Genomic DNA, 57671 nt, shown 5'->3' with positions numbered 1-57671 from the left:
ATCTACGCAGCCGCGGAAAAATCCGGAGCTCTCATCAATTGCATTATATAGAAGATTTGCTTTCTCACGATTCTTCTTCTCAATGCCATCTAGAGATCCTTGCTCTTCAATCCATTTCAATACTTGGTTTACCATATAAATTGCGAAAGAAGGTGGAGTATTATACAGGGAATTATTCTCGGCATGCGTATCATACCGTAGAACTGTTGGAATATGACTTGGAGAGTTTTGCAACAATTCTTCCCGAGCAAGCACAACCGTTACGCCCGATGGACCGAGGTTTTTCTGTGCTCCTGCATAAACAAGACCAAACTTAGTCAAATCAAACGGACGACACAAAATGTCACTCGACATATCGGCAATCAGTGGAATGTTACCCGTGTCCGGAAACTCATGGAACTGAGTTCCTTCAATTGTTTCGTTAGAAGTTAAATGCAAGTATGCTGTGTTCTCAGGAAGCACAAGATTACTTACGTCAGGCATCGACATATATTTGTTCTCTTCAGAGGATGCAGCGATAAAAGTGTTACCAATTAGTTTGGCTTCTTTGATGGCTTTACTAGCCCAGCTTCCCGATTTCACATAACCTGCAGTCTTACCTTCGGTCAAGAAATTCATTGGAGCCATAGCAAATTGAGTTGACGCTCCACCTTGTAGGAACAATACCTTGTAACCTTCAGGATTACCAAGTAGATTCAATAGACGACTTGAAGCTTCGTTATGAACTCCTTCATAAACAGCACCACGGTGAGACATCTCCATGATTGACATTCCTGTACCTTGATAATCAACGAATTCAGCTTGAGCACGTTCCAGTACCTCAAGTGGCAGGGCAGCCGGTCCGGCATTAAAGTTATAAGCTCTCTTACTCATAATCTCCCATCCTCTCTCCAATTGTATTATATAGTTCGAAGTTACAATAAGCATAATCATAGCAACTATTCTTTTTTCCAGCAAGCGCATATTGCATCAAAAAAACACAGTTTGCAGAATTGACACATTAACGCATCATCTCGTCAAAGTATTTTCGTTTTATTCCGTGAAAAATTCATATACGCGTGACCAACTCTTCTTCTCCCCTGGAGCAAGATTCAACTCGATGAACATTTCCGGAGATACAACATGTCTACTCCCCCATACCGCAACGGAAGAAACTGTAAATTTACTAAGTTCACGCACTCCAGTACGGCTAGGTTCATGAAGTAATTCCCATATCCAAGGATAACTCGCTGCCTCAAAGCCCTTTATACGGAAATAAAACTCCTTTTCAGGTTCTAGTTTCCATCGCACTTCCTTTTCGTGAAAAGAAAGAACATCCATCGTCTCTTCATCATCACTCCACGGACTCAGTTCAATTGGAAATTTCAATACATAGTCCGGACCCATTAGATGGTCGTCAATACCAAAGAAATTATGCGCATACTCATCGGTTCGAATAATTCTTGTCCCCATATTATGGAGGCAATAATCTATCGTCAACCTGTTTCCTTCTATTGAAATGGTCTTAACCAGCATAACAGCAAATCCCCGGCAATCCTTGGGTAATACCGTAAAAGTGATACTCTGGGAATCCTTTTGCAGAGCAGAAATGTCAAATGGATCCAATGGGTAATTTTCGGAAAAATCATATTTCTCATTGTTAGTTTTTGAAAGGAGACCTACTCCAACCTTCGGAAATTTCTCTTCTACTTCTGTCTCGTCGTAGCCAATAGCTTTTGACAATCCGAATTCATTGCATATACCAACTCCCCCAGTCCCCTGCGCCGGATTTAAACTCTCCGGCACACAGAAGCTATGATTTCCCTCAAGAAGAGTGGTTCTCGTAATAAATCCACTATGATCAAAACGGCTTCCCTTATAATCTCCAGGTTCCGCAATATCAATTACCAATTGTTTATTCTTTAGTTGATATGCCATAGCAAGCTTCCCTCTCGATCTCTCTGCATTAATCATGTATAAATTCACAGAAGAAACCCTGGCCTTCAGATTCAAAGTACCAGGGTCCTCGTATGTCTCGATATCAACCAGACACCGTTAAGCAATTAACAGTAGATTAAATATCAAGAATAATATGGATAGAATGGGTGCCATCTTTCGGAAGTGACTCCAGTATCGAACGTTCGATAAGACTGCCACGGCCATACTCTTCATAAGAGATCGGCTGTCCATTCATAGTAATAGAAGATACTCGGTATTGCCCATAATCAGCACGCTGAGCATTATGGTATACAATACGTAGTTTCCGGTCTGCAAACAACGTTTCGACGTGAGCATTGCCTTCTTGATCGAACTGTTCCTTAGTAAGCTTCGGTTCCAGATGTAAATCACCGAAATGCCCCTTTACTCCATATACTTCAGTGAGTTGAGTAAGCAGAAGCCAACTCGCAGAGCCTGTAAGGTATGTGTACATACCGCGGCCCTTCTCATTAATATATTCCGGAACACCTGGATACATCCGGCTGGTTTCAAAATCTGCAGAAAGACGGTAGATAGAGTCAAGAACATCATAACCTTCTTTAACAAAACCACGTTTGTATAGAGCGTTAGCATACATTACCGTCATATGACTAAACATAGCGCCATTCTCTTTATGACCGAAAGCAAAACCAAAAGCCCGACCTAAGTTTTGTTGAGTACCACCAAATTGCGAATTCAAACGGTATCCAATCTGGTCGTCCTTCAAGTAACGATCCACAGCGTTAGAAATTTGGCCAACCTGTTCATCAGTAGCAATTCCGCCCATAATACTGAACACTTGACCTGTGAGCGTCATCCTTACACCATTCGGATGGTCTCCTTCTACACGTTCTGCATCATTATTGTAGTATCCGTTAAACCACTCATAACCTTCTTTGTTTGCAATCCACTCGTTTTTACGCAGATGATCAATAACCCATTCACCTTTGCGTTTCAAATCCTCAGCGACTTTTAGAACATCCAGTTTGAGCTTCTTACCACTAATTGATGGAACAATGGAATCGTAATATCGATCCAACAAGGCATGCTTCTCAGCAATACTATCATATGACACCGCACTCGACAGTGTATCAAATAATACAATCATCTCTTCCGCTAATTCGATGGTCTTCATATTTGAAGACTTCTCCAAGTGGACAAGGAGTTCCGACAATTCGATCAAATTGCTAGCATAGAAAGCAGTAAATGCAACGCTCTCTCCCCGATCTGGAGCAAGGTCAAGACCATCATTCCAATCGGCGCCTTCCAATTTGATATTGTTATGTTCGCCAACGTTAAAGAACGGAACTATATTTTGTAACAAAATATGCTCGAGAATACTTCCCTCATAAAGTTCTCCGTCTCGCGATACGAGCTTGTTACCAAGTTCCGGCGTCCAAGTGAGATCTCTTTCATGACAACGTTTAACGAAGGAATCGCGGAAATAAACTTGTGGTTGCAGCAAGAAATCTATGTCACCGCTTTGATGAACATATAGAAGTGTAGTCAATAACGGCCAAGCACCATGGTCCATCCAAACCCGTGGAATATTATTTCGATCTGCAACAAACTCACCTGGTTTCGACCCAATGATCGTTGCATTACTTCCATCAATACGGACACCCGCATAGTTATTGTGAAGGAGATATCTTACCTCAGCTGGTTCCATTACCATTAATGCAAGACAATCCTGCCATAAATCGCGCCATCCCCGTCCACCACGGCCGTAGTCATGATAAGGAAGGAACGAATTACCATACATACGTCTCAAGATTGGCTGTAATGTCACCCATTTCATCCACAAATCCTGCTCTTGATCTCCAGAATGGAATGAGATTGTCTCTAACTTGTCTTGCCAATAAGATTTGTTCTCTTCCAAAAGAGCATCAAAACAAGCTTCAGACAAATAATCCTTGGTATAACGTTCCGTCTCAAGTCGATCATCAGAAATAATCATCGCAATAACGTAAGAAGTTGATTCCCCGGGTAATAATTGAGTACTTGCGAAGCGAAGACCTCCGACTGCCTCATAACCTTCAATCGCAGCCCCTGATTTCGTAACGGATTCCAAATTGGTTACCACAGCTTCCGGCCAATCAAATGAACCACCTTCGCCGATAAACTCCTCTGCGACTGGGAAAAATCCAGTAGGTGCGTTTCCACTAGCTTCAGAACCCAGCACACTGTATGTTACCTTATTTATACGGTGCCCTCTCTCATCGAAAGAAAGTGCTGGTTGTACTTCGATCCCATGCTCTGATGTAAAAATCCGATGGAGCAATGAGGTCACATGCCTATGGTCTCTCAGATCATCTGCTGAACGTCCGTAAAGTGGAACCGCTGCGGTAGGTGTCAATTGAATTGGTGAATTCCCCGTATTGGTTAATCTCACTTTCATTAATTCCACCTGATCACCGCCAACAGGAACAAAGTTGACAGTTTCAGCTTTCAATCCGATTTCACTGTTTTCACGAGTTAATTTATGCCAAAGGAATCCAGCTTCCATGTAGCTTTGCTCTTTGACATTCGAGAACTGCTGCGCATTTTGTCTTGCCGAATTACCACTGGCCGACCATGCTCCGTATCCCTCGATATGAACCCAGAAATTACGTGAAGCCTTTGAATTGTGTAAGCTTTCCACAGAAACAGGTTCCATCAGAAAAGTATTGTGACTTGTTGTAATCTCACCGTGTAAATTCGGTGTGATGGCGGACATCATTCCCGCCTCATTCACTAAGGGGAAGTATAAATAGCTGTAATTCTCAGGATGCAACAACTTAAATTCACCTTGGTCCCCTTGAAATTTCCAGCCTTGCTGCGTCATATGGCTTCTTCCTCTCACTTTTTATCAAGATTAAATTTTACTTTTAATTTAAGATTTCACGGCTCCTGCCAGTGCACCATCCACGAGATATTTCTGGATGAAGGAATATAACACCATAAGCGGCGCAGCAACAAGAGTAATACCACAGGCTAGAAGTGGCCAGTTATTACCGTATTGACCTTTGAACTCCTTCAACCCGAATGTGATTGGGTAATTCACCTTACTTGGCAAATACATAATCGGGCCAACAAAGTCATTCCAAATTCCGATCGCTGTCAGAATAACACCTGTCGCAATAACAGGCTTCATCAATGGCATAATCATTTGGAATAGGTAGCGCATGTAACCTGATCCATCCATACCAGCGGCTTCATCCAAGTCACGGCTAATCGATTTGATATAACCAACAAACAACATAAACACGACACCCGTACCGCTCGTTTTCAAAATAATGTAACCTAGTTTCGTATCATAGCCGAAGAAATCTAAATTTTCCCGGAGTGATAACATCAGCTTATATTGAGAAACCATTGGATTCGGAAGAAATTGAGATAGCAAGAAGAACAGATAAATAAATCCGCTCCACTTTACATAGCCACGAGCAACGGGGAATGCACCCAGCACGGATACAATTATTGTCAATACAGTAGCAACCACTGTATAAATCATACTGTTAATAAAGTAGTTGGCGAAGTTCCCTTCTGTCCAAGCATCCACGTAGTTGCTCCACTGGATTTCTTTAACGAGACCGATTGGGTTCATCAAATACTCTGGGTATGATTTAAGAGAAACATTTAGAACCAAGATCAGAGGTGCGATATACAAAATCAATAACACGAAAATTACAGCGTAAGAAAGAATAGTAAATGACTTAGACTTCTTCATTTTAATATTCCACCTCTCTCTTACGCATTTGCTTAACTGCTACTACAACAAAGACGAGGATCATCAGGAACTGCACAACAGAAAGGGCCGAAGGAAGTCCCATCTCCAGGCTACCACGGAATGTTTCTTTATAAACGTCGTATGCCATTGTTCTAGTATTGAATCGTCCATCTGTTGTAGCCAAAATAATATCAAACGTCGACATCGCTCCGATAATGGAAAGCAACATGTTGACGGTAAATGACGATGCAATTAATGGAAATGTAATATGGCGGAATGACTGCCATTTTGTAGTTCCATCGATATATCCTGCCTCATACAAATCCTTAGGCACGGATTGAAGTCCCGAAAGAAAAATCAACATGGAGTAACCCATGTACATCCAGATCTGCACAAAGATAATGTAACCAAATGCATGCGTAAAGCTTGCAAAGAACATATCCTTATACCCGAATAACCACTCATATAACATATTTACCGGACCACTTAATGGATCAAACATCATCCCCCAAATAAGTGAAACTACCGAAACACCAAGAACAACCGGCATGAAGAACACGGCACGGTAGAAATTGTCCCCACGCAATCTTTGATTGATCAAAACAGCAATAAACAAAGCAGCCCCGTTCTGAACGATCGTTACAACGACCATAAAGATTAGAGTGTTTGTAATTGAGCGCCAACGTTCTCCAGAGTTCCCAGAGAAGAATACATCATAGTAATTATCAAGACCTACAAATTTAACAGGGCTTCCAGGAATATTTTTAACATCCGTAAAGGAGTAAATAACCGTTAATACAGAAGGACCAAAATAGAACACTACGTACAATGCGAACGGTATCAATAACAACAAAAGCGGTACGTAACGGGCCATTCCTTTTCCAAATGGATACATCTCTCTCACCTCGCCAATCCCGAGTCATAAATGATCGGGGCCTGTGCATCAGACCCCGAAATTTTTATATTTTTATTTAAATCAACTTATTACTTTTGGATCAAAATCATTTAGGAGCCGCAGCTTCCCATTCTTTCTGTTGTACATCAGCCAATTCTTTAGCTGTTTTAAATTCTCCACCTGGAGCTAGATACTCAGTGTGAACACCTTCAGCAGCGATATGCTCGCCAACGTTCTGACGGTTGATCATCATAATTTCATATGCTAGTTCAAAGTCACCCAAGTAAGGAGTAAGTTCTTTGTCGATAAATTCGCTGTCTGTAGCGATGTTGTCTTGAGTTGGAATAAATCCAGCAGCCTTAACATATTTGGTGTAGTTCTCTGATTCAGAGAAGAATTCCAGCCATTTCAATGCGCCTTCTTTGTTCGGGCCTTTCTCTGCTGCATACCAAGTTACATCGTATTTACCAACGAAAGATGCATTCTTCGCAGCATCTTCAGTAGCTGGAACTGGGAAATAACCAAATTTCAAATCAGGATTTGCAGTAGCGATTGTTGGTGCATCCCATGAACCATCAGCAAGCATGGCCACTTTTCCAGTTGCGAAAATGGAAGGTGCAGATGCATAGTCAATCCCCATAAATCCATCAATCATGTAATTGTCTTGAAGAGTTTTCATTTTATCTAGAACTTCAACGGCTTCCGCATCATTAAATGCAGTTTCGCCTTTCCAAACGCCTTCAATCCATTTTTGTTGATCTCCACCACCTAAAATTTTCGCTTGTAATGCGAATACAGGCAATTTCAAAGGCCATACATCTTTACCAGCTACGCCGATAGGTGTAATACCCTTTGCTTTCAAATCTTCACATAATTTAAGGAACTCAGTCCAAGTAGTAGGTACTTTCAGTCCGTTATCTTCGAAGATTTGTTTGTTGTAGAACAAACCGGACATTGCTACTTTACCTGTTGGGATTGCGTAAACTTTATCGTTGTAAGTACCAGCTTTTTCAATATCATTAGCATTCCAGTTCTTTACGAATTCTTGATCGGACAGATCAGCGATAAGTCCTGAATCAATCCATTGTTGCCAGTCAGGTACTTTAGCTCCTGGGGTCCAATCTTTCGGAGACAATCTCATACCTGAAAGATCAGCAAGAACGTCAACGTCGTTAGCCGTAATTCTTGCTCTTTGTGCTTGTTTGTACTCGTCATCAGGACCTGTTGTCGTGTACTCAACTTTATATTCTGGATATTTAGCTTCAAATGCCTTATTAATTTCTTCCATTGCTGCGTTAACGTTACCTTGTTTCCAGTGAAGGATTTTGACTACCTTCTTCTCTCCCGATGGTTTGCTACCAGTATTGCCTTCAGTAGCAGTATTGCCTCCGTTGTTGCTTCCACACGCCGCCAAGCTAAGTGTTAAAGCACTTGCTAGCACTACAGCAGAAATTCTCTTAACCATTCTTAATGACCCCCTATTTGTTGATGATTCCTTTTTGAGAAATCCATTTTCGTAAGTTTTCGTTGATGATTAAACTTCTGAGGATAAACTAACGAAAGCGGTTTCGTTGATGTCATTATTACATTGATTTTTTCGTTTGTAAAGATATATTTTTTGACAATTTATATCCATCGATTTTTCAAGACACAACGCCACCCTTCCCCTGATATATCAAGGGTTTATTTGATTTTAACTCTCTAATGTAATTGACTATCACTTAAAAACCAGTTACACTATTTACGAAAAACGTTTTCGTAGACATGGCGCGGCTTCAGCAGATTTTACGACTCCACAAACCATGATCAACCTTACTCGAGAAAGATGATTATTTGTTTCATATTGATTCAATATAGGAGGTCTTGATCTTGTCGTTAAATATTAAAACCATTGCTGAAATGGCCGGAGTATCCGTATCCACTGTCTCCAAGATCATTAACAACTACAGTGATATTTCCGAAGAAACAAAGACAAAAGTTCTTGAAATCATGAGACAGACAGGTTATGTGCCTTCTAATTCAGCGAAAACACTAGCAACCAAGAAGTCCAATCTCATCGGAGTTATTTTTGCTGGGAAACTAAACATCGACTTTACACATCCATTTTTCGTCGAGGTACTCAACTCATTCAAGAAGCAGATGGGCGTCCTTGGATATGATCTGTTGTTTTTCTCCAACGAAAAGTTTTACTCCATTGATGGAGACTACGTAGCACGTTGCTTACATTTTCATGTAGATGGTTGTATTATCGTTACGGGTCAACAATTAGAACAGTCCATTAACGAGCTCGATCTTAGTGATATTCCATGTATTGGCGTTGATATCCAACTACAAGGCAAAAACTCCAGTTTTATTATGTCCGATAACTACAAAATGTCATACAAAGTTGTCGAACATTTTTATCTACAGGGCTACCGTGAATTGGGTTACATTGGAAGCACCTTAGAATCCGATATTTCGAATATGCGCGAGAATGGTTATAAGGATGCTATCGAAAGTTTCGGACTCCCCACTAACGAAAAATGGTTCGTTAACGGAGATAATTTCTTTGAATCAAGTGGTTATGAAGCCATGAGTAAGATGATTCAGGCAGGTAGTCTCCCAAGAGCCATCTTTGCAGCCTCCGATCTTATTGCTATCGGCGCTATGCGAGCACTCAAAGAAAATAAACTTAGTGTACCAGAGGATGTAGCCATTATTGGCTGTGATGATATTGAGGCTTGTAAATATACTAGCCCTGCTATTACTACAATTAAGCAAAATAAAGATAAAATCGGCAAACTTGCCTCTCTCATGTTGTATGATCTGATAAACAATCAATCCGTGACCGGTAATGTTGTAGTAGAACCTGAACTGGTTATACGCGAATCATGTGGTAGTGGCATGAACAAAAGAGCTTACTAAAAAAAGAACAACAAAGAGCAGATCAAGGGGGTTATCCTTGATCTGCTCTTTGTTGTTTTCGGTATATTGCGTTTAGTTGCCCAAACACACATAAATTTACGCTCGAAGTAGCGCAGAGAACGGAATGATTTCGAATAATTCAATTCATTTACATATAGATTTCTACAATGTTTATAGCCGATGAACGCACACGTTCGAACTCATTCCGAATAATCTTTAATCCCCCAGTACGGTAACGATTTGTCGTCTCATCCGTGATTACATCCTGACCATTTATTCTCACACGACGTACCTCACTGCCGTTCAAGTGATACACAAATCGAACTGAAGCACCCGCATATTCGAAGTCAAAATGTAGCCCATCTAAACTTTGCGGCAACACAGGATCAAGAATCAAATTACCTTCTTCCTGGCGGATACCAAGCGCATTAGAGATCAACTGGTTCATATAGATTCCAGGTCCACTAGAATAAATTTTCCAGCCCCCCTTCACCGAAACCTTTCCGCTGCGCAATTCATCAAATCTCTCCTGAGCTTCGTACCTGGTGTTGAATTTACCATCAGAGCTACTGAAGTACGCATTACTTTGTCGTAGCTCGGCATTAGGAACAACATCTTTTATACCAATAGGATTAATTCGCGCAAGTCCACTCCACACTTCATCCTTTTTACCAACCTTAGCCATGGCTTCAACATACCGAATGTGGGCATGAACATATTGCAGCCCAATCTCACGCCCGAAGTTAGCAGCTTGCTCCGCTCGTTTAAAATGGGTACTTACACCTCCAGCGTATTGTGCAGGTCGGTTCATTAACCGTACACCGTCTGGACAGAACAGTTGCTCACGAATAATTGCATAATGTGTATTAACTTGTTCAAGTGTCAACAATTCACTAATCATACTACGGGTCATCGGTAATAACCGATACTGAATTCCTGTTTCTGTGTCACTTGGATGAACCATCAATTTCGTTTGTTCTGGATTCTCCATATACAAAAAGCCCGGAATAACTTTACTTTGTAGCATGTAATGGTGGAAATCAGTCTGGATTCCATCAGCGAGACTCCGCAAGCTTGCCGCTGAGGCAGGATCAACCCTTTCCATTACATGCGAAAATTGGTTCAGCGACTGATAAGTTAGAGCTACAGTCCAGCTACTGACCATAAACTGCTTCAATTGACCATTAGCTGGTTGAAGGGTATCGTCCCAATCTCCGTCTCCATAGGCAGACAAATGGGTACCATGCAGGAAATGATTTTTGATATATTCGATTTCCTTATGTGCATGATCTAATATTGTCGCTGTCTCTGTTGTAAAATCAAACCCTTGCTTGCTTGTATAGGGAACTTGCTCATCCAAAATGCTATAGTCGCTTGTTACCTTCAAATAATCGCCAAGTACTTTCAGCGGCCAAACAATAATATCGCCATGGCTCTCTTCCTGTTGAACCCTCGTATATTTATCGAACATGAACCACTGTGGCCAATTGCCATTATCCTCGAATTGATGAGAATATATCATTAGTATTATAGCTCGTACCTGATCATATTTCTGAGTTGCCATGAAGTATTCGACAGGTCCTTGGCAGACATCGCGTGTTCCCCAAGCCGCACCGCCATATTGCTCCAGACCGTGTGGAACTGAGTAATGGACTAGCATATTATGCGTATACCACCATGCGATTCCGTTCACCTTAAACAGTTCAGCTTCAGTTCCGCTCCCTGCTGACAAATGAAATCCATTCATTACAGACCGGAAATATTCTCGATAACGCTCAATTTCTTCATCTTGCTGTCTCGTCACTAATGGTAGATCCCCACCATTAAGCAATCCTTGAATAGTCATCATCCATTCACTGCTGGCAGATAACTCCATTACAGTAATTGATGCCTCACCTGGATTGACGTAGCTTACAAGTTTTCGTTCATCTGCAATCTTCATATTCGCACCCGTCAGATGAATTCGATACTCTAACTCTGGATAAACTTCTGCACTTAATGTTGCAGAGTCGGCATGAAATGATAGATATTCACCATGATCACACATGTGATATGGAGTATCATATTCATTAACATTCATTATTACCTGATTCGTCACTAGGAATCTATATGCTTTATTTTGCTCCGAGCGTACAATTAACCGTATTTCTGGTGAATCTACTGTCGTGAAGTTAGTAATAATCAAAAGGTCATCCTGCGTTTTATAATACCATCGCACGTAGTTGAAACCCATTTCAAAAAGAGATGGCATCGTCAATAGTCGATAAGTTCCCTCTATTTCCACATAGATCCGTTGGCCCGATGTTTTGGGCACGTTAAGCGCATTTCTCGCATTGGTTGTCATTTTATTGAAATTGGTATTCCCAACAACAATCTGAGAGTTAAAGATACCGTACATATATGAAGTTGTTGTTATGACAGGGTTATTCAGGCTCACATTTTCGCCGCTCATTAAAATATGTCCATGAGGACGCTCAACGCATAGCTCTTTTTCTTTTAGAACGACATGTTCATAGCGATCCGTAAAGAAAGCAAGTAACTTGCCCCCTTCCACTTCCTCTTGATTACGTTTAGGGAACAAACGGTTGATTTCAACTTCAGTCAAATCTTCTGTTTGCAGGGGAGCACCTATTGAAGGTAATGAAGCAACCTTTTCTAGAAGCGTTCCTCCTTCGAAACTAAGTTTTTCGATAGCTTTATAGGCCTGAAGCACTTCATCATTGAACTCAAGTGAAGATATATTCGTAGAATGGTCATTCTTATATAGTCCGTAGAATACGAACCTAGCTTCTCCATCAAGTTGGATACGTTCTGACTGTAATGCCGTATATGCAAATTCATACTGATAGATTTCATTAGCGAGTGAATCTTGAGTTAAGCACTCCGGTTTATTTGTTTCTTTATACGACAAACCATAGAATTGAAAGCCATCTGTCGAATATCCTACAGCTCTAGTTAAAGATCCTTGTTGAATGTATGGGAATATTCCGCCTTGCGGCTGATTTTGCCGGGAGCAAACGACGTATCCAATGCGCTCATCTTCAAAAACACTATGATCTATATATTGAGATAAATAAGCTTCATTACTACGAACAGCACTTACATTAGCGATCCCGATATCTTGTCCATAAATCAAGTCAACCTGTCTTTGACGCCCCTCAACTCTAACATCCCAGAACCACGCACCCTGCTCTGCCAGCGTGAACATGACTTGATAACGAATCGTTGCTACTTCGCCTTCAAATACAAGTCGGTTATCTAGCTTACGTACTCTGCTTTGAGAGTTCACCCCAAGCAATGGATAAGCTTTAATTCCCTCTATATCATGTATTCTTAGATAAATATTATTTAGAGATCCATCTATTGAATTCGATAACCATTGATTGATCATCGTTCCACCATAAGTAGCTTGATACAAATCTCCACTTGGCAGAAATTCAAAAGTCAGACTTCCTGCTTCCAATGTAAGCAAATCGTCATTCTTTGTAGCCATTGTTCTCTCACTCCATTCGCTGTAGGAATCATTTTGTTCTATGTTGTTAAATTTAATTTACTTTACAAGACGAAATCTACGCTCTACCACGTCTCGACTATTCGCTCCTACAAACACTACAAACTCGCCAGCATCACTACTGAAACTCAAATCTGAATGATGGTAACGAAGCTGCTCCTCTGTCAATATGAAGCTGACCTCCCTGCACTCCCCAGGTTGTAGCAAGATTTTGATGAAGGCCTTTAACTCCTTCATTGGTCTAACGACCTCTCCTGTGATGTCACGAATATAGAGTTGTACAACTTCTTCTCCTGCCATTTGCCCTGTGTTCGTAACCGTAACCGTGACCTGCAATGGTTGTTCTGGCTTCATTACCTTCGCTGATAACTCGATCTCACCATATTCGAATTCTGTGTAGCTTAATCCATAACCAAATGGAAATAGAGGCTCATTCGGAATATCTAAGTACTGCGATGCATAACGATTATCTGGTTCGGACTCTTTCTTTGGACGACCCGTATTATAGTGGTTATAATATACAGGAATTTGTCCTACCGCATGCGGGAATGACATCGATAACCTTCCTGATGGATTGACCTCACCATATAAAATATCTGTGATTGCACTAGCCCCTTCACCTCCAGGGAACCAAGCTTCGAGAACTGCATCTACTTGATCATGTACACCATGAAGATCTAGCGGGCGTCCGTTAAACAAGATAGCCACCATGGGCTTATCCAACGTTTTTAGGTGAGTGATCAACTTAAGCTGTGCCGCCGGTAAAGTAATGTCAGCACGACTTCCCCCTTCCCCGCTCATATGTGTGCTCTCACCCAACGCAAGAACGATTACATCCGATTTATATGCGACTTCTATTGCCTCTTGAATTTGAACGTCTGTAATCGTATCGATCCCTGAACCTTCCGCCAAGACTACATTCGAGGCTGAAATATTCTCCTGAATTGCCTGATTCAGTGGCGTAACATTACATCCAGCACCCATCCAAGACCATGGACCGAGAATATCCGTGCTCTGCGCGAATGGACCAATTAAAGCGATTTTTTGTTCTGCTTGAAGTGGAAGAACACCTGTATTTTTAAGAAGAACACAAGATTTTGATGCAAGTTCACGTGAGACTGCTCTATGCTCATCGCAATATACGACCTCTCGTTCTGCTTCTGGATCAGCTCCACGTAACGGATTCTCGAATAGTCCCAACTTATTTTTCAAGTTCAATATACGAAGTACTGCTTCGTTAATTAAAGACTCATCTACTTTACCGCTTCTTATCAGTTCCGGCAGATACTTCACATAACAAGAGGTCATCATCTCAATATCTATACCTGCTTGGACCGCTAAATAAGCCGCTTCCCCTTCATCCTCTGCAACTCCGTGAGCAATGAGCTCAATCACTGCTCCCCAATCGGAGATGATGACCCCATCAAATTCCCACTCCGTTCGTAACAGATCTCGCATGAGAGCTCGATTCCCTGTAGCTGGAGAACCATGGACGGTATTAAATGAGGTCATCACTAACTCACAGCCTTCATCCAAGGCAGCTTTATATGCAGGTAAGTAATACTCTCTCAATTGTCGCTCCGATAGATCGACCGTATTATATTCACGTCCACCTTCACCAGCACCATAAGCTGCAAAATGCTTCACACATGCAGCCACGCGGTTGACATCATTCTTTAAATCTTCTCCTTGGAAACCACGCACAAATGCACGAGCAAATATACTATTCAAATAGGTGTCTTCTCCCGTTGATTCCATCACGCGTCCCCATCGCGGATCACGAACAAGATCAACCATCGGCGCAAATGTAACATGTAGTCCGGATACCGCGGCTTCCTTGGCAGCAACAGCAGCACTTTGTTCAGCAAGGTCCTGATCCCATGAACAGCCGATAGCTAGAGGGATGGGAAAAATAGTCTTATAGCCATGTATGATATCCGCCATAAAGATCATGGGAATACCTAATCTGTCATTCTTCAGATGAGTTTGTTGTACCTGAATCACTTTTGCTGCCCCGCTAAGTCCTAGTACAGAACCAACTTGATTCACCGTTTCTGCCGTGATCCCAAGCGACTTCATCGGTCCTGTAATCTGACCATCCTCTTCTGACCCTTCAAAAAAGGTCACTACCAATTGCAGCATTTGTGCTATTTTTTCTTCCAGCGTCATCTGTTCTAGTAATTCTGTTAATTGTTTATGCTCCATTGATATCATCCTCTGTTCATGTCATCTACTTCTCATCATCCATCCATAAAACTTCGTAAATCATGACTTTACGAAACGTTTCGCAACATCGCTATAAATTAGTTTCGATGGGTAGCCAATCTAATACACTTTGTATCTTTGGCTCCCAATAATTCCAATCATGTTCACCGCGCCCATCTTCATAGGCCACTTCTATTCCTAGATCAATCGCGCGCTTTCTAAACGCCTGATTATCTTGGTATAAGAAGTCTTCTGTGCCACAGCACTGATAGAACATCGGTTTATTTCCATCATATGCTTTCAATTTATCCATTAAATAAAATAGGTCATTCGTGCTTCCTTCCAATTCAGACACATCACCAAAAATCGCAATCAATTCATGTGGCTGGAAATTATTAAGCCCATTCATGCGACTAACAATATCCAATCCTCCTGATAGACTTGCCGCCGCTGCATAACGTTCTGGGAAGGAAAGCCCTAACTTAAAGGCCCCATATCCGCCCATGGACATTCCTGCTACAAATGTATCTTCCCTACGGTCAGAGATAGGAAATAAGGCGCGTACAATCTGGGGTAATTCTTCACTTAGAAAAGTGAAATAGGGTGATCCAAACTTCATATCTGTATAATAGCTGCGACCTACACTTGGCATAACCACAGCAATTCCCTTTTCTTCAGCATAGCGTTCTATACTAGAATGTCTGATCCAATCGGTATGATCCGCACTTAAGCCATGCAGCAGATATAGGACTGGTAGTTTACCCGATCCACTTATCTGTAGCGCAGAATGCTGGGGAATCAAAGCGTTTATACCTGTAGATAAACTTAGTGTTTCTGAGTAGAACTGACATTGAATCAAAGCCAACCCTTTCATCTCCTATACAAATACATTCAGTGTATTATTTTTATTTTCTGGTTATCATTCTTTTACAGCGCCAACAACAACACCCGTGACAAAATAACGCTGTAGAAAAGGATATACAATGAGTATAGGCAAGGCACTAATAAAAATTTGTGATGCTCGAATGGTTCGCTGAGATTTGTTAGCAATGGCATCCGGATCTATCTTGGTTATATCTCCTTGAACGATTATCGTTTGCATGAAACTAGCCAGTGGAAGCTTCGCAGCATCTTTGATATAAATAATTCCGTCAAAATATGCATTCCAATGCCCTACCATTAAAAATAAAGAAACGGTTGCAACAACCGGTAAAGAGACTGGTAAGTAAATACTAACGAAAGTTCGGAAATGACCCGCTCCGTCAATAAAAGCTGCTTCCTCAAGGTCTTTAGGCACAGTACGGAAAAAGTTTAGCAGAAGAATAATATTAAAGACGGCAATGACTCCCGGAAGAATGAGCGCCATCAAGGTATTCATCAATCCAAGCTTCAAAACAAGTAAATATCCAGGTATTAACCCCCCGCTGAACAGCATCGTAACGACAAAATACCAAAGATAAATATTACGAGCCCGAAAAACATGGGTTTCTTTAGAGAGTGCATAAGCGGCAACCGTATTCAATACCAGTGCGAGTGCCGTACCAAGCACGGTTCGTTCTACTGATACCCATAGAGAGGATACAAAGTTGGCATTCTTAAGTGTTTTGGCATAGGCTTGCCAAGTAAAGTCGACCGGCCAAAACGATACTAATCCTGCATTAGCAGGTGCAGATGCACTTAACGAAACCATTAAAAGGTGATACATAGGAAGTAAACACAGTATAGCTATCAGCATCAAAAACACATTGTTAAATATACTGAATATTCGATAAGGCAGTGTTTTGTGGTACATAAGTGATCATCCTTTCTAGAAGATTCGGTATCCGGCAAATTTATAAGCGAGTCGATACGATATAACTATTAAAATTAAACTAATCATAGATTTGAACAGATTGACTGCGGTGGCAAAGCTGAATTGCCCACTAAGCAAACCTTCTCTGTACACGAAGGTATCAATAATATCTCCTTGCTGATAAATCAAAGGACTATATAAGTTGAATATTTGGTCAAAATTGGCATTCAACACATTTCCGAGTGCTAGGGTTGCAATGACGATTGCGATCGGTACAAGTGAAGGGATGGTAATATACATCGTTTGCTTGAAGCGGCCCCCACCATCGACTTCTGCAGCCTCGTATAGTGCTGGGTTAATCCCGGAAAGTGCTGCTAGAAAGATGATCGTATTAAACCCAAATTCCTTCCACACATCACTGACAATAATCGTAAATCGGAACCAATTCCCATCTCCTAAGAAGAAAATAGGTTTAATACCAAACACACCCGATATAAATTGATTGACGAGTCCCGTTTGGGCAAGCATATCAATCAAAATTCCTGAAAGAGTTACCCATGATAGAAAGTGGGGTAAATAAACAAGCGTTTGGATGGATCTTTTAAGTCCCATGATCCGTACCTCGTTCAGCAATAATGCGAAAATGAATGGAATGATTAAGTTCATAATTATCTTGGTACAGGCAAAGAACAGGGTATTCCATGTAATCTGTATGAAATAATCATTTTCCAACATGTAGCGAAAATGCTTCAAGCCAACCCATGGAGAACCAGTCATCCCCAATGCGGGCTTGTAATCTTGAAACGCCATAATGACACCTGTCATAGGAATATAAGAAAAAATAAACACAAGTATAGCCGCTGGCAGCACCATGAAATGCAGAATCCATGGTTGCTTATAATTTCTTTTTCTCTTTATGCGTTTGGTAGTTACTAAATCTACCTGTTCTACAGCATTTGCTTCCATAGCCCTCTCCCCGTTCAAAAAATTTATTTTGTGAGTATCAAGTATCTCTGCTATATATAGTATCAAGCAGTTCTAAACGCTGATATATAACATTGTTAGGATTGATATGGTTTTATTAGGGTACATTGACCGGAGGAGACAACTATGAAAATTTGGAGAGGGATTACATCTAGCAGAGGAAAACCTCGGAAGAGGTTTAGCCTATTTGCCAAAATGAATATTTTGATCATCGTATTATTTGTACCGATTATTATCTTATACACGTACTCTAACGACGTCACATTCGATGTTGTAAGTAAAGAACTGCAGACATCTAACACCAAACAACTCACTTTTCTATCCAGTCAAATTGATTCACGAATTAATCAGATGATGGATTTTAGTCTCATCTTCTCAAAGGATCCGAACGTTAGGAAATTCAACGGATTAAACATCTGGGAAGATCGGTACGATCGGATGCAGACAAGATATGTGATTCAGGAAAAGATGATGCTTCAGGCTGGAGTTGCGGATATTTGGCCTACCAGATATGCTGTGCATTCTCAACAGAACAAAGATGTCCTTTCCAACTACAATAGACCAGCGGGGTATGATGAGGATTACTTAAGAAGAAATATGAGTGGAAAATGGACGTACGGTGACGGTGGAAACGAGTCTACAGATAAACTAAAAGCCTTTTATTGGTTCTATACTGATTCTTTAGACCAACAAGGTATGTTAACAGGAAGCAATCTAGTCATTGAAGCTAGCTTTAGTTATGAGAATATTCAAAATATGTTAGATTCATATAAGGCTGGAGGGCAAGGGGACCCGTTATTTTACCATAAGGGCGACACTCCGATCTTGAACCGCAGTGCCAACAAAGAGCTATCAAGTGAGCTAATCCATTATTTGGATGAGCAATCCCCGGGCAACACGACACAACACGTGGTAAACTTAGATGGCAAAAATTATTTAGTAAGCTCTGTTAAGTCCTCCTATCTGGATTGGTATCTAGTTGATATTGTTCCACTTGATCAAATATTGGGACCTATATCATTCAGCCGTGACTTATTCTATTTATCTATGTTTCTACTCTTTGTTGTTGGTATTTCTGCATCGATATTGCTATACAGAAACGTTCAACGTCCAATCAAAAAGCTAATCAAAGGCTTACGACGCGTACAACGTGGAGATTATTCTGTAAGGCTCGATACCAAAGATCATAATGAGTTTTCATTTCTATTTCATCGGTTTAACGATATGTCTCACCAAATTCAAGATCTAATTGAAAACGTATTCAATGAAAAAATCAGGGCACGTGAAGCTACACTAAAGCAGCTTCAGGCTCAAATTAATCCACATTTTCTATATAACTGCCTTGGCTATATTATTAATATGGCCCAAATGAAAGATGAGGAAGCCGTTGTATCGATGGCTTATAACTTAAGCGCTTACTATCGATATACAACCCGAATGGAACGGGAAACAGCTACCTTGAAAGAAGAAATCCAACTACTAGTCAACTACTTAGATATCCAAAAACTTCGTAATGGTAGGATTGAATATCATATCGATATTCCCATGGAAATGTTCACCCAGAATGTACCACGCTTGATGTTACAACCTATTGTCGAGAACTCCGTCATTCATGGGGTAGGCAAATCTTATACATCAGGAGAAATTCGAATTACGGGTGAGGTATCCGATGGTTGTTGCAGAGTGTTCATCGATGACGATGGACCCGGACTTAATCCAGATCAATTATTAGTATTAAATCATAAGATGCGCGAGTCTTTGCAAGAGGAGATGGGTTGTGGCCTCTGGAATACGAATCAACGTATCATTCACCAATTTGGAAATAACTCTTATCTATTTTTTAAAGAATCACCTATGGGAGGATTTCGTACAGAGATCGTATGGGAAATACCCACAGGTACACAATAAACTAAATATCTAAGGGAGACACACAACAATGCAAATGATCATAGTAGACGATGAAGCTCACTGGGTAGACAACTTATCTATGAACAAACCCTGGCATACGCTTGGAATCGAACACGTGCATAAAGCTTATTCAGCTCATGAAGCACTGCAGATTATTGATACGCATCCTATCGATATTGTGATATCAGATATTCTAATGCCTGAAATGACGGGCATAGAGTTGATAGAGCGAATAAGAATACGCGATAAGAAGATAAAATGTATTATATTATCTGGACACTCAGATTTTGAATTTGCCAAACAAGCGCTCCAGCATAATGCTGTTGATTATTTACTTAAGCCACCAACGGACAAAGAATTGTTGGATGCAGTCAAGACTGCGATCGATCAATTGAACACTGAATGGGAAACCATAAGTTCATTTGAACGTACCCAATACGCTTTACGGGAGAACCTACCTCTTCTTCGCGGTCAGCTACTCCTTGAAGCATTACACGGTCAGAGGATGCCTTCCGACGAATGGATCCGAAAACTTGAGAATTACAGATTGCCGTTCGAGCAAGGGGAATGCGCATTGCTACTTGTACGGATGGAGGAAGAATTCGGCCAATATTTAAGCAATAGGCAACCCTTGATCGAATATGCGATCATCAATATTGCCGAAGAGATTATTGGAGAATTCATGGAAGTCTGGAGCGTCAAAGAAGAGCATGGGTATCTGGTATTCTTGCTCCAACTAAAAGAAAATAGGGATGACATAGGTAAAGAAACCATTCTTGAAAAGCTTTCTTCGCAGCTGCAGTACAAAGTAAAACAATTCCTGAAAGGATCTCTGTCCATTGTCATTACAGAATGGTTTAACTTTCCAGAGCAATTATCAGATCGCTTCCGACAGGCTACCACTTATTTCCGACAAATTGTAGGAGACGAACGAGAATTTGTTATGCGAGTAAGTGACTTAGAACAGAACACTGCGCAAAGACCTTTAGGCGCCCTCTATGTCCCTCCTACCTTGGTTAATCTACTTGAGGCTGGACGTTGGGATGAAGCGAACCAAAAGCTGAAGGCTATATTCGCAGAACTAGATGATCAATGGTCTGAATCCTGGGAACATTGTATGGAGGCAGGATGCTTAATCTCTGCTTCATTCACTCATCTTGCACACCGAAATGGTCATACTTTGGTTAAATTGCTTGGTAATGAAATAGAACCATTACAGAGTGGAGAAGCCTTTACCTCTATCAGTAAACTCAGAAAGTGGTCTCTCGGTGCACTTGATAAACTGAAAGAGGGGACCTCAGATGAGATCAAAGATATACGTACTCAGTATGTGAAGAAAGTCCAAGAATTCACAGATAAAAATTTACATCTTGATGTTTCATTACGGGCACTAGCAGACCATGTAAATTTACACCCGACACATTTATCCAAAATTTATAAGCTTGAAACGGGTGAAGGAATTAGCGATTATGTGTTCCATCTACGGATGGGGCGTGCTTGTTATAAGCTCAAATCCACCAACAAAAAGGTTTATGAAATCAGCATGGAGATTGGATATACGGATCCTGCATACTTTATTAAAGTGTTCAAGCGTCAGTATGGAGTAACCCCTCAGGAATATAGGGACGGAAATAAATAGCATGACAGAGTACTATGAAAACTAACAATCTCATATAGATCCCCTCCCCATTAGGTTGATAAAGTAACACTTGTAAGGATCATACACAGTAGGGGGAATTGAAAAATGGGTAGATTCAAAAAATCATTGATGTTGCTCGTGATCATAGCACTCGTTACAATCACAGCCTGTAACGGTAAGTCCGGTGAGAATGTAGAGAAAGATAATACCGCATCAAATGGCGTAAGTGTATCTGAAGCAGATGCTGCTTTCGCCAAAGGTAAATATGAGCCAGCCATCGAAATCAGCACCGTAATGATGCCAAGAGAGTACACACAAGGGGACACTAAAGAAAATAATATCCACGATCGTTGGATGTTGGAGACTTTAGGTATCAAGCATAAAGATACTTGGTACCCGGCTAGCGACGATCAATATAGACAAAAGCTTCAACTTGCTATTGCTTCAGGTGAAAAAATGCCTGATTTCGTAACTGTACCAACGAACGCGGTATTAACCAACCAACTTATTGATTCCGGTCAATTTATAGCAATCGATGAGTTATTTGATAAATATGCCAACCAAATTCTAAAGGACCATGTAACAGCGAATCCAGAAGTATGGTATCCCTTCACGAGAGACGGCAAGAAATACAACTTACCTATCCTTGAATATACCGATAACGATGATACACTACTATGGTTACGTGAAGATTGGATGGAGAAACTGAATCTTCAGGCTCCTAAAACTATTGCTGATCTAGAAAATATCATGGACAAATTCAAGAATGAAAATCCTGATGGATTAGCTCCAAAGGACGTTTTCCCACTTGCAATTTCTTTGAAAAATAATACCAATACTTGGATGGGTGGTCTGGATTGGTTATTCGGAGCTTATGGTACAATCCAAGAACAATGGAATAAAGATGCCGATGGTAATCTCGAGTATGGTTCGATTAATCCCGGAGCAAAACAAGCGCTTGCTAAACTGCAAGAATGGATGGATAAAGGTTATATTCATGCAGACTCCGCTTTGTGGGATGAAGGTAAATCAGCGGAAAGCTGGACGAAGGGCGCTGCAGGTATTCTACCAGGTGCAAACTGGGTTCCAGATTGGCCAGCTCCAGATTTATTGAAGAACGTACCAGGATCTAAGTATAAAGCTTATCCCGTTCCTGCAGGTCCAGATGGACTCATCGGAACAAAATGGCAGAACTCAGGTGTAAACGCCAGTATCATGATTAATAAGGATGCTGAGCACCCTGAAGCTATCTTCCTGTATTACAACTATCTGCTAGATAATTTGGCTAACCCACCTGTAGGCGGCGAATTTGAATTCGGATTTGCTCAAGGATATGATTGGGATATGATTGATGGTCAACCAACTAGCGATAAAGATAAAATTAAAGGATTTTTCGATAAATTCCCTTACTTAACTGGCCCAGCTCGGATACCAAACCTTTATATGAAGACACTGGTTAAGCTTGCGGACGGGGAAGAACCGGTAACACCTTATGAAAAGCAAATGGCACAGTTCCGTAAACCAGAAAACTGGTATGCTGGAAAAGTAGTCATGTCACAACTAGACATTCGCAAACAAAATTATTTCACTGGCGCTGCGACATCAACGATGATTTCGAAATGGAACCTTCTTCGCCAATCTGAGATGGAGACATTCAACAAAATCATATACGGCCAACTGCCGGTAGATGCTTTTGATCAATTTGTCACCAACTGGAACTCCAATGGTGGCGAGCAAATCACAAAGGAAGTTAACGAATGGTTCAAGGCTGTATCTGCGAAATAACTATATATACAACTGAACGGGAAGTAGATCCTTGACTACCGCATAATAAAAACAGGGTGTGGATCGCAATATGATCCACACCCTGTTTTGTATGCATACTATTAATCTTACAAGTCGTAATAAAGTCCAAATTCATAAGGATGAACACGAATCGCAACCGATCTTGCCTCAGCGCGCTTCAGATCAACGAAGTTATCAATGAACTCTTTAGTGAACACGCCGCCTTCAGTCAAGAATTCATAATCAGCCTCAAGAGCATTCAATGCTTCATCAAGTGATCCTGGAACGCTACGAATTTCTCCTTTTTCTGCATCGGATAGTTCATAAATATTTTTATCAAAAGGTCCATAACCTTCTTTAGTGGGATCGATCTTACGTTTGATTCCGTCCAAACCTGCCATCAGCATAGCCGAGAACGCTAGGTAAGGATTTGCCGTAGAATCCGGTGTACGGAACTCGATCCGACATCCCTTAGGTGTAACTGCTGCAACCGGAATACGGACAGCTGCAGAACGATTACCTTTAGAATAAACCAAGTTTACTGGTGCTTCGTATCCAGGTACCAGACGCTTGAACGAATTCGTACTAGGATTCGTGAACGCGATTAATGCTGGTGCATGGTACAGAATACCACCAATATAATGTAGAGCCATTTCACTCAAATTCGCATAAGCGCCTTTTTCGTAGAACAACGGAGTGTCACCATTAAAGATCGATTGGTGAACATGCATCCCGCTACCATTGTCGCCAAATAACGGTTTTGGCATGAACGTCGCCGTTTTACCATATTGAGCAGCTGTATTGTGTACAATATACTTATAGATCATCAAATTATCAGCCGTTTTAGTCAGTGTATCAAATCGGAAATTGATCTCTGCTTGACCAGCAGTAGCAACTTCATGATGATGACGTTCAACTCGAATCCCCGCTTCTTCTAACAAACGGCACATTTCACTACGTATATCCTGTTGTTTATCCATCGGAGCTACCGGAACATAGCCACCTTTGACAGGAATTTTGAAGCCCGAGTTTCCACCTTCTTCACTCCGTCCCGTATTCCAATTCGCTTCTTCAGAATCTACCGAATAATACGTTTTGTTCATTCCACTCTCATAACGTACATCGTCAAAAATAAAGAACTCTGATTCAGGAGCAAAAAATGCTGCTGTTCCAATTCCGCTTTCTTTCAAGTACTCTTCAGCCCGAACCGCGATACTACGTGGATCTCTTTCATAACGCTCACCATCTGGCGTGAAAATGTCACAAAATACATTTAGCGTCTTGTGAGCCGTGAAAGGATCCACATATATTGAGCCATGATCCGGCATCATTACCATGTCAGATTCTTCAATACCACGGAATCCCGGAATAGATGATCCATCAAATGCAACACCATTTACGAAAGTATCTTCGTCAACCTCTTTTGCAGGCAAAGTGATGTGATGCGCACGGCCAGATAAATCTGCAAAACGGAAATCCACCCATTCGATTTGTTTCTCTTTAATTGTTTTCAAAACTAGCTCTGCTGACATATGATTTCCTCCCCAATCACGAACATTAAATCAAAAAATTGATGTTAACGTTCATCCTTTTCATCATTATGTCGTCATTATAAAACCAGAATTTTCTGTCGTCAATACTCATGTCAGGTATTTTTGTGCTCAATGTGAGGTATTATAACATTCAGTACAAACTTGTCGACAAATAGTATAAAAGACCTTAATCTATTAAATTTAAGGCACTTTTACGGAGGCAATAAACCATCGGAAAAAGTCGATTTTGTACAAACAAAAAACATTACAAAAATAGGCTATCTCCCAAGTTATATGGATCCACTCGAGAAACAACCTATCTATAATTTTGTTAACTAAATATAGTCATTCTATTGTTTAGAGCATGATTGGTGACTTCGGTGTATCAAAGCTTTTGCCAACAAGTGGTGCTAGCTTCTCCAAATCACGAAGTAGATCAGCAAACTGATCCGGGAATAATGATTGCACGCCGTCTCCAGTCATAGAATTATCTGGATCTGTATGCATTTCAATGATAAGGCCATCTGCTCCAGCCGCTACCGATGCTTTTGTCATTGGCACAACCAACTCACGACGTCCCGTGCCATGGCTAGGATCAGAAATCACAGGCAAGTGGCTGAGACTTTGGAGAACTGGAATGGCAGATAAGTCTAATGTATTTCGTGTGTATGTCTCAAATGTACGAATTCCACGTTCACATAACATAACATTCGGGTTTCCGCCTGCCAAAATGTATTCTGCTGCATTCAAAAGTTCATCATAAGTTGCACTAAATCCCCGTTTCAACAGCACTGGCTTGCCACATGTTCCTAGTTTCCGCAATAAATCGAAGTTCTGCATATTACGCGTTCCTATTTGCAAAATATCAGCATATTCAGCGCAAATATCCACATATTCCGGTGTCATGACCTCTGTAATTGTCAGCAAATCATGTTTCTTACCTGCTTCCGCCATCATAATGAGACCTTCAACGCCAACTCCTTGGAAGCTATATGGACCTGTACGCGGCTTAAATGCCCCTCCACGAAGCACTTGCCCACCAGCTGCCTTAACTAGACCAGCGATTTCATCAATCTGCTCTGGAGATTCTACTGCACAAGGACCGCCCATAACTACAAGCTCTCCTCCACCGATTTTGACATCCCCGATCGTGATTACTGTATTCTCAGGATGGAAGTCACGGCTAGCCAGTTTATATGATTTGGAGATCTTGATTACACTCTCCACATCTTTCATCTGACGCAGATGTTCAGCAAGTTTAGGCTCAATAGTACCGATTAGTCCAATTACAGTACGATCACTTCCACGTGATACGTGAGTCTGTAGTCCTTCTTTTTCAATCACAGCAATAATTTCTTGAATACGGCCCTCAGGGGTTTGATTGGAGGTAATTACGATCATTTTAATCCATCCTTTCATATTTAACGGACAAGTGCTAGTTTAGTTCATATGACACATTTATAATTTGATGCTTGAACGCTTGTTCGCTTCTACGCTTTTAATTACTAAAGTAATGATACTGCATAAAGCTATCCCCGTCAAGGCCATACTAACCTCCTCACAACTTGCCTAGACAAGAAAAACCCCGATAATCTTCTGATACAGCGCTACTTTAGCACATTGTACGAGATTAACGGGGTTTTCAATTTAGAAAAGCAATTTAGAAAAATAATATCATGTGGTTGTTTTAGTTTTTGCCCCCGCTTTAACAGGAGGCAATAACTTCTGCATATTTACTGTACGAATAATTTCCCATGTATCCGGATTATTAGGGTCATACTGTTCTAAATAAGCAATGACTTCTCGGGTAATCGGAGTCGGCGTAGAAGCACCAGATGTCACTGCTACTTTGTTTATTCCCTTAAGCCATTCCCGGTTCAATTCAGTCACATCCGAGATCCGGTAGGCCGTCACACCCGAAATCTCCTCTGATACCTGGGCAAGGCGGTTTGAATTATTGCTTCGTGGGTCACCAACGACAATGACTAAATCTGCCTGACCTGCTTGCTCCGCTACAGCTTCTTGGCGGACTTGTGTAGCCAAACAAATCTCATTGTGCACTTCAGCCCCCGGAAACTTCCGAAGTAATTCCTTCATGATATGTTTAATATCCCACTGACTCATCGTAGTCTGATTTGTAATCACAATCTTATCTGAATGAATGCTTAAATTTTCGATTTCTTCCTCTTTCTCAATCAAATGTACACGGTCAGGTGCGACGCCAATAGCTCCTTCTGGTTCTGGGTGCCCTCTCTTACCGATATAGACCACATCATAACCTTCAGCTACCTTCTCCTTGATTAGCACATGTGTCTTCGTCACATCAGGGCAAGTAGCATCTACCGTTGTTAGCCCCTTCTCACGGGCAATTTTACGTACCTCTGGTGACACACCATGTGCAGTGAAAATAATAGTGCCACTTTCCACCTGACTCAATATTTCGAGACGATTCGGTCCGTCCAGTGTAATAATTCCTTCATCCTCGAAAGAATTTGTGACATGACTATTATGAACAATCATGCCCAATATATAAATCGGCCGCGGCAAATCGAGGTTCTTAGCAGCCTGTCTGGCAAGCACCATCGCATCTACAACACCATAACAATAACCTCGTGGTGAAATTTTAATAACTTCCATAGTTTGGACAAACCTCACTTTCTCGTTTCAACATTTCCTTACGGAAGAAACAACTCTATTATATCCTATTCCTCCGAAGCGTCAAAGATAGTGGGAAGCCAAATCACAAACGTCGTACCTTCTCCTAGTTTCGTTTTTACTTCAACAGATCCATCATGCTCATCTATGATCCATTTAGCTATTGATAATCCTAGACCCGTTCCCTGAATAATCCCTCTAGACGGATCAGCACGATAGAATCGCTCAAAAATATGTGGTACTTCCTCACGGTCCATTCCAATTCCAGAATCAGCGATCCTAATTCCAATTTGATTATCTGCAGCAATGGCATCTATTGTCACACTGCCTTCTTGTGTATATTTGAATGCATTCTCTATGAAGATAAATAACATCTGCTGCAAATAATCTCTGCTACCCATGATATAAGTATTTTCGACTGCACTCAAATCACCCTGGAGCCACAACGCCTTGCGAGGAAGAAATTGCGCACGCCGAACCACTTCCTCCACTAATGGAGCGAGCGGTATTTGTTCTTTAACTACTGTCTGCCCCGCATCTGCCCTGGCAAGCGACAGCATGTCATTCACCAGTCTGCTCATGCGTTCAGACTCATCTGAAATATCACTCATAGCTTCCAAAGAAATATTCCGTAACTCCTCTTCGTCAAAAGCTACTGTACCATCCTTATCCTGAGACCACATTTTCTTCAAAAGATCGACATTGCCGCGAATAGTCGTAAGGGGGGTACGAAGTTCATGCGAAGCGTCCGAGACAAAACGCCGTTGAGTCGCATAAGCTTCATCCAGTTCTCTATAAAATACCTCTGTACGCTCCAGCATGTTATTCACTGTCCCGATCAGTTGACCTATCTCATCGTTTGGACCCTCATAATCAATTCTTACACTGAGATCATTTCCCGTCTGAATACCACTTGCGGCCTCGATCACTTTGCCAATCGGTGCCATAGATTTTCTTGCAAGAAACAGCCCGAACGTACTCGCAACCACAATCGAAACGAATGAACCTACGATCAGCATATTCTTCAATCGAACCATTAAACGATGTTCTGTATTGGTATCTGCTGCAAGCTGTAGCGAGCCTACGATAATATTCTCAATAACAAGGGGGCGTTCATACAATATATATGAATTACCGTTAATCGACACATTTTGGAATTCGCCCTTCATACCTATATCTTCAATGGATGGAACCGGAAATACCATCTCTCGGTCGAGCATCCCTTGTGATCTTTCTAAAGTACCTTTAACATAATTATTGAGTTGCCAGAAAATACGTGCATCTTCAAGCCGAATCCTTTGACTCAGCTCCAACCTGAGGTCTAATCCCTGTGAAAAACCAACCGTTTTTTCCTTAGCAATCTGTGCTCCTTGTTCTTCAACGCGATTCTTCACTTCATGAAAAGTATTATACCAAACAAGCCCATAAATCGATGCTCCAAACAGAATTAACACAACGCCCAATATACCTGTGTACCAAGCAGTCAGCCGAAGTCTTATCGACACCTCAAGAATCTCCTCTCAGGATGTAACCAGCTCCACGAATAGTTTGTATAATTCGCTTGCCGCCATACTCTTCCGTTTTTTGTCGTAACATCGCTATATAAACTTCCAGTACATTAGACTCGCCACTATAGTCATATCCCCATATTTTATCCATGATTAAATCCCTTGTCAGAAGTCTCTTAGGATTCTGCATGAATAAATATAACAACTCGAATTCTTTGGCAGTTAGTTCAAGGCGCTGCCCCGCCCGTAGAACCTCACGTGAATCAAGATCGAGTATAATATCCTCGAAGGAAAGTCTTTGCCCCGCTGTTTCTCCCGCTGGTTCTTTACGCCGCAACAAGGCACGAACTCTAGCCAACAATTCTTCAAGTGCAAACGGCTTGACCAAATAATCATCAGCTCCCATATCAAGCCCCTTCACTCGGTTCTCCACCTCGTCCTTAGCCGTCAGCATCAAGACAGGAACCGTACTCCCCCCCTCACGCAATCTTCGGCACACCTCAAAGCCATCAATCATTGGCATCATGACATCCAGAATGATCAAGTCCGGATCAACCGCCAATACCTTTGACAGTCCTTCTGTCCCATTGTTCGCTATATGTACATCATATCCTTCGAAGGCCAATCCTCTTCGCAACATGGATGTGATTTTTTCATCGTCATCAATAACTAATATTCCGGATCTCATCGTAAACTCTCCTCTACTAAGGCGATAACAATTGGGTACAGTTCGCCCACATCTTCATTATTCCTATTTTATCAAAAAAAATGATTACAAACGAATAAGAGGCGGTAGGACATAAAGCCCTGCCGCCTCTTGCAACACTTTAGGCCAGAACAATCACATTATTCCAAATTGGAAAAATCGTTCTTATCACCAATGGTTACTTTAAGATCGATGGTTTTGCCATCACGAACTACATTGAAAGTCACTTCAGTACCAACCTCTTGTTTCTGGATGTATTCGATCAAATCTTCCTTGGTAGCATGCTTCTTGCCATCAGCACCTGTAATAATATCGTAAGGTCGAAGATCTGCATTATACGCAGGCGACTTGTAGACAATTTCTGAAATAACGGATCCTTCTTCCACATCCGTACCCATTTGCTTAGCAACTTCACTCGTCATCGTCATTAGGGATGCACCGATAAATGGAACTGGTTTTTGTGGAATCTTCTCATTGTTCTTTAACTTATCGAGTACTTCATTGATTGTAGACGTTGGAATAGCAAAGCCAATACCTTGAGCATCCGAGCTAACTGCTACGTTAATCCCAACTACTTCCCCACTCAAGTTAAGCAGCGGTCCTCCAGAGTTACCCGGGTTGATGGAAGCATCTGTTTGTAGTAAATGCTCGTACTCCCGATCTTTCTCTCCATTCTCACCAGCAATTGTAATACCGCCCCGCTCTTTGGCACTTAGTACACCCGCTGTTACGGTATGATCAAATCCTTGTGGATTTCCAATCGCAACCAACCATTCACCAACTTCTGTGCTATCAGAATCGCCCAAAGGAATGGAAGGGAAATCGTTGTTTCCTTCTATCTTAAGCACTGCTAGATCAAGTTCATAACTTGTACCGAGCACCTTAGCTTCATATGGCTTCTCTGAGTCTTGCAATGTGACTTGAACAACGTCAGCATCATGTACCACATGCTCATTCGTCAGTATATATCCTTCTTTTTCAAAGATAAAACCGGAACCAATTCCCGTCGGAACCAGCTGGTCTGTGCCAGATGAAGTACCTCCATTGTTGTTGTCGGTGCTACCACCACCTGACGAGCCTCCACCGAAGAAATATTGGTAGAACGGATCAGTGCTATAAGGACTTTGGCTACTGCTTTGCTTACTTTGTTTCACCAAAGTTTCGATTTTGACAACCGCTGCTGAAGCCTGTTGTACTACACTCGTAACGTCTCCAGGATTTGTCATTGGGAATAAGACGTTAGAAGCCGACGACCCCGAACTATTACTTTGCGACCCGGATACAGAAGATGATACTGCCGGTGCTACAGCCGCCTCATTACCTGTGAACAGATTTTGCGTATCGGCATAAACCATGCCTCCGAGAAGAATTAGCATACCTGCCAAACCTCCGGCAATCACGCTCTTGAATGACACTTTTTTGGGCTGCTTCTGATTATATTGCCAATTACCAGTTCCCTTTCCCGGTGGTGTTCCAGCACCACCTGATGATGCTCTAGTTCCTTCCGAAGAAGAAGGTCGAATATCATAGGCTGAGGAAATCGGTTTAATCGGTTGTGGTCTCACGACTTCAACCTCTTCTGGTTGTTGGCGCTCGTAAGATAATTCATCACGTGATTCCTCTCGATCTCTACTATAAGATTGGAAAGGCCCGTAGGAATAATAATATGAGTTGTCTGATCCAGTTGACTCTTGAGGTTTATTATCTCCGTTCTCTCCCAAGGTTGGTTCAGGTTTGTTTTTGTTATCATCCATTGTAGTTATACCTCCTTCCCCTGTTTAGCAGGGGTTGTTGTTTATTTATGTTCTTATTGTGTACCATAAACCTTAAGAGCACCTTAAAAACAATTAAAAAGGAGATAAAAGCCTACCTTTTACACAAAAAATATGTTTATGTTTAGTCTACGAACGGGTGACCCAGCCTTGTCGATGCGCATAAATCGCGAGTTGTGTACGATCTTCAAGCTCACACTTCATCAATAGGTTACTGACATGGGTTTTTACCGTTTTGATGCTAATATGTAATTCCTCCGCTATATCTTTATTACTCTTTCCTTCTGCGATCAATAGGAGAACTTCTTTCTCACGTCCGGTCATACCCGAATGATCACCTTGAACCGAGCGTTGTCGCAATCCTCGGGTTAGGGCTTGGGCAACATCGCCCGTCATAACGGGCATTCCCCTATAAGCCCCTTGCAGTGCATAGATAAGTTCCTCCGCCGATACCGTCTTCAGCACATAACTGACAGCCCCCGCCTCTATAGCCTGTACAACAAGGTCGTCCTCTAAAAAACTTGTAAGAATCACAATTTTCAAGCCAGGATGACGATGAAGTACTTCCTTAGTGGCTTCTGCTCCATTCATGATCGGCATCATAAGGTCCATTAGAATAATATCAGGTAGCCCTTCTGGAATCCCATTGTCTAACATTTCGACTACTTCCTTGCCGTCAGTAGCCTCAGCAATCACTTCGAATCCAGGATCTAACATCAAATACGTTTTGAGTCCCATACGCACCATATCATGGTCGTCAACGATCATGATCTTAATCTTCTCGCTCATCCTCTTCTCCCCTTTTCCCTTCCTCAAACTTCGGTATATGTACACGTATTGTTGTTCCAGCACCCGGTTTGCTAATAATCTCAACATGGCCACCTAACTTCTCCGCTCGTTCTCTCATCGTCGATAAGCCATAAGAACCTTGCTTCTGATATGAACTGCTAAATCCCTGTCCATCATCACTAATACTAAGCACAACCTGACGGGGCCCTTCACGAAGTGAAAGGCTGACAAGTTTTGCACCGGCATGTTTAACGATATTAGCCATTGCTTCCTGAGTTATCAAGAATAATTGATGTTCTTTGGCTTCTGACAAATCTCCTTGAAGGTCCATATCCTTCATGCCCTTCAGACCATTCTGCCTGCAGTAGTCTGGGAACCATTGATCCAGGGCTTCTGCTAATGTCTTGCCAACAAGTTCCATTGGACGAAGTTGGGCAATCAAGGCACGCATCTGTCGCTGTGCAGAATTTGACATTTGAATCAACTGATCCAGCACGATTTTTGCTTGCGCTTCATTAGTCACCAGTACCTTAGGTAATGAGGAAGCCGCCATATGAATAGCGAACAACTGCTGGCTTACCGTATCGTGTAAATCTCTAGCGAGCCGTCGTCTTTCTTCAAGTACAGCGGTCTCAGCAGCCTGCTCCTTTTCCACTACTTCTTGTTCACCAAGCTGCTGTAATAACTGCATTTTCTTCTCAACCGTAGCCGTCATATTGTTGAATTCCTGGTATACACTGGAGAAGGATTGATCCACTGTATCTGGCATTCTGACCGAAAGGTTTCCTTTCGCCACTTGAAGCATATTTAAGTGTAACAAATCAATTCGTCGTTGAATGCGTTGTCCAGCAATATATCCAATAACAAACGTTACAATGACACTCCCTACCATACCGTAAATCCACACACGAGCATCATTCACCACAATAATCTTCGAGATGGACCCGATGTAAAGGGCAGCTGCTGTAATGCTGCCCGTAAGTAAAAAGTAAAACAGAAGCTCCCATTTTGTGTTTTTTAAAATACGCTGCACCATCATGATATCAACCTACCATATTAGCTTTAACATCGCCAATAAATACGCTCACAACTAGCTTGATTTTCTTACCTGCTTCACCATAATAAGGGGACTGGGCTTGAACGCTACTCATGAAGCCGCCTTGTTTCTGTGTCAATACTTTTAAATCGCCAATAAAGGCACTAGAAGTCACTGTAATCCCAATATCCATATCATCAGGAATGAACACCTTAACATCACCTATAAAGGCAGACACATTGATCTTAGTCTCACCATATGGTATTTGCGCTTTAGTTAAATCAATAATCGTATCCCCAATAAAATGAGAAATGTTCATCGGTTGCAATTGAAAGTACTCTTGACCAAAGTGTACATCTCCAATAAATCCGGATTTATTAAGCACTTCTACATTTCCTGAAGATGAAGATGATCCCATTCCATATTGACTCTGTGAGAATTTCTCCCGCTTCATCTGCTCTTTCTTCTTAGGATCTTCTATACCTGCATCATCAAAGATCGAGTCTAGTGGAGATTCCATCTCCGGATGAAACCTTGGATTGATCGGTGGATCAAGCGGTCCAGGAGGTGGGAATTCATTATTCCAATTTTGTTTGCGATCTCGTTTGCGATCACGACGATCACGTTTACTCTCACTACGATCATGAGAACGAGGTTTAAACAATACACTAATTCCTCCGATAATCAGCAGAACTGGGAAGAAATATCGAAAGAATTCACCTGGTGACAAATAAAGGTATCCTGTATTTCTACCCAGAAAATAAAGACCAATAATGATCAAAATAGCACTACCAACAAAATTGGAACCCATTCGGTTTCCATTTAATAAATGAGATAAGCCTCCTAATATCAAAAATACCGGCCAATACGTAGAAAATAAGTAACCGATACTGACATCTGTAATTCCCATTTGGTTGAGCAGGAACAAAGCACCTATTCCTATCAGAACCATTCCGCCTATAAATCTTCCGTCCCTCATTATATATCCCTCCATGTATTACAACGTAATCTTTATTAATTTCAGTTTACATCATTCTAATGTAGGACAACAGCGACGAGAGATGGAATCTTCCTCAGTCTGTAGACCGAGGTTCGCTCCAATAATTTACATAAAAATAAAGAGCGCCTGCAAAGGCGCTCTTAGTTACTCTATTTCATTATTTTTGTTTTTGGGAATTCTGATTAGAAACAGCGTTACGGGAAGCCTTTGCTTTCTGAGCTATTGTTGCATTTGTTTCCTCAGCGAATTCAGCGTTATACTTCTCATTCGGTGTTTTGTATCCCGGAGAAGCAGCCTTATTGTTATTGTTGTTTTGATTCGGCATATATTTCACCTCCACCTTTATAATACAGTGTTCCCTTTGCGTCTAATGATGACGTGTCAGAAAGCACTACAAACCGTATTATGCGAATTTTGAGGTTAAAATATGCAGATTACAACATCAAATGACTTTGTCCCATAAGTCCTCAGGAATTTCCTTACTGACTTCCATTACATTCCCTAGTTCCTTAAGCATGGCCTCCGTCAGTTTACCGCTACCCTTACGTATTACCTGTACTTCAACTTCTTTCTTCCCCCACTCCTTATATACCTGTTTAGTAGTGGAGAAGTACAGATCGATTTTCTTACCCTTAATGGCCGAGCCTTTGTCAGCTACTACCCCATAACCGTATCCTGGAATATACAGAATCGTTCCTAAAGGAAACACTTTCAAGTCAGCAGCGATGGTAGAAACCGTGTTTTTATCCCTGCGAACCTTAACCCCAGAATATGTAATACCGTATTGTGGATGGCTAGGTCGTTTTCCGGTTGATTCAATACCTGCTGTGTATCCTGTAGCCATTACTTTTACTGTCTTAACCACTTTTTTCTCGACGATCGGTTCTTCTTTTGTCTCAATCGACAACACATCAAGCTCATGACGTTCCGTCATCCTATTCGGTCTTACTATCGTCCAATTCGATTTGAACCCTTTGCCGGACTCATAATGTCCAGCGTATGAATATATGGATGGATTGTTATTAGCTTGGATTATGTTGTCAGAAGTCAGCAAAATAGTGAGCAGAAAAGTCAAGATAACTCCTACACCAATTTTGTACCACATAACAGTTTGACGCATATGAAAATCTCCCCCTTATTACGAAGGATTTCCATATGCGTCAAATTTCATACATTATTTAAGTGAATGGTATGTGGTGAACTAATCGTAACTACGAGAAAATTTGGGATTTCGATCGCTGTTATCCGCAGATTTCTTGTTTTTATTCCGCTTTAGCGGATGAAATCCGAGGATAAAGGCGAACGCGTTCGCTTCTTAAGCTCCAAATTTCCTCAACGTTACTTTCTTCACCCAATCGGTGAATCAAATTAAAAATCACTAACGCTTCTCCAGATTCAAACTGGTTTCACTTGTCCCGCAATTTAAACATAGCTCAATTTGTTCTAGATGGTATGGTTAGCAATTTCGCTGCGGAGCATTTCGATGACTTCATCCAACGGTTTAGCGCCGAGGTCGCCCTCGCCCCGTTTACGGACGGAGACACTACCGCTGCTTTGTTCACTCTCACCAATAACGAACATGTAAGGTAGTTTTTCTAACTGAGCTTCACGGATTTTATATCCAAGTTTCTCGTTGCGCAGATCACTCTCTGCCCGAATACCACTTGCCTGAAGTTTCTCTTGAACCTCACGTGCATAACCCTCAAAAGCACCCGAAACAGGAATCACCTTCGCTTGAACCGGCGCTAACCATAAAGGTAGGTTACCTGCAAAGTTCTCAAGCAAGAATGCTGAGAAACGCTCCATCGTTCCGAGAATACCCCGGTGTAATACGACTGGACGATGTTTCGCACCGTCGTCGCCGACATATTCTAATTCGAATCGTTCTGGGAGTAAGAAGTCGATCTGTACGGTCGAAAGTGTCTCTTCCTTGCCAAGAGCTGTTTTGATCTGTACGTCGAGCTTCGGTCCGTAGAAAGCAGCTTCACCTTCAGCTTCAAAGAAAGGTAGTCCCGCTTCTTCAACAACCTCACGTAACATCCGTTGCGCTGTATCCCACATTTCATCGTTTGCGAAATACTTCTCCGTATCTTTCGGATCACGGTAAGACAAGCGGAAGCGATAATCATTGATCCCAAAGTCGCTGTATACTTGTTTGATTAGATCAAGTACGCGTGTAAATTCGTCCTTGATTTGATCTAAGCGGCAGAAAATATGAGCATCGTTGAGTGTCATCGCCCGAACCCGGTGTAGCCCTGTCAGAGCTCCTGACATCTCATAACGGTGTTGCATACCAAGCTCAGCAATACGGATCGGTAGATCTCTGTAGCTACGCATATCGCTCTTATATACCATCATATGATGTGGACAGTTCATCGGACGAAGGACTAATTCTTCGTTATCAAGAACCATTTTAGGGAACATATCTTCCTGGTAATGTTCCCAGTGTCCGGATGTTTTATAAAGTTCAACATTACCTAGGACAGGTGTATAAACATGTTGATATCCCAAACGTTCTTCCATATCAACAATATAACGTTCAAGTGTGCGGCGCAGTGTAGCTCCCTTTGGAAGCCAGATCGGCAACCCTTGACCAACGAGATTAGAGAAAGTAAAGATATTCAACTCTTTACCCAATTTCCGGTGATCCCGCTTTTTAGCTTCCTCAAGCAAGTGCAAATGCTCGTCCAACTCGGCTTTTTTAACAAAAGCTGTACCGTAAATGCGCTGAAGCATTACGTTGTCACTATTACCGCGCCAGTAGGCACCAGCAACGCTAAGCAACTTAAATACTTTGATCTTACCTGTGGACGGTACATGAGGCCCCCGACATAGGTCAAAAAATTCACCTTGATCGTAAATGGAAATAATGCTGTCCTCTGGAAGGTCACGAATCAATTCCAGTTTGTATGGATCCTCAAGCTCAGCAAAGATAGCAAGCGCTTCTTCCCGGCTCACATTTCTACGTGTAATCGGTAAATTTTCACCAATAATACGTTCCATTTCTTTCTCGATTTTTTGCAAATCCTCTGGATTAAGGGAATGCTCCAAATCCATATCGTAATAAAAACCATCTTCGATAACCGGTCCGATACCAAGTTTAACTTCCTTGTTACCAAACAGTCTTTTCACCGCTTGAGCTAGCAAATGAGCACAACTATGACGCATCATTTCCAAACCATCTTTGGAATCAAACGTTATTAACTCAACAGACGCACCATCCTCAAGTTTGGTGTTCAGGTCAACTACGACTCCATTTATCTTTCCACCTACCGCATTTTTACGTAATCCACTACTAATTGAAGCCGCTACATCCTCCAAAGTGCTACCTTCTGCATACTCCCGGACCGAACCGTCCGGCAAAGAAATTGATACTGCCATTTTGTTTTCCTCCTATAAAATGATATCTGATCGCCCGAAGCGGACAATACAAAAAGCCCGTCCCGGAAAGGGACGAGCGTTATATACCCGTGGTTCCACCCTCATTCGACTTCTCCACTAACTAGTGGCAAGCCCTTATTCGGCATCGTATAACGGCAATGACCCGGCCTTCCTTAATTGCGTATAGAGTTAGGTAACAGCTCAACTCCATCCGTGTTCAGAAAAGCAGCTACAAAGTGGTAAACCAAAACCGAATCTCAAGGGAATTCCAGCCAAATGTTCCCTCTCTCTGTACAGTTCAATGTCATTGGTCCATATCTTCGTCAACGCTATTAAAGTTTGTTCAAAAAGTCACTATGCATGTAATTATAATGCTATCGTATTCTACCGTCAAGATAAGCTGTCAGTATGTATTAATCCACACACATAAGCTTCCCTATTTAGCTAGCTATACCACTTAATCGCTATGTCTAGCTCCTTGATGTATTAAATTGCACTGTGGACAGAGTAAGCAAAGTTCCACCCTATCGCCAAAAATCCGCCGTATGGTGGAAATAATTACAACCTCCGGGTCACGAGTATGAATCACAATACGGCTAGGTGACAGAGAAATTAGTGTGCTAACAACAATATCTTCCATCTCAAGTTCCTGATCAGCTATTCTTGCCACCACACCACTTACAGCAGAGACGCTTACTGTTGCGAACTCTTGATTTAGAATACTGAATTCACTACCGCGTATATGCATTAGGTGAACCAAGGGTGTCAGTGGTTCTTGAAAGTAAACGAAGTATTGGAGCAATCCAATAAATTCCTCGTACTGTTTATCAAGTAGGTACTCGTCAACAGCAAAGTCTACGGTTTCCTTTAACTTTGACTTATAATCCTTCAAGCGAAAAGTAATAAATCCATCCACATGAAAAGACTTACTTTCCTTTAGATACATGAAACAGGACTCCTTGATCCCCATAATCCGTAGATTTCGTGCCTCTAGACTGTCCTTCCCTGTACCGAGTAGTCTGCTGCTTAACTCTTTGACTGCCTTCAATTGCTCTGGAGAAGATAAGGAGTACTCTGTTGCAATGACCTCCGCGACAATTTTCGCTTCTCTAACATCCACAATATATTTTGCAAGTGCCTGAGCTAATCCCTGTAGCAGCATTACGTTCCATTCTTTCCTCGGGATATCACCTTCACCTATATCATGAACAGCTATTGCAGCTCTAATCAGCTTTCCATCCTGTGTATATGAAGTATCCGTTCGCTCTTTTCCCTTATATAACTCATCTATAGCTCCGTCAATGTATCCGGGTAACAAATTTCCCGACTCCGCAGAATCTAATTTTGCACATATCACAAAAAAATCCATGCACTCGCCCCCTTCCACTTCCTTCTCCAAAGTATATGGTGCGGAGGAAACGGATATACGGGGCGATTCATGGAAAGAAATGCAGTACGTAAAAGTGAAACTCTACGAATAATTATTGTTAATTTTGCATAGTAAAGTCGCGTTCAATCAAACTTCCCTTATCGAATACGCGGAGGATTTCATACCGAGTATTACGCTGTGCAGGAATTTTGCCCGCTTCACGAATGAGTTCGGTAATCGACTCGATGTTAACCTTATAAGTTGCACCTGCAGACGAGACCACGTTCTCCTCAATCATTGTACTACCAAAGTCATTACAACCATATTGCAAAGACAATTTCCCGACCTCTGGGCCCATTGTTACCCAAGAAGATTGAATATTCTTGATATTATCGAGAACGATGCGGCTAATCGCCACTGTTTTCAAATATTCCTCAGGTGTTTGTCTCTCTTGTTTGAGATTTGTATTGTCTGGTTGGAAGGTCCACGGGATAAATGCTAGAAAACCTTCGGAATCATATCCGTTCTGTATACATTCATCTTGAGCATCCCGGACACGCATTAAATGAAGCGCCCGTTCCTCCATCGATTCGCCTAATCCGATCACCATCGTCGCTGTTGTATTCATACCAATACGATGCGCGGTTTTCATTACGTCCATCCAGTCTGTCCAGGAGCCTTTCAGGCGACTGATCTTACGACGTGTACGATCATCCAGAATCTCTGCTCCACCACCAGGCAGTGAGTCCAACCCCGCTGCATGAATTTGACGTACAACCTCTTCAAGAGTGAGACCATCCGAGACTTCCTTCATCTTCATAATCTCCGCAGGAGAGAAGGAATGCATTGTAATGTCTGGGAAACGAACCTTAATGGCCTTGAGCAGATCTGTATAGTAACTGAATGACAGATTTGGATTCGTACCACCTTGCATCAAAATTTCCGTTCCATCTACATCTATTGTTTCCTGAATTTTCTGGAAAATAACCTCATCTGGAAGGACATATCCTTCCTCTGAACCAGGTCTACGATAGAATGCACAGAACCGACAGTAAACATCACATACGTTCGTATAGTTAATATTACGGCCTATGACAAATGTTGTCACTGGCTCAGGATGCTTCCGCTCCATCAATATATTAGCAGTATGTCCCATTTTTTCAACTTCGTTGGATTCGAATAATTGTATCGTATCCTCAAGGGTCAAACGCTGTCCTTGAATCGCCTTATCTAATATATTATCAATTGCAGTCACACGGCCTGCCTCCTTTGTTTCTATATAATGTAAGTATATTGAAAGAAATAATAGTTTATGGCTAATATCGTAACATAATATACACAGAAAAACAGCACCCGAGTCCTAGATCGGGTGCCTGCTATGAAACGAAAATCTCCGAAATACTCAGTTAGTTATTGTCCAATGCATGTTCCAAATCAGCAATCAGATCATCAATATCTTCAAGACCGACAGAGAAACGGAGTAAGCCATCGGTAATTCCCCGATCACTCCGAACCTCCTTCGGCATGGAAGCATGGGACATCATCGCTGGATAAGACAGTATACTCTCAACTGCACCAAGACTAACCGCAACAATCGGAAGTTTTACTGCATTAAGTACCTGCTTCGCACGCTCACCAGAACCAACATCAAAAGAAATCACCGCACCGTATCCAGTAGACTGTTTCTCGTGAATCTCGCGACCCGGATGATTTGGCAATCCAGGATAGAACACCGCATCTATATCACTACGAGAACATAACCAATCAGCAAGTTTACGAGCGCTGATTTCACTGTGTGCCATCCGAGCAGACAATGTTTTCATCCCACGCATTAGTAGCCATGAATCTTGTGCTCCCAATACTGTTCCAAGACCGTTCTGCATGTATTTCAAGTTCCGTCCAAGTGACTCTGTACGCACTACCGCAAGACCGGCAAGCACGTCGCTGTGTCCACCAAGAAACTTGGTTGCACTGTGCAATACAATATCAACCCCGAGCTCAATCGGACGTTGATAGTAGGGTGTCATAAAAGTATTGTCCACAATGCTAAGTAAATTATGTTCCTTACACCAAGTCGCAATTTCCGTAATATCTGTAATTTTCAGCGTTGGATTAGATGGAGTCTCCATATATACGGCTTTCGTATTTGGTTTAAGCGCCGCTTTTACTTGATCTACTTCCGTCATATCAACAAACGTAGATTCAATCCCCATTCGGCTCAGTATCGTTGTCAGTAGTCGATATGTACCGCCGTAGACATCTTCCGTTACAATGATGTGATCTCCGGCAGAGAGCAGCATAAATGTAGTCGAAATGGCTGACATACCACTGGAAAAGGCAAATCCGCGCTTGCCACCTTCTAACACAGCGATATAATCTTCTAATGCTTGGCGCGTCGGATTTCCCGAGCGACTGTAATCATATTCCGGTGGATTGAAAATATCATGGTGATGGAATGTCGAAGCCTGATAGATCGGTACACTAGATGCACCAGTGGTACTATCCACTTCATTACCAAAATGAATCAGTTTCGTATCAAATTTCTTAGCCGATCCTACTGAATTCTCATTGTGCCCCGAACCATCACTCATGAACTAATCCTCCCTCAACCTCGACCCGTGCAGCTTCGAGCGCCCGTCCTATATCCTCTATCAAATCATCTATATGCTCAATACCAACCGAGAACCGAAGCAAGCGATCATCCACTCCAACTGCTTCACGAATCTCAAGCGGAATATCAGCATGTGTCTGGATTGCAGGGTATGTCATAAGCGATTCAACTCCACCCAGGCTTTCCGCAAAGGCAATCAACTTCAGATGACGAAGCACCGGCTCAACATAACGAGAATCAGTCACTTTAAATGAGAAAATACCGGTGTTTCCGCTCGATTGTTTATTTTGAATTTCATATCCTGGATGTTGTGGAAGCCCTGGATGAAACACTTCTGCAATCTGCGGATGCTTCTCCAGATAATGAGCCATAGCTAGCGCGTTGCTCTCATGACGCTCCATACGAAGCGCAAGTGTCTTCATGCCGCGCATTAGCTGGTAAGAGTCAGTGGGCCCGAGTACTGCGCCAATAGAATTGTGCAGAAAGGCAATCTCCTCGGAGAGCTTCTCGCCTTTTGTCACGATCAATCCCGCTAGCACATCATTGTGTCCACCCAAGTATTTCGTAGCACTATGAACGACAATGTCCGCACCAAGCTCAAGCGGCCGCTGAAAATATGGCGTGAGTAGCGTATTATCAACAATCGTAAGGATCTCGTATTTACGAGCCCAAAGCGATACCGCTTCGATATCCGTCACCATCATCAGGGGATTAGTTGGAGTCTCAATAAACACTGCCTTTGTATTAGGTTTACGAACGGTTTCAATGGCATCTAGGTCATTAGTGTCAACATAAGAGGCGGTTACACCATACTTAGACAGAATCTTCTCCAATAAACGGTAAGTCCCTCCATACAAATCGAGCGATACAATCAAATGATCTCCCTGTGAGAATAAGGTGAAAACGGTTTGTAGTGCCGCCATACCGGAACTACAGGCAAATCCTGCATCTCCCGATTCTAATAACGCAGAAGCATCTTCCAACACCTTGCGGGTCGGACTCTTTGTTCTCGCATAATCGAAACCCGTACTCTGTCCCAGCCGAGGATGGCGAAACGCAGTCGCTTGATAGATCGGATAATTCACTGCCCCTGTTACCGGCTCCTCTACTGAACCAATTTGTGCTAACCTGCTCTCGATACGCAACTCTTTATCCGACACTAACTATCCCTCCAGATTAAATGTGATAAATAAATTCGACCTGTTGATCTATATCATAGGGTGTTTCCTGATACACATAGTAATTGAGCCAATTGGAAAATAATAAGTTAGCATGAGCACGCCATGTCGAAGGTGGGGCTAGTGAAGGGTCGTTACTCGGATAATAATTGACTGGCAGGTCAACTTCAAGTCCTTTCGCGATGTCACGGTCATACTCCCACTTCAGGGAATTAGGATCATATTCTGAATGACCCGTCACGAAAATCTGCTTACCGTCTTTGGTTGCAACAAGATAGATGCCTGCGCCATCCGATTCTGCTAATATTTCAAGTTCAGTAACCGCCTCAATATCCTTGCGGTCAACATCTGTATGACGAGAGTGAGGTACATTAAACATTTCATCAAATCCGAACAACAATTTAACATTAGGAATGTTAATACGATGTTGAAATACACCAAAACACTTCTTCGGTAAGTCAACTTTACGAACACCGAAGTGATGATAAAGTCCCGCTTGGGCAGCCCAACAAATGTGCAATGTGGAAGTGACGTGAGTTTTGCTCCATTCAAAGATTTCCTGTAGTTCTTCCCAATAGTTTACTTCTTCGAATTCCATTGTTTCAACCGGAGCTCCCGTCACAATCATGCCATCAAAACGCCGATGCTGAATCTCTTCAAACGTTTTGTAGAACATCTCCAGATGTTCTGCCGATGTGTTTCTCGAAGTGTGAGAACGAGGGTGAAGCAGTACAATCTCCACTTGTAGCGGCGTATTTCCAAGCAGTCGTAAAATTTGAGATTCCGTTGTTTCCTTCGTTGGCATCAGATTCAGAATCGCAATCCGCAAGGGACGGATATCTTGCTTATACGCCCGACTCTCATCCATAACGAAGATATTTTCATTCACGAGCACTTCTTTCGCTGGCAAATGATCTGGTACTTTAATAGGCATAATTTCTTCACTCCTTTTTGACGGTTAGTTGTTGATCCGATTTGGAGAGTATCCGGGTAACAAAAAAAGACCTATCTCGTTAAAGAAAGGTCGTCATCTATTTCCTGAATGCGCCTCTCTCATCTCTCAGAAACCGAGGACCGTAGTGGTCACAAAGAGTTCGGTTCTGCAAGAATTAGCACCGTACGATAAATCGCCGGTTGCCGGGTGTCATCGGGCCTGTCCCTCCACCTGCTCTTGATAAGATTTCGCTTATTAAATTATGACTCAGGGATAAATATCACATTAAAATCCCTTTAAATCACTTTAATGTATAATGCCACTTCCCGTCAAGAACTCTTAACAAAAATATAACACCTCTACTTATTCTCGACCATATACTGGGGGGAAGGAAATAAGATACTTTAAAGCTTGTAACATTTCATCTGGCGGCGTTATACTAGACAAGTGTTTCAAATTCTTAAGGTAAAGAGGTGAACCAGAAAATGGAAGGCGACCCGAGTCCGCAGAGAACTACTTCAGAACAATTGCATAGGAAAGAAACCAGCAGGGCGCTCGCGGATAGAATGGGGCTCTTCATTTTCCGGTCACTATTATAGATAGCCTCTTTTTGAGGTGCGACTGGACTGCTGTGTTCTTTCCCTTGCTCTAATCAAGCGTATCCCCGAACTAAACCAACGGGGAAAGGGAGGAAATCAAATGAAAATTCGTCACGTACAAGCAGGCGTATTCACCACTGTCGAAGATATAGAAATTACGACAGTCGCTCCAGAAGAAGGGTTTTACTGGATTGACGCAGACGTAGAAGATTTGGCATTATTGCAGCCGCTCTTCTCGTTGCATGATTTGGCCGTGGAGGACTGTCTTACAGAAGAAGAACAACGTCCTAAGATTGAAACGTATGACAACCATTATTTTATTGTAGTTAATAGCATTCGTTATGACGACGAGGAGATTTTTCTACGTTCGCTGAACCTTTTCCTGGGACGACATTACATCATTACTGTAACGAAGCAGAAGATTAACGAGCTTCGGGCGGTGAAACCCATTCTTTGGGATCAGGAAGTAAACGAACCCGACCGTTTCCTGTATTATCTTATTGACCTTGTTGTTGATAACTATTTTACTGTGGGTGACCGGATTGAGTACAAAATTGAGAAGCTTGAGGAAGATATCCTCATGCATACCAAACGCTCACATCTGAGTGAAATCATCGGACTTCGAAGCGAGATTCTTTGGCTCAAAAAGGTACTCGGCCCACAAAAAGAAGTCATTAATATTTTAAATAAAAAAGATTTGCGTCTAATCGATGACCAATTGCAGAAGTATTTCAGTGACATTTATGAGAATGCTGTAAAAATATCTGAAAACTTTGATACGTTCCGAGAATTGGTGGGCAACTTACGTGAAGCCTATCAATCAGCCATCGCCAATCGAGCGAATGAAATCATGCGTGTCTTTACAGCCATCACGACGATATTTATTCCCCTTACTTTGATTACTGGTATATATGGAATGAACTTTGATAATATGCCTGAACTCCATGGAAAATATAGTTATTTTATCGTGCTTGGCATTATGATATCTCTCGGTGCAGGAATGTTCTACCTGTTCCGCAAACGTGACTGGATATGAAGGAACCCGATATACCACTCAGGATATACTAAAGGACGAAAGAGCTCCCGAGCCTCGGAGATTCTTTCGTCCTTTTTTGCGCTCATCTAGTTACCTGTACTCACGAATGATCTTAGTCCCCTCTTCCAGAACAACAACGCTATGCTTAGCGTGACAATGGCAACAACCGGTGTCCATATCCCAATACTCCGAAATCCAGAACCATCTAGAAACAATGCCGCGGGATAAAATGCCGTAAAACCGTAAGGAATAATCCATGTCAGTACAAAACGTACTCCTTTTCCATAAATCTGCATCGGATAACGTGCAAAATCATTCATCCCCTGCACGGCATACATGACCGGTAGACTATCGACCATCCAGAAGGATAATGTCGCAAAAAACAAGTTTACAGCTAGGAATATGGCCGCACTTGATATAATCATGACGATAAGTAACATCACTTCAGCTATTCCCCAGTGTAACTCCAAATGTGGGATAGCTGTAAACAACACAATTATTCCCACTAAGAAACTGCCAACTCCGTCCTGTTGAACTCGCTCAGCTATAATTTGAAAGAGTGGATTGACCGGACGTACTAGTAATCTATCAAAATTTCCAGGCCGTATATATTGCCAGCCTAACGTCCATAAATTATCGAAGAATGTATGCTCCAGTGACCGACCTAGCATAGCCACCGCAAAAATAAACAATAATTGATAGAATGTCCAGCCGTGAATGGTATCCACATTATGAAATACTAATGCAATGAACAAAATAGATGTTCCCTGCACAAATAAGACAGACATCACTCCGATCAGAAAATCGACCCGGTACTCCATCATCACTTTTATCCGAGCTTTAAAGTATTGCCAATAGAGCTTCGAGTATCTCCGCACGATGATCCTCCCCTTGCGTTTTGTACATATGGTTAGGTTAGCCCCCGAAAATCGTCACCTTCCGTATCGCGAAAGACCAAGCCAGCCGTATGCCTACAATAATGACAACCAGCCATACTAGCTGTATCACTATAGCCTGAAGTGCAGCAATCCCCTCAATTTGACCAGTATAGATTGCGACCGGCACATAAACCATCGATTGAAAAGGTAGAAAATTACTGACCATTTGTAACCATGAAGGAAACATAGTAATTGGAACAAGAACCCCAGAAAAGAAAGCCAAAATTGCGTCGCGAAGCACTCTGAGCCCCCATACATAATGCAACCAGAATGCTAAAATTCCTATGATGAGATCGAGCTGTGTTCCAATGAAGATGCCTAATAATGCACTGATAATAAACAATAAGAGCGATAACCATGATGTGGGTGAGTTAATATGTAGGAATAGGAAAGCTACAAGTAATAGCGGAAATGTTTCGCGGATGGTTCCTGATATCTTACTACCTAAATCTAGTGCGACCAATTTGTCGAGCAGATTGTATGGACGCATCAGCTCAATGGCGACACTTCCATCTCGAACTTGGTTGGCAAGTTGTCCACCAACTCCTGACACATAATTTCCTAATAATGTCGCGAGCACAATATAAGTAATCATCGTATCCAAAGGCATATCACTAATTGTAGTGCGGTTCTCATACACTGCATGCCAGAATGCATAGATAATGAGCATTCTCATGATTATCGAAGCACTTCTTGCCCAATACCAAGCTGTGTATGCGGTATCTAGTTGAATTTGCGACTTCGCCATTTCCCAATATTTACGCATCTTCTAAATCCCCCGCTCGTAAATATCCTGCACAATACTTTCGATCTTAGAATCTGCAATCGTTAAATCTCTAATGTGATAGAATCTCAACATCTCAGAAATAACTTCTGCTGCGGTGATGATAAGATTGCTGAATGATAAGCTAACCACTCCCGCTTCATGGGCGGTGAATTCAGCTTTACCTAATAGAGATTCAGGTAGCGTAAATTCACCTTCTTGCTCCATTTCAAAATGAATGATCCGCTTATGTCCATACCGGTCCTTAATCGATTGAATACTACCATCGTAAAGAATTTTCCCTTCATCAATGATGATAATCCGCTTACAAATTTCTTCAATATCCTGCATGTCGTGTGTGGTCAAAATGACCGTCGTATTCATACTTCGATTCATTTCCTTAATAAATTGACGGATTTTCACCTTTACTGCTACATCTAGCCCAATGGTCGGCTCATCAAGATAAACAATAGAAGGACTATGCAAAAATGCTGCCGCCAACTCGCACCGCATTTTTTGCCCCAGAGACAGTTGGCGTACAGGAACTCCGAGCAAAGGACCCAAATCTAACACTTCAGTAAATAGCTCCATGGTTTTATCGTACTGATCCTGTGGAATTTCATAAATATGCTTCAGTAAGTCATACGATTCACGAACTGCAATATCCCAGAACAATTGAGTCCGTTGCCCAAATACTGCACCGATATTGGATGCATTGCGCTTTCTTTCTTTGTAAGGGACAATACCACTAACGGTAATTTCACCTGAAGATGGAGTTAAGATTCCGCACAACATTTTAATTGTAGTTGACTTGCCTGCACCATTAGCCCCTATGTATCCAACCATCTCACCTTGGTCGATCACAAAACTGATATTATCTACAGCTTTTTTGATCGAATATTTTCGTGCAAATAATCCCTGTACCGCTCCTAATAAACCCGGTTTCTTCTCCACAAGCTTATAATACTTAGATAACCCTTTGACTTCGATCAAAACTACTCCCCCTCAAACCTTCGTGCAAACGATTGCATTTTAAGGTACAAAAAATACTTTTCCTAATCACATTTTCACTCATATTTTACACCTAAGTCATAAAAATACAATGTGAATTTTTATACAAAAAGAGCCAAGCAAGCACAGGGAAATCTCCCGGAACTAGCTTGGCTCTGAGGTCGAGGATAACCTACCCCGCGCTACGGATTGATTCTCTTTGACGGCGATAACGTATGCGAATCAAGCGAAGTTGTTCATATAACTTTTCCAAATTAACTCCTTCTGCCATCTCCTGTCCATATACCCGTTGCAATACAGGTTTCAAAAAAGTATCTCCTATTTCTTCGTACGCCTTCCAGACGGCTGTACGTTCCCCCTCTGGCATCTCCATTAATTCTGTCTCTATTAAATTATCCGTGTTATATCCGTCCTTCTCTAATTCCTCTAGAAGTTCCACGGCTTCTCTTCGTTCAATACCCGCACGTAAAGAAATTTGTTCCACACCAAGACCTTCGTTAATACATTCCAGTACGTTTCTACGAGTAGTGAATTTCTCCATCTCTACTCGGAACTTGGCTTCCTTCTGCTTGTAAAGCCAGGAACGAAATATTTCCTCATCAAGCTCAAGGTCAACCCAACTTAGCGGAAAGGACGTTGATCGCTCAGAAACTAGAGTCAGCTCCAGTAGTTCAGGGCCATATTCTTTCGCCTTATTCTCTCCTACACCAGGCAACTGGAGTAATTCTTCTACTGTCTGCGGGCGGAATACACTGATCATTCGTAGCAACCGGTTACTCGCAATCAGATACGGGGCTTTACGCTCCGAAGAAGCCTTCTTTCTCCGCCATGAGCATAGTTCTAGATATAACGGTTCATTACCTTTCATTTCGCTATAGCAAACTAACTTCTGAGCGGCCATACCTCGTCCACGTAGTTCCTCTCTCTCATCCCAAATCCCTTCAACAATCGGTCGAAAGCCTTCACTCATCTTCATAACAAGATGATGGCGATACACATGTAGCATCTCTGACCAAGACACACCTTCGTACCAAATATACTCCTGTTCCTCCCCCTCCATTATTTCATTCCACCCGATCCGCCAGGATCCGTCTTCCTCTCCGATCCACACCTGCGCTGCAACTGCAACGCCTACATTGTCCTTCTTCTCCAAGCTGTTTAAGAACATCACTCGCATAATCCTTTCGCCTCCTTACATGCTTCAGTAACGAATAAGAAGTCAGGTATACGCGTCTTATAAACACGCAAAAAAGCACCCGCTTGCAAATTCGCAAGAGAAGGTGCTTCCTCCGTCTGTATACTGTTATTCCTAATAATAACATTTTTTACTGCGCTGTCAATAATCATGAACATTCCCCACAAGACATGCTTTTCCGTTATAATGACTACAAACCTAACTTTCTCTAGGAGGTATATGAAATGACTGATCCACAGAAAGATTTAGATTTTTTATCCGATAGTACGGAGAGTACCTCCACAAGGTTCGTAACTTTTATCGGTCACTCACTGAAACGATTCGATCTGGCTGTCACCACCACAGGACGTTTCTATGGAAAGAAGCTCGTAGCCGATCTACAGAACGGTAAGACCGCTATCCTTGGTAGCGATGATTTGGATGAAGAAGGATATATAGAGCATGTATTCGGGATCAATGAGGAAGAAGCTAACGAGTTGCGTATTTTTCTATATCAAGTCGTTGGTGAGCCCTATTTTACCGATTAAATGTTACACTTCATCTTGTTCTGAACGAGGACCAAAGAATGCTAGTAAACCAAACGATATCAATACCATTAACCCTGCCCAAACCCATGCTAACTTCATATCACCAGATTCTACCGCCATGTAAATGGCGGTAGGTAATGTCTGAGTTCTGCCAGGGATATTACCTGCCAACATCAAAGTAGCCCCAAACTCACCTAAAGCTCTAGTAAATGCCAATACAAATCCCGTTATTAGCGCGCGACGAGCTAAAGGAATGATAACCCACAATAACAACTGCCATTCGGAAGCGCCCATGGAACGGCCAGCCGCTGCTAAATCACGATCGATTGAGGCAAAACCAGCTTTGGCCGACTGATATGCCAATGGAAAAGCTACCACGCTCGCAGCTATGACCGCTGCCCCCCACGTAAAAACAATAGGAAGTCCCGACATTTGTTCAAATAATCTTCCTATGACACCTCTACGGCCAAACGCTACAAGCAATAGAAAGCCAACTACGGTCGGGGGTAAGACCATCGGTAACATAATCAGTGTTTCAATAACCAACTTACCTCTAAATCTTCTCCCTGTCATTTTCCATGCAACATACCCCGCCAAGATAAAAGCAATCAGACCTGCTAACGAAGAAACTTTCAGGGATAATACTACAGGTGACCAAAACTCATTGGGATACATATTTCATTCCTCATTCCGGTATGGTAAACCCATACTTTACAAATACATCTTGGGCTTCTTTACTTTGCAGAAATTGCAGTAATTGCTCTGCCTCACCGTTGTGTTTAGTCTCTGCGATAATGCCGGCAGGATAAAGAATGGATTTATGTTTAGATGCATCTATTTGAAATGCCATCTTAACTTTGTCTGATAACAAAGCATCCGTAAGGTAGACAAAACCCGCATCCGCATTACCAGACTCTACATAAGTCAGCACTTGACTTACATCCTTAGTAAACACCATTTTGGGTTGTAATTCTTCCCATAACCCCTCACTCTCCAAGGTTTCACGAGCATAAGTACCTGCTGGTACAACCTCCGGTTCACCAACCGCTATATTATGAATAGCAACGTCTTTTAGGGTTTCCAATTGATCTGGTATCCCCTCTGCGTCACTCTTTACGATAAGGACAAGACTATTCAATAACAAAGATACACTCTGATCCGCCAGAACTAACTTTTTATCAATCAACGCATCCATTTGTTTCTTTCCTGCGGATAGGAAAAGATCGACTGGTGCCCCTTGTTCGATCTGCTTCTGCAACGACCCGGAGGCTCCAAAGTTATAAACTAACTTAATACTGGGATTCAGGTCTTCAAATATCGGAGTAAGCTCCTCCAAGCTATCTTTCAAGCTTGCAGCTGCCGATACCGTTAAAGTAATAGTATTCTGCTCGGTAGGCTCGACTGTACTATTTACTGTTGCTTTTTCACTTTTACCACAAGCGGTAATTAACAGCCCAAACATAAGTATAAGAATAATAGCAAACCTCATTTTTTTACTGTATATTGAATCTTGAAGCATGTCTCCACCCTCTTTTGGTATAATTTCTCATTATTATATTATATCTAGTATGGTTTGTATATATTTAGATATAACTAGTTAAACAGGAGGAGCCTATGAACGATATCACCTATACAACTGAAGAAGTTGCCAAACTTCTCAAAGTATCCAAATTAACCGTATATGACCTAATTAAAAAAGGCGAGCTCCCTGCCTACCGCGTTGGCAAGCAAATGAGAATTGATGCTCTTGACTTGGAGCAGTACAAATCAAATACAAAGAACGACGGACTCTCCCGCCAGAGTATATCTAACGATGTTACGATGGGCGTAATCCCACCAAATTCTGCGCTCGATCCAACAAGTGATGGAGTAGCACAGTCCCAAAGAACTCTAGTTATCACGGGTCAAGATCTCAGTTTGGATTTGCTGGCAAGACATTTGGAAAAGATGGCCCCGACTTACCGATCGTTACGCTCCCATGACGGGAGCCTCGACAGTCTGATCTCCATGTACCGTGGACAAAGTGACATCGTAAGCTCCCATTTACTAGATGGTGACAGTGGTGAGTATAACATTCCCTATGTCACCAAAATATTAGCCGGTCATTCTTATATGGTCGTAAATCTCCTACAAAGGATTGCCGGATTATATGTCCGTAAAGGGAATCCACACAACTTACAAGAGTGGAGTGATCTGAGTAAGCCGGGGATCACTTTGATCAATCGCGAGAAAGGATCTGGAGCAAGGGTACTTCTTGATGAGCAGCTTCGGATACATGGAATTGACCGCAATCTGATTAAAGGATATGTACAGGAAGAAACCGGTCATATGGGAGTAGCTGGACGGGTTTCTGCGGGAACTGCCGATGTCGGGGTAGGCATACAGAATGCAGTTTCATTGTTCAACGAAGTGGAATTCATACCACTTATAAAAGAACGGTACGATCTTATCGTATTAAAGAAGCCTCAAAATATGGAATGGATTGCTCAACTACTGCAGATATTACGCTCTTCTGAATTCCGTCAGGAACTTCTGTCCATTCAAGGCTACGATTTGTCTCTGACTGGACAGGTCCTATTCGAAACCTAACAACAAAGGGTGTCCCAAGTGCAGATCATTCTGCACTTGGAACACCCTTTTTATTACTTCGAAACTTGAGCACCAAAAATGAGTGTATTGCTTAACAATCGACCTGCAGGAGTCAATACTTTGCCACCACCATAAAGGGCTGATGAGGCACCACCATCTAGATTCATGGCCTGCTTCGCTCCCAGTGACTTCATAATTTCAGCCCACTGCTTCATAGTTGCACCTGAGACGGTGGCTAAAAGTGTAGATCCGTCCGGCATGATCGCGATACCACTACGTGCAGCCGAGCCCGTTAATATTTTCGGATCCTTGAATCCTTCATTAGCGGCATCAAGCGATACTTTGCCATCCTTCACTAGACGCGGGCCTGCACCAACAGCTGCTATAACCTCTTCCCAAGGAATTAGATTTCCCAAAGCATCCTTGTACGTAAAGGTCCGCTCAACTTCACTATCTATGACAAAACGTTCAGCACTACTCTGTTCTGTTCCACTAAATACAATTACATAACCATTCGCAGGAATTGATGCATTATTATTATTCTCGTTCTTCGTTACCTTGCCTTCAACAATAGTGACAGCAATACCACCAGAGAATCCTACTTTGGTTCCTCGATCAGGTGTGTACATGATGCTAACATTACTTCCTTTGGCTGGCTCGCGATTCAAGAAAGTCACATACCAACCAAGCGTTTTACCATCAGGTTTCTTAACTTTCCCTTTGATCGAAGTACGTAGTGTGTCCATTAATGCTGTACCGTCTGCCAGATATCCAATGACCGTACCGTATCCACCATTATGCATAAAGCGGCCACCCGCAATTAAGGTACCATAAGGATCTGGTGGACCACCATAAGCTTCGAAGAATGCTCCGTTTATTGCGGCTTCACCCTTATATCTAGAAATGATTCCCTCAAGTTTCTCTGTACTGCCTACCTGCCCTTTAGCCAGTCCGACCGTAACGGGTGTACCCTTTGGAATCTGAACCGTTTGTACAGTGAAATTCTTGTTGCCTACCTTCACTTTCTTAGTTGCGCTTTTTATCCCCGAGTTGGATGCTGCTAGAGTAATATTGCCACTCTCAAACAACTGTCCTAAGAAAACCAGGAGTATCAAAGCAATTAGAGTTTTTCTAAATCTTCCAGATTTACTTGTCAAACTACTGCAACTCCCATCCATGAACATACGCTTGCCATCTCTAATTCTTCAAACTTAGAGACCACTTGAACCGGGTTAAGCTCGAATCGACAGGTATCTGCATGACATACAAGTTCAACATCACACCGAATCCGGGCAAGCCCTCTACAAAGCTCCAGCATCTCAAGATCAACTTCAATTTTGGTGCGGACTGATTTGGTCAGCTTATCCAAGTTATCGAGAATCCCCTCAACTGATCCGTACTCCTGTATCAACTTCATCGCTGTCTTCTCACCTATCCCACGAACACCAGGATAGTTATCGCTAGTATCACCCATCAGACCCTTAAGATCAATGATCTGAACTGGAATCAGACCTTTCTCCTCCATCAGGCTCTCTGGGGTATATACCATGTAATTTCCCATGCCCTTTTTCATAATGATAACACTTGTATTCGGACTAACCAGCTGTAGCATGTCATGGTCACCCGTCAATATGAGCACGTCCATATCCTCACTGAACCTCGCTGCAAGTGTACCGATGCAATCATCTGCTTCATAGCCTACAGAACTTATATTGGGCACGTCAAGGCTATCCATCACATCACGGATAATTTGAAACTGCGGAATTAAATCTTCCGGTGCATCAGAACGATTCCCCTTATATTCGGGGAACTGCCCACTACGGAAGGTCTTGCCCCCCAAATCCCAACAACAGGCTATATGGGTGGGATTAAATTTTTGTACTGCGTCCCAGAAATAGCGCATGAATCCATAGACAGCATTCGTAGGGATCCCTGCTTTTGTACGTCGAATGTACCCTGTTGCAGCCGAGGCATAGTACGCACGAAACATAAGCGCCATTCCATCCACCAACAGGATTTTCTCTTGATTGTTTTGCTCGAAAGTCACTTCAATCGCTCCTTGATTATAAGTTCAATACTACTTCCATACCTGCTCATATTCTGCTTCTTTGAAACCTACGGTAACGGTCTTCCCATCACTTACGATGGGACGTTTAATAAGCATACCATTACTAGCTAGCAGTGCTATTTGTTCCTCACGAGACATCACAGGTAGCTTGTCCTTTAGACCTAATTGTTTGTATACTTCACCATTTGTATTGAAGAACTTCTTCAGTTCAAATCCACTAAGATCTATCATTTTCGAAAGTTCTATTTCTGTGGGAGGTGTCTCCATGATATGCCGGGAATCCAATTTATGTCCCTTAGCCTCCAACCATTTCATAGCATTACGACAAGTGCTGCATTTCGGATATTGATACACAATAAGTTGACTCATATAAGTAATTCCTCCTATTGTTATAGCTGATAAGCACGAACTAAGCTTCATCCGCCAGTATTATTCTCATTTGTTCCATATCATTAGGAAGTGGAGCCTGAAACAGAAGAGGTTCCCCCGTAATCGGATGCCGAAACCCTAGCTCACAAGCGTGCAAGGCCTGACGGGGAATTAAATTATCTAATGTTAGTACAGCCTCTCTCTCCAGAACATCCTTCGATTCCAGTTCAAGCATTCGATACATCTTATCGCCAATCAATGGGTGCCCTATTGAAGTCATGTGTACACGGATTTGATGAGTTCTTCCTGTACCCAATATGAGTTCTACTAGTGCTCCCCGCTTATAGCTGGCCATCGTTTTGTACCATGTTAGTGCCGGGTATCCTGTTTCGATCACTATTCTCCGATGTGGTTCTGCTGGATCTCGGTCAATCGGGCCATCAATGGCACCTTCCTCTGGTTCCGGACAACCATGAACTAGTGCCACATACTTCTTCGTCACCTGACCTGCTATCAATTGCTCCGAGATATGTTGATGTACATAGGCGTTCTTGGCAATGGCAATAAGACCACTCGTGTCCTGATCCAAGCGATGCACGGGGCGGAAGCGAAACATTTCGCCTTTTTCCTGCCAATAATAAACAATCCCATTAGCTAATGTCCCCGTGTAGTGTCCATTAGTCGGATGAACGATGATACCAGGATCTTTATTTACGATCAACAAAGAGTAGTCTTCAAATACTATATTAAAAGGAATGGGCTGCGGTAAGATATCCTCCGAAATTTCTTTTTCTAACGAAATAGCGACAACATCCCCTGCATTCACGTTCACACTAATATGGACCCTTTCACCATTCAAGGTAATACCACGTTCCGTCAGCTTAATTCTGGATAGTAGTTTACGGGACACTCCTAATCTCTTTTGCAATACGGTCTTGAGTAACATCCCATTATCCTGTTCTGTTACTTCATATGTTATCGGTTCGTAATAAGCTGTCATAATTAGTTACGGAACACCTTCCCGCTCCGCACGTATTCAATATCTTGAACTTCCATACGTGCATTTGCAGTTCTTGCAACCGCAAAGAAGAAATCAGAAAGTCTATTTAAATATTTGAGCACTGCCGAGTTAATCTCCCTCTGTTGACTCAAAGTAACGGTTCTTCGCTCCGCGCGTCGACATACCGTCCTACAAACATGCAAGATAGAAGCAAGCTGTGTACCACCAGGCAGAATGAACTTCGCAAGCGGTGGATTCTCCGCTTCATAACGATCAATCCATAACTCTAATCGTCCTACCAGCTCTTCACCTACTTTATAGGGTCCGTTTTTGACTTGTACATAGGCAAGATCAGATCCGCAGTCGAATAACTCCTGTTGTATCTGGAGTAGATTCTCTCTCAGATCAGCAAAACCAACTGGATCGGTTAAACTCACCGCCTGGCCAACAAAACAATTCAACTCGTCGATCGTGCCATAAGCCTCAACTCGATCATCATCTTTAAGTACTCTTCCTCCGATCACAGAGGTCTTTCCTTCGTCACCAGTTCGTGTATAAATTGACACTGTAAATTCCCCCTATATTAAGAGTTTCTCTTATCATTATTTCGGTCAGAACTATTATTTGCACTATATTCTAGTTCAACTATACCATAAAAATCCCCCAAAGCAGGGATCATAGACGAGAATGAAGGTATCCAAATGACTCCACCTGCATCTAACAACGAAGATAAATCTTCATACAAAAAGGGCTCCCTTGAAGAATCTCAACCGATCCCCATAAGAGCCCCGAAATATAAAATTCGTATTGACTTATCAATTTATGCTAAGTTCTGTGTTTCCTCTTATTTGTAATCCATCCTGCCACATAGGCTATGATTGCATATAATATTCCCCATAAAAACCACGCTTCTAAATTCACCTTAAATGAATTCCAATCAGTCGTAATATAAAGAAGGGGAAGTAGGAACCCAGCTAAAGGAGCAATTACTTGTTTCCATCTCAATTGAGCAAATACAATTCCCAGGATAATCGCAATTATCGGGCAAAAGATAAATACTAACTGAAATGGATCAGGACTTATAAAATGATAAATCAAAATGCTACACCTGTCCTTATCTGTTCTTCCGGCTTCTCATAAATTCATTAATCTTCAAATCAAGCAAACTGCTGATTTCAATTACGATATCTGAAGTGAAGGATTTTTCCTGTGAAAAAAGTAGCTCCATTTTACTCCGAAGTAATTGAATTTCATCCTCTAGAGAAACAACTTGTGTTGAATTCACTTCGCAATTATTATTACACCATTGTCCTGAATCATTACCTTCAGCAATATAACATCCCATATCAAATGGTAGATTGTAATCAACATAGCACAAAGGTATTCCCTCCCTGAGAAACAGAATGTTGTCTCTTCCAAAATAAAATTATATCATGTCCACGAGACATCGATCAATTAAAAAATGAAAGAAATGTTAAATAGCTCCATCTCTCCGTTTGGAAACCTACTTATCCTTGTTTTACCTTGTGAATAAACTGACCCATTCGATGAAGAGCCTCACTAAGCTGGCCCACACCAGTAGCATACGAGCAACGTAAGAAGCCTTCTCCGCCTGCTCCAAATACATTACCTGGAACAGCTGCTACTTTACCTTCAACAAGAAGGCGCTGGGAGAACTCGTCAGAAGTCAGCCCCGTGCTTTGTATACTAGGGAAGGCATAAAATGCCCCCTCTGGTTCATGACAAGTCAAGCCTATATCCCGTAGTCCCTGAACAACCAATCTTCTACGTTGGTTATAGGATTCAACCATATGATC

49 protein-coding genes and 1 riboswitch (2 of these 50 cut by a window edge) are annotated in these 57671 nt (G+C 42.0%); of the genes, 7 read left to right on the top strand and 42 right to left on the bottom strand.

The window, feature by feature from the left end:
- From serC to NST85_RS08605, 6 genes are all read right to left on the bottom strand, one after another.
- Positions 1–873, bottom strand: the 5' portion of a protein-coding gene (gene serC, locus NST85_RS08630) for a 3-phosphoserine/phosphohydroxythreonine transaminase (RefSeq protein WP_127192378.1). It extends 216 nt beyond the left edge of the window; the window shows 873 of its 1089 coding nt (coding positions 1–873); the start codon lies at positions 871–873; its stop codon lies beyond the left edge, outside the window.
- Positions 874–1032: 159 nt separating this feature from the next.
- Positions 1033–1917 (bottom strand): hypothetical protein, encoded by an 885-nt coding sequence (locus NST85_RS08625; RefSeq protein ID WP_127192379.1) that lies wholly within the window; start codon positions 1915–1917, stop codon positions 1033–1035.
- Positions 1918–2053: 136 nt separating this feature from the next.
- Entirely contained in the window at positions 2054–4780 is a 2727-nt protein-coding gene (locus tag NST85_RS08620) for a GH36-type glycosyl hydrolase domain-containing protein (RefSeq protein WP_127192380.1), read from the bottom strand.
- Between the two features lie 48 nt (positions 4781–4828).
- Positions 4829–5665: a carbohydrate ABC transporter permease gene (locus NST85_RS08615; protein ID WP_127192381.1), complete on the bottom strand. Its 837-nt coding sequence runs from the start codon at positions 5663–5665 to the stop codon at positions 4829–4831.
- Position 5666: 1 nt separating this feature from the next.
- Positions 5667–6560: a carbohydrate ABC transporter permease gene (locus tag NST85_RS08610; RefSeq protein WP_127192382.1), complete on the bottom strand. Its 894-nt coding sequence runs from the start codon at positions 6558–6560 to the stop codon at positions 5667–5669.
- Positions 6561–6666: 106 nt separating this feature from the next.
- Positions 6667–8025 (bottom strand): ABC transporter substrate-binding protein, encoded by a 1359-nt coding sequence (locus NST85_RS08605; RefSeq protein ID WP_127192383.1) that lies wholly within the window; start codon positions 8023–8025, stop codon positions 6667–6669.
- Between the two features lie 434 nt (positions 8026–8459).
- Here NST85_RS08605 and NST85_RS08600 point away from each other — a divergent pair, with 434 nt between their 5' ends.
- Positions 8460–9464 (top strand): LacI family DNA-binding transcriptional regulator, encoded by a 1005-nt coding sequence (locus NST85_RS08600; protein WP_246054102.1) that lies wholly within the window; start codon positions 8460–8462, stop codon positions 9462–9464.
- Positions 9465–9612: 148 nt separating this feature from the next.
- On the opposite strand, the gene NST85_RS08595 is transcribed toward NST85_RS08600, so the two are convergent.
- From NST85_RS08595 to NST85_RS08575, 5 genes are all read right to left on the bottom strand, one after another.
- Positions 9613–12957: a GH36-type glycosyl hydrolase domain-containing protein gene (locus NST85_RS08595; protein WP_341189072.1), complete on the bottom strand. Its 3345-nt coding sequence runs from the start codon at positions 12955–12957 to the stop codon at positions 9613–9615.
- A 57-nt stretch (positions 12958–13014) separates the two neighbouring features.
- Positions 13015–15180 (bottom strand): glycoside hydrolase family 3 N-terminal domain-containing protein, encoded by a 2166-nt coding sequence (locus NST85_RS08590; protein ID WP_341189071.1) that lies wholly within the window; start codon positions 15178–15180, stop codon positions 13015–13017.
- A gap of 91 nt (positions 15181–15271) precedes the next feature.
- Positions 15272–16045 carry an alpha/beta hydrolase gene (locus NST85_RS08585; protein WP_341189070.1) on the bottom strand — a complete coding sequence of 258 codons (774 nt, stop codon included), beginning with the start codon at positions 16043–16045 and terminating at the stop codon, positions 15272–15274.
- Positions 16046–16099: 54 nt separating this feature from the next.
- Entirely contained in the window at positions 16100–16972 is an 873-nt protein-coding gene (locus NST85_RS08580) for a carbohydrate ABC transporter permease (protein WP_127192388.1), read from the bottom strand.
- A gap of 15 nt (positions 16973–16987) precedes the next feature.
- Positions 16988–17938, bottom strand: a complete 951-nt coding sequence (locus NST85_RS08575) for an ABC transporter permease (RefSeq protein ID WP_341189069.1) — start codon at positions 17936–17938, stop codon at positions 16988–16990.
- Between the two features lie 144 nt (positions 17939–18082).
- Between NST85_RS08575 and NST85_RS08570 the strand changes: the two genes are divergently transcribed.
- From NST85_RS08570 to NST85_RS08560, 3 genes are all read left to right on the top strand, one after another.
- The gene (locus NST85_RS08570; RefSeq protein ID WP_341189068.1) at positions 18083–19864 is read left to right on the top strand and encodes a sensor histidine kinase; all 1782 of its coding nucleotides are present in this window, start codon (positions 18083–18085) and stop codon (positions 19862–19864) included.
- A 28-nt stretch (positions 19865–19892) separates the two neighbouring features.
- The gene (locus tag NST85_RS08565; protein ID WP_341189067.1) at positions 19893–21503 is read left to right on the top strand and encodes a response regulator transcription factor; all 1611 of its coding nucleotides are present in this window, start codon (positions 19893–19895) and stop codon (positions 21501–21503) included.
- A gap of 105 nt (positions 21504–21608) precedes the next feature.
- Positions 21609–23288, top strand: a complete 1680-nt coding sequence (locus tag NST85_RS08560; protein WP_341189066.1) for an ABC transporter substrate-binding protein — start codon at positions 21609–21611, stop codon at positions 23286–23288.
- 107 nt (positions 23289–23395) lie between these two features.
- Here NST85_RS08560 and glnA read toward each other — a convergent pair whose 3' ends face one another.
- The 17 genes from glnA to metA form a co-directional block, all read right to left on the bottom strand.
- Positions 23396–24820, bottom strand: coding sequence for a type I glutamate--ammonia ligase (glnA, locus tag NST85_RS08555; RefSeq protein ID WP_127192393.1), 1425 nt, complete (start codon positions 24818–24820; stop codon positions 23396–23398).
- Positions 24821–25177: 357 nt separating this feature from the next.
- Positions 25178–26221: a 3-deoxy-7-phosphoheptulonate synthase gene (gene aroF / locus NST85_RS08550; protein WP_127192394.1), complete on the bottom strand. Its 1044-nt coding sequence runs from the start codon at positions 26219–26221 to the stop codon at positions 25178–25180.
- Between the two features lie 273 nt (positions 26222–26494).
- The gene (locus tag NST85_RS08545; protein WP_127192395.1) at positions 26495–27457 is read right to left on the bottom strand and encodes a 4-hydroxy-3-methylbut-2-enyl diphosphate reductase; all 963 of its coding nucleotides are present in this window, start codon (positions 27455–27457) and stop codon (positions 26495–26497) included.
- A 65-nt stretch (positions 27458–27522) separates the two neighbouring features.
- On the bottom strand, positions 27523–28980 hold the full coding sequence (locus NST85_RS08540; RefSeq protein WP_127192396.1) for a sensor histidine kinase: 1458 nt from the start codon (positions 28978–28980) through the stop codon (positions 27523–27525).
- 1 nt (position 28981) lies between these two features.
- Positions 28982–29671 carry a response regulator transcription factor gene (locus NST85_RS08535; RefSeq protein ID WP_127192397.1) on the bottom strand — a complete coding sequence of 230 codons (690 nt, stop codon included), beginning with the start codon at positions 29669–29671 and terminating at the stop codon, positions 28982–28984.
- A gap of 158 nt (positions 29672–29829) precedes the next feature.
- Positions 29830–31443 (bottom strand): S1C family serine protease, encoded by a 1614-nt coding sequence (locus NST85_RS08530; RefSeq protein WP_127192398.1) that lies wholly within the window; start codon positions 31441–31443, stop codon positions 29830–29832.
- A 147-nt stretch (positions 31444–31590) separates the two neighbouring features.
- Positions 31591–32250: a response regulator gene (locus NST85_RS08525; RefSeq protein WP_127192399.1), complete on the bottom strand. Its 660-nt coding sequence runs from the start codon at positions 32248–32250 to the stop codon at positions 31591–31593.
- Positions 32234–33289, bottom strand: a complete 1056-nt coding sequence (locus NST85_RS08520) for a sensor histidine kinase (RefSeq protein ID WP_211350096.1) — start codon at positions 33287–33289, stop codon at positions 32234–32236. The genes NST85_RS08525 and NST85_RS08520 overlap by 17 nt, the downstream gene beginning before the upstream one ends.
- 4 nt (positions 33290–33293) lie before the next feature.
- On the bottom strand, positions 33294–34265 hold the full coding sequence (liaF, locus tag NST85_RS08515; RefSeq protein WP_127192400.1) for a cell wall-active antibiotics response protein LiaF: 972 nt from the start codon (positions 34263–34265) through the stop codon (positions 33294–33296).
- A gap of 178 nt (positions 34266–34443) precedes the next feature.
- The gene (locus NST85_RS08510) at positions 34444–34611 is read right to left on the bottom strand and encodes a hypothetical protein (protein WP_170220181.1); all 168 of its coding nucleotides are present in this window, start codon (positions 34609–34611) and stop codon (positions 34444–34446) included.
- A 117-nt stretch (positions 34612–34728) separates the two neighbouring features.
- On the bottom strand, positions 34729–35406 hold the full coding sequence (locus tag NST85_RS08505) for a 3D domain-containing protein (RefSeq protein WP_281278194.1): 678 nt from the start codon (positions 35404–35406) through the stop codon (positions 34729–34731).
- A 323-nt stretch (positions 35407–35729) separates the two neighbouring features.
- Positions 35730–37667, bottom strand: a complete 1938-nt coding sequence (thrS, locus tag NST85_RS08500) for a threonine--tRNA ligase (protein ID WP_127192401.1) — start codon at positions 37665–37667, stop codon at positions 35730–35732.
- A 457-nt stretch (positions 37668–38124) separates the two neighbouring features.
- The gene (locus NST85_RS08495) at positions 38125–39036 is read right to left on the bottom strand and encodes a putative sporulation protein YtxC (protein WP_127192402.1); all 912 of its coding nucleotides are present in this window, start codon (positions 39034–39036) and stop codon (positions 38125–38127) included.
- A 118-nt stretch (positions 39037–39154) separates the two neighbouring features.
- Positions 39155–40291 carry a cyclic dehypoxanthinyl futalosine synthase gene (mqnC, locus tag NST85_RS08490; RefSeq protein ID WP_127192403.1) on the bottom strand — a complete coding sequence of 379 codons (1137 nt, stop codon included), beginning with the start codon at positions 40289–40291 and terminating at the stop codon, positions 39155–39157.
- A 151-nt stretch (positions 40292–40442) separates the two neighbouring features.
- The gene (locus NST85_RS08485) at positions 40443–41627 is read right to left on the bottom strand and encodes a trans-sulfuration enzyme family protein (protein ID WP_307394129.1); all 1185 of its coding nucleotides are present in this window, start codon (positions 41625–41627) and stop codon (positions 40443–40445) included.
- The gene (locus NST85_RS08480; RefSeq protein WP_341189065.1) at positions 41620–42807 is read right to left on the bottom strand and encodes a PLP-dependent transferase; all 1188 of its coding nucleotides are present in this window, start codon (positions 42805–42807) and stop codon (positions 41620–41622) included. Before NST85_RS08480 ends, NST85_RS08485 begins: the two co-directional genes overlap by 8 nt.
- A gap of 16 nt (positions 42808–42823) precedes the next feature.
- Positions 42824–43759 carry a homoserine O-acetyltransferase MetA gene (gene metA / locus NST85_RS08475; RefSeq protein WP_127192406.1) on the bottom strand — a complete coding sequence of 312 codons (936 nt, stop codon included), beginning with the start codon at positions 43757–43759 and terminating at the stop codon, positions 42824–42826.
- Positions 43760–43875: 116 nt separating this feature from the next.
- A riboswitch (SAM riboswitch) is annotated at positions 43876–44006 on the bottom strand.
- A gap of 452 nt (positions 44007–44458) precedes the next feature.
- Between metA and corA the strand changes: the two genes are divergently transcribed.
- Positions 44459–45394 (top strand): magnesium/cobalt transporter CorA, encoded by a 936-nt coding sequence (corA, locus tag NST85_RS08470; RefSeq protein WP_127192407.1) that lies wholly within the window; start codon positions 44459–44461, stop codon positions 45392–45394.
- Positions 45395–45480: 86 nt separating this feature from the next.
- Here corA and NST85_RS08465 read toward each other — a convergent pair whose 3' ends face one another.
- From NST85_RS08465 to NST85_RS08445, 5 genes are all read right to left on the bottom strand, one after another.
- Positions 45481–46272: an ABC transporter permease gene (locus NST85_RS08465; RefSeq protein WP_246054078.1), complete on the bottom strand. Its 792-nt coding sequence runs from the start codon at positions 46270–46272 to the stop codon at positions 45481–45483.
- Positions 46273–46309: 37 nt separating this feature from the next.
- Positions 46310–47098 carry an ABC transporter permease gene (locus NST85_RS08460; RefSeq protein WP_341189064.1) on the bottom strand — a complete coding sequence of 263 codons (789 nt, stop codon included), beginning with the start codon at positions 47096–47098 and terminating at the stop codon, positions 46310–46312.
- Between the two features lie 3 nt (positions 47099–47101).
- Entirely contained in the window at positions 47102–48088 is a 987-nt protein-coding gene (locus tag NST85_RS08455) for an ABC transporter ATP-binding protein (protein WP_341189063.1), read from the bottom strand.
- A 190-nt stretch (positions 48089–48278) separates the two neighbouring features.
- The gene (locus NST85_RS08450; RefSeq protein ID WP_341189062.1) at positions 48279–49283 is read right to left on the bottom strand and encodes an HRDC domain-containing protein; all 1005 of its coding nucleotides are present in this window, start codon (positions 49281–49283) and stop codon (positions 48279–48281) included.
- Positions 49274–49453 carry a hypothetical protein gene (locus NST85_RS08445; protein ID WP_127192411.1) on the bottom strand — a complete coding sequence of 60 codons (180 nt, stop codon included), beginning with the start codon at positions 49451–49453 and terminating at the stop codon, positions 49274–49276. Before NST85_RS08445 ends, NST85_RS08450 begins: the two co-directional genes overlap by 10 nt.
- 72 nt (positions 49454–49525) lie before the next feature.
- On the opposite strand from NST85_RS08445, the gene NST85_RS08440 reads away from it, so the two are divergent.
- A complete protein-coding gene (locus NST85_RS08440) occupies positions 49526–49828 on the top strand; it encodes a DUF3055 domain-containing protein (RefSeq protein WP_127192412.1) in 303 nt (100 codons plus the stop codon).
- Between the two features lie 3 nt (positions 49829–49831).
- On the opposite strand, the gene modB is transcribed toward NST85_RS08440, so the two are convergent.
- Positions 49832–50503: a molybdate ABC transporter permease subunit gene (gene modB / locus NST85_RS08435; protein ID WP_127192413.1), complete on the bottom strand. Its 672-nt coding sequence runs from the start codon at positions 50501–50503 to the stop codon at positions 49832–49834.
- 10 nt (positions 50504–50513) lie between these two features.
- Positions 50514–51347: a molybdate ABC transporter substrate-binding protein gene (modA, locus tag NST85_RS08430; RefSeq protein WP_341189061.1), complete on the bottom strand. Its 834-nt coding sequence runs from the start codon at positions 51345–51347 to the stop codon at positions 50514–50516.
- Between the two features lie 95 nt (positions 51348–51442).
- Between modA and NST85_RS08425 the strand changes: the two genes are divergently transcribed.
- Positions 51443–52417, top strand: a complete 975-nt coding sequence (locus NST85_RS08425; protein ID WP_341189060.1) for a helix-turn-helix transcriptional regulator — start codon at positions 51443–51445, stop codon at positions 52415–52417.
- Positions 52418–52470: 53 nt separating this feature from the next.
- Here the strand turns inward: NST85_RS08425 and NST85_RS08420 are convergent, their stop codons facing one another.
- From NST85_RS08420 to NST85_RS08390, 7 genes are all read right to left on the bottom strand, one after another.
- Complete coding sequence (locus tag NST85_RS08420) at positions 52471–53574, bottom strand: phosphodiester glycosidase family protein (RefSeq protein WP_341189059.1); 1104 nt, start codon at positions 53572–53574, stop codon at positions 52471–52473.
- Positions 53571–54464, bottom strand: a complete 894-nt coding sequence (locus NST85_RS08415; protein WP_341189058.1) for a 5'-3' exonuclease — start codon at positions 54462–54464, stop codon at positions 53571–53573. The genes NST85_RS08420 and NST85_RS08415 overlap by 4 nt, the downstream gene beginning before the upstream one ends.
- Positions 54465–54494: 30 nt before the next feature.
- Entirely contained in the window at positions 54495–54854 is a 360-nt protein-coding gene (locus NST85_RS08410; RefSeq protein ID WP_127192427.1) for an arsenate reductase family protein, read from the bottom strand.
- Positions 54855–54894: 40 nt separating this feature from the next.
- Entirely contained in the window at positions 54895–55854 is a 960-nt protein-coding gene (locus tag NST85_RS08405) for an RluA family pseudouridine synthase (protein WP_127192428.1), read from the bottom strand.
- A gap of 2 nt (positions 55855–55856) precedes the next feature.
- Complete coding sequence (locus NST85_RS08400; RefSeq protein WP_127192429.1) at positions 55857–56420, bottom strand: cob(I)yrinic acid a,c-diamide adenosyltransferase; 564 nt, start codon at positions 56418–56420, stop codon at positions 55857–55859.
- 548 nt (positions 56421–56968) lie between these two features.
- Positions 56969–57199, bottom strand: coding sequence for an aspartyl-phosphate phosphatase Spo0E family protein (locus tag NST85_RS08395; RefSeq protein ID WP_127192518.1), 231 nt, complete (start codon positions 57197–57199; stop codon positions 56969–56971).
- Between the two features lie 163 nt (positions 57200–57362).
- Positions 57363–57671: the 3' end of an aminotransferase class I/II-fold pyridoxal phosphate-dependent enzyme gene (locus NST85_RS08390; RefSeq protein WP_127192430.1), read on the bottom strand. It continues 903 nt past the right edge of the window; 309 of the gene's 1212 nt are visible here — the last part of the coding sequence; the start codon falls outside the window, past its right edge; its stop codon occupies positions 57363–57365.

Origin of the sequence: Paenibacillus sp. FSL K6-2524 (assembly GCF_038005525.1) — a bacterium.
Classification (GTDB): domain Bacteria; phylum Bacillota; class Bacilli; order Paenibacillales; family Paenibacillaceae; genus Fontibacillus; species Fontibacillus anaericanus.
The sequence above is the reverse complement of the archived record's forward strand: the minus strand, read 5'-3'. Positions and strand labels throughout refer to the sequence as shown.

What these genes read in the sequence shown, in the direction of transcription:
- NST85_RS08510 (WP_170220181.1), bottom strand. Translation starts at nt 34,611, where the DNA reads ATGCCGAATCAAAACAACAATAACAATAAGGCTGCTTCTCCGGGATAC.
- NST85_RS08600 (WP_246054102.1), top strand. Translation starts at nt 8,460, where the DNA reads ATGGCCGGAGTATCCGTATCCACTGTCTCCAAGATCATTAACAACTAC.
- corA (WP_127192407.1), top strand. Translation starts at nt 44,459, where the DNA reads ATGAAAATTCGTCACGTACAAGCAGGCGTATTCACCACTGTCGAAGAT.
- NST85_RS08595 (WP_341189072.1), bottom strand. Translation starts at nt 12,957, where the DNA reads ATGGCTACAAAGAATGACGATTTGCTTACATTGGAAGCAGGAAGTCTG.
- NST85_RS08565 (WP_341189067.1), top strand. Translation starts at nt 19,893, where the DNA reads ATGCAAATGATCATAGTAGACGATGAAGCTCACTGGGTAGACAACTTA.
- NST85_RS08610 (WP_127192382.1), bottom strand. Translation starts at nt 6,560, where the DNA reads ATGTATCCATTTGGAAAAGGAATGGCCCGTTACGTACCGCTTTTGTTG.
- NST85_RS08505 (WP_281278194.1), bottom strand. Translation starts at nt 35,406, where the DNA reads ATGCGTCAAACTGTTATGTGGTACAAAATTGGTGTAGGAGTTATCTTG.
- NST85_RS08425 (WP_341189060.1), top strand. Translation starts at nt 51,443, where the DNA reads ATGAACGATATCACCTATACAACTGAAGAAGTTGCCAAACTTCTCAAA.
- metA (WP_127192406.1), bottom strand. Translation starts at nt 43,759, where the DNA reads ATGCCTATTAAAGTACCAGATCATTTGCCAGCGAAAGAAGTGCTCGTG.
- NST85_RS08395 (WP_127192518.1), bottom strand. Translation starts at nt 57,199, where the DNA reads ATGGGATGTTATATTGCTGAAGGTAATGATTCAGGACAATGGTGTAAT.
- NST85_RS08410 (WP_127192427.1), bottom strand. Translation starts at nt 54,854, where the DNA reads ATGAGTCAACTTATTGTGTATCAATATCCGAAATGCAGCACTTGTCGT.
- NST85_RS08605 (WP_127192383.1), bottom strand. Translation starts at nt 8,025, where the DNA reads ATGGTTAAGAGAATTTCTGCTGTAGTGCTAGCAAGTGCTTTAACACTT.
- NST85_RS08495 (WP_127192402.1), bottom strand. Translation starts at nt 39,036, where the DNA reads ATGGATTTTTTTGTGATATGTGCAAAATTAGATTCTGCGGAGTCGGGA.
- NST85_RS08525 (WP_127192399.1), bottom strand. Translation starts at nt 32,250, where the DNA reads ATGAGCGAGAAGATTAAGATCATGATCGTTGACGACCATGATATGGTG.
- modB (WP_127192413.1), bottom strand. Translation starts at nt 50,503, where the DNA reads ATGTATCCCAATGAGTTTTGGTCACCTGTAGTATTATCCCTGAAAGTT.
- NST85_RS08445 (WP_127192411.1), bottom strand. Translation starts at nt 49,453, where the DNA reads ATGATTATTGACAGCGCAGTAAAAAATGTTATTATTAGGAATAACAGT.
- NST85_RS08535 (WP_127192397.1), bottom strand. Translation starts at nt 29,671, where the DNA reads ATGAGATCCGGAATATTAGTTATTGATGACGATGAAAAAATCACATCC.
- NST85_RS08615 (WP_127192381.1), bottom strand. Translation starts at nt 5,665, where the DNA reads ATGAAGAAGTCTAAGTCATTTACTATTCTTTCTTACGCTGTAATTTTC.
- NST85_RS08485 (WP_307394129.1), bottom strand. Translation starts at nt 41,627, where the DNA reads ATGAGTGATGGTTCGGGGCACAATGAGAATTCAGTAGGATCGGCTAAG.
- NST85_RS08560 (WP_341189066.1), top strand. Translation starts at nt 21,609, where the DNA reads ATGGGTAGATTCAAAAAATCATTGATGTTGCTCGTGATCATAGCACTC.
- thrS (WP_127192401.1), bottom strand. Translation starts at nt 37,667, where the DNA reads ATGGCAGTATCAATTTCTTTGCCGGACGGTTCGGTCCGGGAGTATGCA.
- NST85_RS08450 (WP_341189062.1), bottom strand. Translation starts at nt 49,283, where the DNA reads ATGCGAGTGATGTTCTTAAACAGCTTGGAGAAGAAGGACAATGTAGGC.
- liaF (WP_127192400.1), bottom strand. Translation starts at nt 34,265, where the DNA reads ATGAGGGACGGAAGATTTATAGGCGGAATGGTTCTGATAGGAATAGGT.
- NST85_RS08440 (WP_127192412.1), top strand. Translation starts at nt 49,526, where the DNA reads ATGACTGATCCACAGAAAGATTTAGATTTTTTATCCGATAGTACGGAG.
- NST85_RS08520 (WP_211350096.1), bottom strand. Translation starts at nt 33,289, where the DNA reads ATGATGGTGCAGCGTATTTTAAAAAACACAAAATGGGAGCTTCTGTTT.
- NST85_RS08590 (WP_341189071.1), bottom strand. Translation starts at nt 15,180, where the DNA reads ATGGAGCATAAACAATTAACAGAATTACTAGAACAGATGACGCTGGAA.
- NST85_RS08625 (WP_127192379.1), bottom strand. Translation starts at nt 1,917, where the DNA reads ATGGCATATCAACTAAAGAATAAACAATTGGTAATTGATATTGCGGAA.
- NST85_RS08405 (WP_127192428.1), bottom strand. Translation starts at nt 55,854, where the DNA reads ATGACAGCTTATTACGAACCGATAACATATGAAGTAACAGAACAGGAT.
- aroF (WP_127192394.1), bottom strand. Translation starts at nt 26,221, where the DNA reads ATGATCGTAATTACCTCCAATCAAACCCCTGAGGGCCGTATTCAAGAA.
- NST85_RS08545 (WP_127192395.1), bottom strand. Translation starts at nt 27,457, where the DNA reads ATGGAAGTTATTAAAATTTCACCACGAGGTTATTGTTATGGTGTTGTA.
- modA (WP_341189061.1), bottom strand. Translation starts at nt 51,347, where the DNA reads ATGCTTCAAGATTCAATATACAGTAAAAAAATGAGGTTTGCTATTATT.
- NST85_RS08620 (WP_127192380.1), bottom strand. Translation starts at nt 4,780, where the DNA reads ATGACGCAGCAAGGCTGGAAATTTCAAGGGGACCAAGGTGAATTTAAG.
- NST85_RS08570 (WP_341189068.1), top strand. Translation starts at nt 18,083, where the DNA reads ATGAAAATTTGGAGAGGGATTACATCTAGCAGAGGAAAACCTCGGAAG.
- NST85_RS08580 (WP_127192388.1), bottom strand. Translation starts at nt 16,972, where the DNA reads ATGTACCACAAAACACTGCCTTATCGAATATTCAGTATATTTAACAAT.
- NST85_RS08530 (WP_127192398.1), bottom strand. Translation starts at nt 31,443, where the DNA reads ATGGATGATAACAAAAACAAACCTGAACCAACCTTGGGAGAGAACGGA.
- NST85_RS08575 (WP_341189069.1), bottom strand. Translation starts at nt 17,938, where the DNA reads ATGGAAGCAAATGCTGTAGAACAGGTAGATTTAGTAACTACCAAACGC.
- NST85_RS08460 (WP_341189064.1), bottom strand. Translation starts at nt 47,098, where the DNA reads ATGCGTAAATATTGGGAAATGGCGAAGTCGCAAATTCAACTAGATACC.
- glnA (WP_127192393.1), bottom strand. Translation starts at nt 24,820, where the DNA reads ATGTCAGCAGAGCTAGTTTTGAAAACAATTAAAGAGAAACAAATCGAA.